General features: G+C 66.9%; 49 protein-coding genes, 2 tRNA genes and 1 pseudogene (2 of these 52 cut by a window edge). 28 read left to right on the forward strand and 24 right to left on the reverse strand.

Going from position 1 to position 57671, the window contains the following annotated elements; genetic code table 11:
* From addB to E3C22_RS20280, 4 genes and pseudogenes are all read left to right on the forward strand, one after another.
* On the forward strand, positions 1-2878 hold the 3' portion of the coding sequence (addB, locus tag E3C22_RS20265; protein ID WP_134763706.1) for a double-strand break repair protein AddB. 272 nt of this gene lie to the left of the window's left edge; 2878 of the gene's 3150 nt are visible here — the last part of the coding sequence; its start codon lies off the left edge, out of view; it ends in the stop codon at positions 2876-2878.
* Positions 2875-6519 (forward strand): double-strand break repair helicase AddA, encoded by a 3645-nt coding sequence (gene addA / locus E3C22_RS20270; protein WP_134763707.1) that lies wholly within the window; start codon positions 2875-2877, stop codon positions 6517-6519. The genes addB and addA overlap by 4 nt, the downstream gene beginning before the upstream one ends.
* An 88-nt stretch (positions 6520-6607) precedes the next feature.
* Positions 6608-6928, forward strand: a pseudogene (gene trxA / locus E3C22_RS20275) (thioredoxin); the annotation flags it as partial.
* A gap of 111 nt (positions 6929-7039) precedes the next feature.
* The gene (locus E3C22_RS20280) at positions 7040-7885 is read left to right on the forward strand and encodes an isocitrate lyase/PEP mutase family protein (RefSeq protein ID WP_134763709.1); all 846 of its coding nucleotides are present in this window, start codon (positions 7040-7042) and stop codon (positions 7883-7885) included.
* Between the two features lie 12 nt (positions 7886-7897).
* Here E3C22_RS20280 and E3C22_RS20285 read toward each other — a convergent pair whose 3' ends face one another.
* Positions 7898-8770 carry a hypothetical protein gene (locus tag E3C22_RS20285; RefSeq protein WP_134763710.1) on the reverse strand — a complete coding sequence of 291 codons (873 nt, stop codon included), beginning with the start codon at positions 8768-8770 and terminating at the stop codon, positions 7898-7900.
* Between the two features lie 241 nt (positions 8771-9011).
* On the opposite strand from E3C22_RS20285, the gene E3C22_RS20290 reads away from it, so the two are divergent.
* On the forward strand, positions 9012-9524 hold the full coding sequence (locus tag E3C22_RS20290; protein ID WP_167591845.1) for a DUF2937 family protein: 513 nt from the start codon (positions 9012-9014) through the stop codon (positions 9522-9524).
* A 316-nt stretch (positions 9525-9840) separates the two neighbouring features.
* Here E3C22_RS20290 and E3C22_RS20295 read toward each other — a convergent pair whose 3' ends face one another.
* The 8 genes from E3C22_RS20295 to E3C22_RS20330 all read right to left on the reverse strand — a co-directional run bounded on the left by E3C22_RS20295 (position 9841) and on the right by E3C22_RS20330 (position 16091).
* Positions 9841-11175 carry a bifunctional folylpolyglutamate synthase/dihydrofolate synthase gene (locus tag E3C22_RS20295; RefSeq protein WP_134763712.1) on the reverse strand — a complete coding sequence of 445 codons (1335 nt, stop codon included), beginning with the start codon at positions 11173-11175 and terminating at the stop codon, positions 9841-9843.
* Positions 11176-11220: 45 nt separating this feature from the next.
* Positions 11221-12168 carry an acetyl-CoA carboxylase, carboxyltransferase subunit beta gene (gene accD / locus E3C22_RS20300; RefSeq protein WP_134763713.1) on the reverse strand — a complete coding sequence of 316 codons (948 nt, stop codon included), beginning with the start codon at positions 12166-12168 and terminating at the stop codon, positions 11221-11223.
* A 60-nt stretch (positions 12169-12228) separates the two neighbouring features.
* Entirely contained in the window at positions 12229-13059 is an 831-nt protein-coding gene (trpA, locus tag E3C22_RS20305) for a tryptophan synthase subunit alpha (RefSeq protein WP_134763714.1), read from the reverse strand.
* A gap of 191 nt (positions 13060-13250) precedes the next feature.
* Complete coding sequence (gene cutA / locus E3C22_RS20310) at positions 13251-13577, reverse strand: divalent-cation tolerance protein CutA (RefSeq protein WP_134763715.1); 327 nt, start codon at positions 13575-13577, stop codon at positions 13251-13253.
* On the reverse strand, positions 13574-13927 hold the full coding sequence (locus tag E3C22_RS20315) for a hypothetical protein (RefSeq protein ID WP_134763716.1): 354 nt from the start codon (positions 13925-13927) through the stop codon (positions 13574-13576). The genes cutA and E3C22_RS20315 overlap by 4 nt, the downstream gene beginning before the upstream one ends.
* The gene (locus tag E3C22_RS20320; protein ID WP_134763717.1) at positions 13920-14201 is read right to left on the reverse strand and encodes a hypothetical protein; all 282 of its coding nucleotides are present in this window, start codon (positions 14199-14201) and stop codon (positions 13920-13922) included. The genes E3C22_RS20315 and E3C22_RS20320 overlap by 8 nt, the downstream gene beginning before the upstream one ends.
* Before the next feature lie 3 nt (positions 14202-14204).
* The gene (gene trpB, locus E3C22_RS20325) at positions 14205-15422 is read right to left on the reverse strand and encodes a tryptophan synthase subunit beta (RefSeq protein WP_134763718.1); all 1218 of its coding nucleotides are present in this window, start codon (positions 15420-15422) and stop codon (positions 14205-14207) included.
* 9 nt (positions 15423-15431) lie between these two features.
* On the reverse strand, positions 15432-16091 hold the full coding sequence (locus tag E3C22_RS20330) for a phosphoribosylanthranilate isomerase (RefSeq protein WP_134763719.1): 660 nt from the start codon (positions 16089-16091) through the stop codon (positions 15432-15434).
* Positions 16092-16221: 130 nt separating this feature from the next.
* Between E3C22_RS20330 and E3C22_RS20335 the strand changes: the two genes are divergently transcribed.
* Both E3C22_RS20335 and E3C22_RS20340 read left to right on the forward strand, forming a co-directional pair.
* A complete protein-coding gene (locus E3C22_RS20335; RefSeq protein WP_134763720.1) occupies positions 16222-16605 on the forward strand; it encodes a DUF4258 domain-containing protein in 384 nt (127 codons plus the stop codon).
* Position 16606: 1 nt separating this feature from the next.
* Positions 16607-17059, forward strand: a complete 453-nt coding sequence (locus E3C22_RS20340) for a helix-turn-helix domain-containing protein (RefSeq protein WP_134763721.1) — start codon at positions 16607-16609, stop codon at positions 17057-17059.
* Positions 17060-17137: 78 nt separating this feature from the next.
* Here the strand turns inward: E3C22_RS20340 and E3C22_RS20345 are convergent, their stop codons facing one another.
* From E3C22_RS20345 to E3C22_RS20360, 4 genes are all read right to left on the reverse strand, one after another.
* A complete protein-coding gene (locus E3C22_RS20345) occupies positions 17138-18013 on the reverse strand; it encodes a M48 family metallopeptidase (RefSeq protein ID WP_245515107.1) in 876 nt (291 codons plus the stop codon).
* A gap of 205 nt (positions 18014-18218) precedes the next feature.
* Entirely contained in the window at positions 18219-18668 is a 450-nt protein-coding gene (locus E3C22_RS20350; protein WP_134763722.1) for a DUF2852 domain-containing protein, read from the reverse strand.
* Positions 18669-18863: 195 nt separating this feature from the next.
* Positions 18864-19472 (reverse strand): DUF2380 domain-containing protein, encoded by a 609-nt coding sequence (locus tag E3C22_RS20355; protein ID WP_167591846.1) that lies wholly within the window; start codon positions 19470-19472, stop codon positions 18864-18866.
* Between the two features lie 25 nt (positions 19473-19497).
* The gene (locus E3C22_RS20360) at positions 19498-21084 is read right to left on the reverse strand and encodes an SLC13 family permease (protein WP_134763724.1); all 1587 of its coding nucleotides are present in this window, start codon (positions 21082-21084) and stop codon (positions 19498-19500) included.
* 182 nt (positions 21085-21266) lie between these two features.
* Between E3C22_RS20360 and E3C22_RS20365 the strand changes: the two genes are divergently transcribed.
* The gene (locus tag E3C22_RS20365; RefSeq protein ID WP_206027000.1) at positions 21267-22556 is read left to right on the forward strand and encodes a glycerophosphodiester phosphodiesterase family protein; all 1290 of its coding nucleotides are present in this window, start codon (positions 21267-21269) and stop codon (positions 22554-22556) included.
* Between the two features lie 354 nt (positions 22557-22910).
* Positions 22911-23582 (forward strand): ceramidase domain-containing protein, encoded by a 672-nt coding sequence (locus E3C22_RS20370; protein ID WP_134763726.1) that lies wholly within the window; start codon positions 22911-22913, stop codon positions 23580-23582.
* A 39-nt stretch (positions 23583-23621) separates the two neighbouring features.
* Here the strand turns inward: E3C22_RS20370 and E3C22_RS20375 are convergent, their stop codons facing one another.
* Positions 23622-24719 carry a quinone-dependent dihydroorotate dehydrogenase gene (locus tag E3C22_RS20375; RefSeq protein ID WP_134763727.1) on the reverse strand — a complete coding sequence of 366 codons (1098 nt, stop codon included), beginning with the start codon at positions 24717-24719 and terminating at the stop codon, positions 23622-23624.
* Between the two features lie 42 nt (positions 24720-24761).
* Positions 24762-25109: a DUF952 domain-containing protein gene (locus E3C22_RS20380; RefSeq protein ID WP_134763728.1), complete on the reverse strand. Its 348-nt coding sequence runs from the start codon at positions 25107-25109 to the stop codon at positions 24762-24764.
* Between the two features lie 153 nt (positions 25110-25262).
* Here E3C22_RS20380 and E3C22_RS20385 point away from each other — a divergent pair, with 153 nt between their 5' ends.
* The 7 genes from E3C22_RS20385 (at position 25263) to E3C22_RS20415 (ending at position 33766) form a co-directional block, all read left to right on the forward strand.
* On the forward strand, positions 25263-25769 hold the full coding sequence (locus E3C22_RS20385) for a hypothetical protein (RefSeq protein WP_134763729.1): 507 nt from the start codon (positions 25263-25265) through the stop codon (positions 25767-25769).
* A 515-nt stretch (positions 25770-26284) separates the two neighbouring features.
* Positions 26285-26374 (forward strand) — tRNA-Ser (locus tag E3C22_RS20390).
* Positions 26375-26984: 610 nt separating this feature from the next.
* Positions 26985-28202, forward strand: coding sequence for an ABC transporter substrate-binding protein (locus tag E3C22_RS20395; protein WP_134763730.1), 1218 nt, complete (start codon positions 26985-26987; stop codon positions 28200-28202).
* Between the two features lie 198 nt (positions 28203-28400).
* Positions 28401-29267: a branched-chain amino acid ABC transporter permease gene (locus E3C22_RS20400; protein ID WP_134763731.1), complete on the forward strand. Its 867-nt coding sequence runs from the start codon at positions 28401-28403 to the stop codon at positions 29265-29267.
* A complete protein-coding gene (locus E3C22_RS20405) occupies positions 29264-31774 on the forward strand; it encodes a branched-chain amino acid ABC transporter ATP-binding protein/permease (protein WP_134763732.1) in 2511 nt (836 codons plus the stop codon). Before E3C22_RS20400 ends, E3C22_RS20405 begins: the two co-directional genes overlap by 4 nt.
* A gap of 83 nt (positions 31775-31857) precedes the next feature.
* Positions 31858-32769: an NAD-dependent epimerase/dehydratase family protein gene (locus tag E3C22_RS20410; RefSeq protein WP_245515108.1), complete on the forward strand. Its 912-nt coding sequence runs from the start codon at positions 31858-31860 to the stop codon at positions 32767-32769.
* A 43-nt stretch (positions 32770-32812) separates the two neighbouring features.
* On the forward strand, positions 32813-33766 hold the full coding sequence (locus E3C22_RS20415) for an NAD-dependent epimerase/dehydratase family protein (RefSeq protein ID WP_134763733.1): 954 nt from the start codon (positions 32813-32815) through the stop codon (positions 33764-33766).
* On the opposite strand, the gene E3C22_RS20420 is transcribed toward E3C22_RS20415, so the two are convergent.
* Positions 33763-34785 (reverse strand): LysR substrate-binding domain-containing protein, encoded by a 1023-nt coding sequence (locus E3C22_RS20420; RefSeq protein WP_245515109.1) that lies wholly within the window; start codon positions 34783-34785, stop codon positions 33763-33765. The genes E3C22_RS20415 and E3C22_RS20420 overlap by 4 nt on opposite strands.
* A 172-nt stretch (positions 34786-34957) precedes the next feature.
* Here E3C22_RS20420 and E3C22_RS20425 point away from each other — a divergent pair, with 172 nt between their 5' ends.
* From E3C22_RS20425 to E3C22_RS20465, 9 genes are all read left to right on the forward strand, one after another.
* Positions 34958-36679, forward strand: a complete 1722-nt coding sequence (locus E3C22_RS20425; RefSeq protein ID WP_134763734.1) for an FAD-dependent oxidoreductase — start codon at positions 34958-34960, stop codon at positions 36677-36679.
* 22 nt (positions 36680-36701) lie between these two features.
* The gene (locus E3C22_RS20430) at positions 36702-38483 is read left to right on the forward strand and encodes a thiamine pyrophosphate-binding protein (protein ID WP_134763735.1); all 1782 of its coding nucleotides are present in this window, start codon (positions 36702-36704) and stop codon (positions 38481-38483) included.
* A gap of 19 nt (positions 38484-38502) precedes the next feature.
* On the forward strand, positions 38503-38892 hold the full coding sequence (locus tag E3C22_RS20435) for a cupin domain-containing protein (protein ID WP_134763736.1): 390 nt from the start codon (positions 38503-38505) through the stop codon (positions 38890-38892).
* Between the two features lie 428 nt (positions 38893-39320).
* Complete coding sequence (locus tag E3C22_RS20440) at positions 39321-40724, forward strand: aldehyde dehydrogenase family protein (RefSeq protein ID WP_245515110.1); 1404 nt, start codon at positions 39321-39323, stop codon at positions 40722-40724.
* Positions 40725-41011: 287 nt separating this feature from the next.
* Entirely contained in the window at positions 41012-42262 is a 1251-nt protein-coding gene (locus tag E3C22_RS20445) for an ABC transporter substrate-binding protein (RefSeq protein ID WP_206026998.1), read from the forward strand.
* A gap of 113 nt (positions 42263-42375) precedes the next feature.
* Positions 42376-43254, forward strand: a complete 879-nt coding sequence (locus E3C22_RS20450) for a branched-chain amino acid ABC transporter permease (RefSeq protein ID WP_134763738.1) — start codon at positions 42376-42378, stop codon at positions 43252-43254.
* Positions 43251-45785: a branched-chain amino acid ABC transporter ATP-binding protein/permease gene (locus E3C22_RS20455; protein WP_134763739.1), complete on the forward strand. Its 2535-nt coding sequence runs from the start codon at positions 43251-43253 to the stop codon at positions 45783-45785. Before E3C22_RS20450 ends, E3C22_RS20455 begins: the two co-directional genes overlap by 4 nt.
* Positions 45786-45807: 22 nt before the next feature.
* On the forward strand, positions 45808-47271 hold the full coding sequence (locus tag E3C22_RS20460; protein WP_134763740.1) for an aldehyde dehydrogenase family protein: 1464 nt from the start codon (positions 45808-45810) through the stop codon (positions 47269-47271).
* An 86-nt stretch (positions 47272-47357) separates the two neighbouring features.
* Complete coding sequence (locus tag E3C22_RS20465; protein WP_134763741.1) at positions 47358-48077, forward strand: SDR family oxidoreductase; 720 nt, start codon at positions 47358-47360, stop codon at positions 48075-48077.
* A gap of 136 nt (positions 48078-48213) precedes the next feature.
* Here the strand turns inward: E3C22_RS20465 and E3C22_RS20470 are convergent, their stop codons facing one another.
* The 3 genes from E3C22_RS20470 to E3C22_RS20480 all read right to left on the reverse strand — a co-directional run bounded on the left by E3C22_RS20470 (position 48214) and on the right by E3C22_RS20480 (position 51394).
* Positions 48214-50076 carry a cisplatin damage response ATP-dependent DNA ligase gene (locus E3C22_RS20470; protein WP_134763742.1) on the reverse strand — a complete coding sequence of 621 codons (1863 nt, stop codon included), beginning with the start codon at positions 50074-50076 and terminating at the stop codon, positions 48214-48216.
* A gap of 113 nt (positions 50077-50189) precedes the next feature.
* A complete protein-coding gene (locus E3C22_RS24585; protein WP_167591847.1) occupies positions 50190-50507 on the reverse strand; it encodes a DUF2147 domain-containing protein in 318 nt (105 codons plus the stop codon).
* 86 nt (positions 50508-50593) lie between these two features.
* Complete coding sequence (locus E3C22_RS20480) at positions 50594-51394, reverse strand: exonuclease domain-containing protein (protein WP_134763744.1); 801 nt, start codon at positions 51392-51394, stop codon at positions 50594-50596.
* Positions 51395-51835: 441 nt separating this feature from the next.
* Between E3C22_RS20480 and E3C22_RS20490 the strand changes: the two genes are divergently transcribed.
* Together E3C22_RS20490 and E3C22_RS20495 are read left to right on the forward strand one after the other, a co-directional pair.
* A tRNA-Thr gene (locus E3C22_RS20490) sits at positions 51836-51911 on the forward strand.
* 139 nt (positions 51912-52050) lie between these two features.
* Entirely contained in the window at positions 52051-52386 is a 336-nt protein-coding gene (locus E3C22_RS20495) for a hypothetical protein (protein ID WP_134763746.1), read from the forward strand.
* A 158-nt stretch (positions 52387-52544) separates the two neighbouring features.
* On the opposite strand, the gene rpmF is transcribed toward E3C22_RS20495, so the two are convergent.
* Together rpmF and E3C22_RS20505 are read right to left on the reverse strand one after the other, a co-directional pair.
* A complete protein-coding gene (rpmF, locus tag E3C22_RS20500; RefSeq protein ID WP_134763747.1) occupies positions 52545-52724 on the reverse strand; it encodes a 50S ribosomal protein L32 in 180 nt (59 codons plus the stop codon).
* 317 nt (positions 52725-53041) lie between these two features.
* Entirely contained in the window at positions 53042-53731 is a 690-nt protein-coding gene (locus E3C22_RS20505; protein WP_134763748.1) for a biosynthetic peptidoglycan transglycosylase, read from the reverse strand.
* Positions 53732-53892: 161 nt separating this feature from the next.
* Between E3C22_RS20505 and E3C22_RS20510 the strand changes: the two genes are divergently transcribed.
* Entirely contained in the window at positions 53893-54792 is a 900-nt protein-coding gene (locus E3C22_RS20510; RefSeq protein WP_134763749.1) for a polyprenyl synthetase family protein, read from the forward strand.
* Between the two features lie 85 nt (positions 54793-54877).
* Here the strand turns inward: E3C22_RS20510 and E3C22_RS20515 are convergent, their stop codons facing one another.
* The 3 genes from E3C22_RS20515 to E3C22_RS20525 all read right to left on the reverse strand — a co-directional run.
* The gene (locus E3C22_RS20515; protein ID WP_134763750.1) at positions 54878-56488 is read right to left on the reverse strand and encodes a putative bifunctional diguanylate cyclase/phosphodiesterase; all 1611 of its coding nucleotides are present in this window, start codon (positions 56486-56488) and stop codon (positions 54878-54880) included.
* A 126-nt stretch (positions 56489-56614) separates the two neighbouring features.
* A complete protein-coding gene (locus E3C22_RS20520; RefSeq protein ID WP_134763751.1) occupies positions 56615-57412 on the reverse strand; it encodes an SDR family NAD(P)-dependent oxidoreductase in 798 nt (265 codons plus the stop codon).
* A gap of 107 nt (positions 57413-57519) precedes the next feature.
* Positions 57520-57671, reverse strand: the 3' portion of a protein-coding gene (locus E3C22_RS20525; protein WP_134763752.1) for an SDR family oxidoreductase. It continues 658 nt past the right edge of the window; 152 of the gene's 810 nt are visible here — the last part of the coding sequence; its start codon lies beyond the right edge, outside the window — the gene reads right to left on this strand; its stop codon occupies positions 57520-57522.

The raw sequence follows: 57671 nt of genomic DNA on the forward strand, positions 1-57671 counted from the left end.
CTTTGCCGGCGACGATGCGAGGGCGGGCGTGTCGCTGCCGGCGATGCCGGAGCTGGAACGACGGCTGAGCCTTGCCCGCCTCGCCCGCCAGTGGCGCCATCTCGCCGATCGCGCCGCGGGAGAAGAGCTCGCCGAAGGAGCGCCCGAACGGGTCACCTCCGCGGCCGAGGCACTGTGGCTCGCAGGTGATCTCGGCGCGCTGCTCGACGAGATCGAGACCGAAGAGACCTCCTTTGCCAGGCTCACGGATCTCGCCCCCGAGGCGCTGGCCGCCTGGTGGCAGACGACGCTGACCTTCCTCGAAATCGTCACCGACCACTGGCCGGACTTCCTCGCGTCGCGCGGGGTCACCAGCGAGGCGGCGGCGAAGAACGCCTGGCTGCGGGGCGAGGCGGCAAGGCTCGCCGCCGGCGGGGCGAAGGGGCCGGTGATCCTCGCCGGCTCGACGGCGACCGCGCCGGCGACCCTTGAGCTGATGCACGCGGTGGCGCATCTCGCCCAAGGCGCGCTGGTGCTGCCGGGGCTCGACCGGCATATCGGCTCGGCGGGCTTTGCGGCGATCGACCGGGAGCTGGCGATCGCCTCGCCGGGCCACCCACAATATGGCCTGAAGCGCATCCTGACGCGCTTCGCCATGTCGCCGGAGGATGTGCGCCAGCTGGACGAGGATCTGTCGCCCGGCCTGAGGCAACGCGAGGCGTTTCTGGCCAGCGCCCTTCGCCCGGCCGAGACCACCGCGCACTGGGCCGAGGAAGCGCCCGCCTTCGGACCGGAGGCGCTGGAAGGCGTTGCGCTGATCGAGGCGGGAGAGCCGCGGATCGAGGCGCTGTCGATCGCCGTCGCCATGCGCGAGGCTCTGGAAGAGCCCGGAAAGACCGTCGCGCTGATCACGCCCGACCGGCGGCTGGCAAGACGCGTCCTCGCCGAGCTCGAACGCTTCGGCATCACCGCCAACGATTCCGCCGGCCGCCCGCTCGCCACCACAGCGCCCGGCACGCTGCTCGCCGCGCTGCTTGCCGTGGCGCTGGAGCCGGGGGACCCGGTCGCCCTGCTCGGCCTTCTGAAACATCCGCTCTGCCGGCTCGGCCGCCCGGCCGTCGAGGCCCGCAACGCCGCCCGCGCCATCGAACTCGTGGCGATCCGCGGCACCGTCGACTTTGCCGACGGCGCAAGGCTCGGGGAGATCGTCGGCCGGCGGATCGACGCGATCGAGGCGCTGCCGGCCGGCGAGACGGGCAAGCTGCTCACCCGCCCGGCCCGCAACGTCAGGCGCCACGAATACGAGGCCGCCAGGACATTCGCCGAGGATTTCGAGGCGGCGCTGAAGCCGCTTGCCGCGCTGCGCGGCGCCGAACCGCAGGAACTCGCCGATCATGCCGTCGCCGTAACCGATGCGCTGGAGTTACTGGCCCGCGACGAAACGGGCGGGCCGGGGGAGCTTTACGCCGGCGAGAACGGCGCGGCGCTCGCCGGCTTCCTGTCGGAGCTGGTGGCGGCGCCGAAGACCGGTTTCGACTTTCCGGCCGAAGAACTCCCCGATGCCCTCGGCGCGCTGATCGCCGGCGTCACGGTGAAGCCGCGCGGCGGACTTTCCGCGAGGGCTTTCGTCCTCGGCACGCTGGAGGCCCGGCTCGAAAGCGTCGATACGGCGATCCTCGGCTCGCTGAACGAAGGCGTCTGGCCGGCCGGCGCCAGAAGCGGCGCCTTCCTCTCCCGGCTGATGCGCCGGGAGATCGCCCTCGACCCGCCGGAGCGGCGGATCGGCCTTTCGGCCCATGATTTCTGGATGGCGATGGGGGCAGAGCGCGTCGTCCTCACCCGCTCGCGCCGCATGGACGGTGCCCCGACGATCGCCTCGCGCTGGCTGCAGCGGCTGACCACCCTTGCCGGGCCTGAGACAAGCGCCGCCATGGCGGCACGCGGCGAGACCTATGTCACCGCGGCAGAAGCGCTGGAAAGCGCCACCGATACGCCGCGGATCGCCCGCCCGGCGCCCTGCCCGCCCGTCGAGGCGCGGCCGCGGCGCTATTCGGTGACCGAGGTCGAGACGCTGATCCGCGACCCCTACGCCATCCACGCCCGCCGCATCCTGAAGCTCGAGGCCCTGCCGCCCTTGATGCGGGCGCCCCATGCCAGAGAGCGCGGCGAGCTGATCCACGACATCGTCGCCGATTTCGTCATCAAGGGGATCGATCCGAACGAGCCGGCGGCCGAAGACGAACTGGCGCTGATCGCGCGGGAGCATTTCGACCGGGCGGCGCTGCCTGGCGAGATCGCTGCCGTCTGGTGGCCGCGTATCGTCCGCATGACGGAGGAATTCCTGAGCTGGGAGAGGGCCCGCGACGAGGGGGTCGCCGAGCGGCTCGCCGAACGCTCCGGCCGTAGCGAGTTCCCGGCCATCGGGGTGACGCTCTCCGGCCGTTCGGACCGGATCGACCGGCTGAAGGACGGCCGCATCGTCATCCTCGACTTCAAGACCGGCACGAAGCCTTCGGTGAAACAGGCGCGCACGCTGCTCTCGCCCCAGCTGGCGCTCGAAGGCGGCATGGCGATGCGTGGGGACTTCGACGGCACCAGCCCCGACGAGACCATCGCCGACCTCGTCTATGTGCGGTTGCGCGAGCGCGAGCTGAAGGAGGAGGGGCTGGAGACGGCGGGCACGAGGACCGTCCAGCCCTGCGATCCGACGACGCTTTCGGACACGGCGCTGAGGCGCTTCGAGGGGCTTGCGGCGCTGTTTCTGAAGGAGGAGACCGCCTTCGGCTCGCGGCTGCGGCCGGTGCTCGCCGGGGATTTTTCCGGCGACTACGACCATCTCGCCCGGGTTCGCGAATGGTCCGTTGCCGGCGACGACGACGGCGAGGGAGACGGCGAATGAGCGGCGCCTTCTTCATCGACGAGGACACGAGCCGGCGCCAGCAGATCGCGTCGGATCCGGACAGGTCGGTCTTCGTCTCGGCGAATGCCGGCTCCGGCAAGACCCACGTCCTGACCGAGCGGGTGGTGCGGCTGCTGCTTTCCGGCGTCGACCCGTCGAAGATCCTGTGCCTCACCTTCACCAAGGCGGCGGCGGCGGAAATGTCGGCCCGCGTGTTTGCCCGGCTCGGCGACTGGGCGACGATGCCGGACGACGCGCTCTCGGATGTCCTCGCCGGGCTTGCGGGCGGCAGGCGGCCGGGGCGGCGCGACCTCGAACGGGCGCGGCAGCTCTTCGCCCGGGCGCTGGAGACGCCCGGCGGGCTGAAGATCCAGACGATCCATGCCTTCTGCGAGGCGATCCTCCACCAGTTTCCGCTGGAGGCCGACGTTCCCGGCCATTTCGAGGTGATGGAAGAGGCCGAGACGGCGCGGCTTCTCGGCGAGTGCCGCAAGCGCCTCCTCACCGGCACGGCACGGATGCGCCGGAACGAGGCAAAGCAGCTTTCGGACGCTTTTGCCGAGGCGCTGCAGGTCGCCGGCGAATGGGGCCTCGACAAGCTTCTCGCCGACATCGCCGCAAAGCGCGACGACCTCGCCCGGCATCTCGAGGAGGCCGGCGGCGTCGATCCGGCGATCGCGCTTGTCGGCGCGGCCCTCGGCGTCGAGAGAGGCGTCGACGAGGCGGCGATCCTTCGCGAGGCGCTGCCCTGCCCGCATCTCGACCCGGACACCTGCGAGATGCTGCGGATCGCGACGCTCGCATCGAAATCCACCACCGACGCCAAATTCGCCGAAAGGCTGGCGGCGATGTTCGACAAGACCGCGGCGCCGGAGCCGCGCTTTGCCGCCTATCGGGGGATCGGCCTCGATTCCAAGGGCGAGGTGCGGGGATCGCTGAAGAGCCTCGTCACCAAGGGCGTCGCCGAATTCGTGCCGGATCTGATCGAGCGGGTGCAGGCGGCGGGCGCGCGGGCGCAGGCAATCGAGCAACGCCTGGCAACGCTGCGGCTCTATCGCGCCTCCCGCGCGGCGCTTCTCATCGCCGACGCCTTCGAGCGGGACTATGCGCTGATGAAGCGCCGGCGCGGCCGGCTCGACTTCACCGACCTCATCGCCCACACCGCCGACCTCCTGCTGCGCTCCGAGGCCTCGGCCTGGGTGCATTACAAGCTCGACCAGGGCATCGACCACATCCTCATCGACGAGGCGCAGGATACGAGCCCCCGCCAGTGGCAGGTGATGCGCGAACTCGCCGGCGAATTCTTTGCCGGCGAAGGCAGCCACAACCGCCGGCGCACGCTGTTTGCGGTCGGCGACGAGAAGCAGTCGATCTACTCGTTCCAGGGCGCCTCGCCCCACATGTTCGACGAGGAGCGGCGGCGGGTCGAGCGGCGCGCCGGCGAGGCCGGCCTCGCCTTCGAGGCGATCCAGCTCAATCGCTCCTTCCGCACCGTCGAAACGGTGCTGTCGGCCGTCGACCGGGTGTTCGCCGATCCCGACAACCGCAAGGGCCTCGCCTCCGGCGACGAGGCGCCGGTGCATTCGGCGGCGCGGCGCGACGGGCCGGGCCTCGTCGAGCTGTGGCCGCCCTTCCAGTCCGAACCTCAGGAGGAGCCCGACGACTGGACGAAACCGCTGGACGTCGAGCCGCAGAGCTCGCCTGCCCACCGGCTCGCCGACCGCATCGCCGGGCAGATCGCCGACTGGCTGGGCGATCCGATCGCCGTCAAGGGCGAGACCCGCGCGCTCACCCCCGGCGACGTCATGGTGCTGGTGAGAAAACGCTCCGGCTTCGGCGCGGCGCTGGCAGCGGCGCTGCGCGACCGGCATATCGCCGTCGCAGGCACGGACCGTCTGGTGATCACCGATCACATCGCCATCGAGGACCTGATGGCACTCGGCCGGGTGGTGGCGAATTTCGACGACGACCTGTCGCTCGCCGCCGTCCTGAAGAGCCCGCTCTTCGCCTTCTCCGACGACGAGCTGATGGCGCTGGCTCTCTCGCGCGAGGGCTCGCAGCCGCTGTCGCTCGGCCTCAGGCTGCTGGCCGGCGACGACGGCGCCGCCCGCCTGCCGGCCTTTTCGCCCGACGGCGAGGCGGCGAGCACGCTGCTCGCCAAGGCCAAGGCCGCCATCGGGCGGCTCGACGACTTGCGCAGCCGCGCCGGCTTCCAGGGGGTGTTCGAGTTCTACGCCCGCATTCTCGGCCCCGAGGGCGGGCGCAAGGCGCTGGTCTCGCGGCTCGGCCGCGACGCAGGCGAGGTGATCGACGCCTTTCTCGATCTCGCCCTCGCCAAGGAGGAGGCCGGCCTTGCCGGGCTCGACGCCTTCCTCGCCGAGCTTGCCGAGAGCCCTCCGGTCCTGAAGCGCGAACTCGGCCACGGCCGCGGCGAGGTGCGGATCCTGACGGTGCATGCCTCGAAGGGCCTGGAAGCGCCGGTTGTCTTTCTGGTCGATCCCGGATCGGCGCCGTTCTCGGCCGCCCACGGGGCGAGCCTGATCGCCTGGGAGGCGATGCCGGGGCTCCATCACGGCGCGGCGCCGGGCTTTCTCTGGTGTCCGACCAAGGAGCTGAGGAACGCTGCCGTCGACGGGCTGAAGGCCACCGAAAAGGAACGCGCCGAGGAGGAATATCGCCGTCTCCTCTATGTCGGTATGACCCGGGCGGCCGACCGGCTGGTGCTCTGCGGCCTTGCGCCCCAGCGCGGACCGAACGCCGAAAGCTGGCTGCAGCGGGCCGGGCGGGCGCTGGTCGAGGACGCCGAAGAGGTGACCAATGATGCCGGCGAGACGATCGCCCTGAGGATCGGCGCCGCCCCGTCCGGCGAAAAGCTCGCGCCGGCACGGCAGGCAGCGACGGCACTGCCGGACCTGCCGCTGTCGAAACTGCCGGCGGAGGTGCTGCCGCCGCGGCCCTTGTCGCCGTCGATCGCCGGCGCCGCGGCGGAGATCCTGCCGGAGCCCCAGGCGGCGGGACCTGGCGAAAGCGAGACCAAGGCAGACAGCGCGCCTGAGGCGCCCCCCGTCCCCTCGCCGGTCCTGACCAAGGCGGCGACCCCCTCCTTCGCCATCCGCCGGGGGCTTGCCGCCCACCGCATGCTGGAGCTGCTGCCGGATGTGGCAGTGGACGAGCGACCGGAGACGGCGCGGCGGATCCTCGCGGCGCTCGCCCACGACCTGCCGCCGGCCGAATGCGAGCGGCTGACGGCTTCGGTGCTGGCCGTCCTCGACGACCCGGCCTTCGCGCCGATCTTTGCGCCCGGCAGCCGGGCGGAGGTGGCGGTTTCCGGCGAAGTGACGCTGCGCGGGCGCGGCTACAGCGTCAACGGCACGGTCGACCGGCTGGCGGTCAGCGAGGACAAGGTGCTGATCGCCGACTTCAAGACCAACCGGTCGCCACCGCAGACGCTTTCGGAGGTGCCTGCGGGCTACGTCGTCCAGCTGGCGCTCTACCGGGCACTGATCTCGCCGCTCTATCCGGGACGGCAGGTCGAGGCGGCGCTGGTCTTCACCGAGGGGCCGAACCTCGTCACCGTGCCGGCCGAAGCACTCGACGCCGCGCTTGCCGCGACGGCGCGGCCGGCGTCGTCTTCGCTCTGAAAACGCCGCGTTCGGAGAAGCGCCACCTTGCTTGAATTGCATTCCCGGCGGGTCTACCTAGTCGACGAAACCTTTTGACAAGGAGCCGGACATGGCCAGCAAGAAAGTCGACAGCCAGAGTTTCAAGACCGACGTCCTCGACAGCCAGAAGCCGGTCGTCGTCGACTTCTGGGCCGAGTGGTGCGGGCCCTGCAAGATGATCGCGCCGAGCCTCGAGGAAATCTCGGAAGAGATGGCCGACATCGAGGTCGCCAAGGTCAATATCGACGAGAACCCGGATCTCGCCGCCCAGTTCGGCGTCCGCTCGATCCCGACGCTGCTGCTCTTCAAGAACGGCGAGCCGGCGGCGGTGCAGATCGGCGCCCAGTCGAAGTCGAAGCTGGTCGACTGGATCAAGGGCGCGGCCTGAGCCGCTCGCCGATAGTTCGGCCGTCACCGAAACGGGCTCGCGCGACAAGCGCGGGCCCTTTTTCTATGATCTCGGCATCGCCGCCGCGAGGCGCGGCTGGAGGACGAGAGCATGGCCACCACGGACGAGCGTCACGAACAATTCGCGGCCCTGCATCAAAGCAGCTGCTTCGTGATCCCCAATCCGTGGGACGCCGGCTCCGCCCGGCTGATGGCGGCTCTCGGCGCCAAGGCACTGGCGACGACGAGCTCCGGCTTCGCCTTCACCAAAGGCCGGCCGGACATGGGCCGCATCAGCCGCGACGAGGCGCTGGCCCATGCCGAAGACATGCTCTCGGCAACGGCTCTGCCGGTCTCGGCGGATTTCGAGAACGGCTTTGCCGACGATCCGGGGGGTGTCGCGGAAACCGTCAGGCTCGGCGGCGAGATCGGGCTTTCCGGCTGCTCCATTGAAGACACCTCGATGGCGCCGGGCAATCCGCCCTATGAGTTCGATCTCGCGGTCGAGCGGATCCGCGCCGCGGTTTCGGCCGCCCGCGCCCTTGGCCGGCCCTTCGTCCTCTGCGCGAGGGCCGATGGCGTCCTCAACGGCCACTATGGCGTCGAGGAGGCGATCCGTCGCATCAGGGCCTATGAGGCAGCCGGCGCCGACCTCCTCTATGTGCCGATGCCGGGCGAGATGGCCGATCTGAAACGCGTCGTCGAAAGCGTCGAAAAGCCGGTCAACGCCCTGGCCGCCGGCCCCTTCGCCCGCTTCCGGAAAGCCGATTTCGCGGCGATCGGCGTGCGGCGGATTTCCGTCGGCGGGGCGCTCGCAAGGCTTGCCCAGGCAGCGGTCGTCAGGGCAAGCAGCGCGATCCTCGACGACGGCGACTTCTCGCCGCTCCTCGATGCGGCGCCCGGCGCGACGATCGACGCGCTGCTGGCGAAGGGCGCGGCTGGCGCGGCAGCGGAATGACCGAGCCGGGCCCTATTCCTGACTGACCAGCTGGAATTTCCGCCCGTTCCAACTGTAGATCTCGGTGCAGCCCTCGGCGCCCGAGCGGTTGCAGGCGCTACCATGAACCGAGGCTTGGAGCGTCGGTCGGCCACCTTGTGAAACGACGTCGATCTCATAAGCGAGGGTTTCGAAGACTTTGCGGAACGCGCCGCCTTCCGCCATGAAGACGGCGATCTGGCAGCCGCCCGACCCGCAGAAGGCGTTTGCGAAGGGCGTGCACTCCCCGTTGGCGGTATTGAAAACGACGAAATCGGTTCCGGCGACGGTCTGGCGCTTTGCTGCATCGGCTGAAAAGGAAACCGACCCGCCATTCGCGGACCGGCACATGTCGTCGAATTCGGCCTTGTAGGCGGCGATCGCGGATTCGTCCGCGGTGCTGTCGTTACAGGCGCTCAGCACCCGGTCGATTTCCTCCGCCGAGCCCTTGAGCGAAAAATCTCCGGAATAGTCGAAACCCGGGATCCGGCTCCTGAGCATCACCGCGCTGCCCTCCCGCAGCCGGCGAACGAGCCCCTCGAGGCTCTCGTCGAAGCGGGCGACGAGGGCATCCGGCGACGACGCGGCCGGTTCGAAGCCGAGGGTCGTGGCACTTTCGCGATCGACCGCCATGGCGAGGGCGACGGCCCCCTCGACGGTCCGCCCTGCCGGCAGTTGGACGAAGAAGTCGGCGGCTCCCTTGTTGCGACAGACGAGGCCGAAACAGCCGGCGGCATCGTCGCAGACGCGCGTCCCGGCCAGAGCGCCAGGCGGCGTTGCCGTCCCCCAGCCCTCTGCCGCGGCAACGCACGGCGCGAGCGCCATCGCCAGTGCCGCGCCGATCGCCAGACGAATCCTTCTCGCCAAATTGCCCGTCATGTCTCCTCCGCGAAATGCTTCGACCAACTATGGCGCAGCCGGATGCAACAATACAACCATGAGGCGTCCTGATGCGTTGTCCAGATCATCTCGTCGGGCGGCGGCCGTGCCCATTCACCGGCCGTCGGCAACGACGCGATACAACCGGCGCCACGGCGCGCTATGTCGCACTTGGATGAATGCCCGAGCCTGACGGGAGGACAACAGACTGAGCGCTTTCCTTGCCCGGGTGTTCGCCGCGCTGTTCGGCGGGCTCGTCTTCAGCCAGTCGGCGGAGTTCACCCAGCAATATCTCCAGCGTCTCGGCGGAGCGACGGACGAGATGCGCGCCGTCGTCGAGCAGTTCGAGACGAGCGCCCGCGCTTCCGACCTCTCGCCCGACGAGGCGATCGGCCGGCTGAAGCAGAATTCCGACGAGGTTGCCGCGCGCCAGGGCACCGACGCCGAAACCAACCGCGAGCGCTATGGGGATCTGGAACGCCGCTACGACGCCCTGCGCAGCACGACGCCGCTGTTCAGGCCCTTCGAGATCGTTGCGGATCCGGACTGGACCATCGCCGAGCGGGCGGCGGGTGACTATCGCCCGGCGATCCCTGCAACGGGCGACGGCGTGCTCTTGGCGCTCGGCGGCTTCATCTTCGGCTGGTGGTGCGGTGCCGGCGTCCACGGTGCCGCGACGATGCGCAAGCGGCGGAAAAGCCGGGCCGGCGTTACCGACGGCGAGGACGAGATCCTGCAATAGCAGCGGCAGCAACGCTTCGATCTAGCCCCTTGCGGGAGATCGATGACGGTATCGAGGGAGTGCGGCACGAACCGTCGAGAAGCTAGCGCGATCTCGCCCCCTCTGCCTGCCGGCATCTCGGGCGCCAGGGGAAAGATCAGGCCGCTCGCACGGCTCGGCTCGAATTCCGGGTCATCGCGCGGAAATACGATCCGGCAATTCTTGCCGCTCTCGGCTGCCAGAGTATCGTTCGACGGGCTGTGCGGATCATCCCGCACTTTGTTTGCTTGCGCATGATCTTTTCCGAAAACCGGTTCCCACTCTTCGGGATCATGCTTTATTGCGGCGCGAGGCCGTTTCGCCCGAGCACCTCGCCGACGAGATAGAGCGAGCCGCAGATCAGAAAGCGCGGCGCCGGCACCATCTGCCAGTTGGCCGAGACGAGACGGATCGCCTCCTCGACGGAATTCGACGGCTCGGCGTCGAGCCCTGCCTCGATCGCAGCGTCGGCGAGTTCGTCGGGATTGATGCCCGCCTCGCTCATGTTCACCGGCACGGTGAAGACGCGCCTCGCCATGCCGGCAAAGGCCGAGAAGAAGCCGACCGGTTCCTTGGTGTTGATCATCCCGGCGATCAAAAAGAGCGGCCGCTGCACCCGCTCCTCCATGTCGGCAAGGGTTTCGGCAATGGCGACGCCCGCGCCGGGATTGTGGCCACCGTCGATCCAGATTTCGGCGCCTTCGACGGCGATGTCGAGGAGCGGCCCGGTGGTGATGCGCTGCATCCGCCCGAACCATTCGACGCTGGCCATGCCCTTTTCCACCGCCGCGTCGGAGGGCGGCATCGGCCCCTGCCGCAGCGCGGCGATGGCGGTCGCGGCGTTGACGATCTGGTGGCGGCCGGGCAGCCGCGGCAGAGGCAGGTCGAGTAGGCCGTGATCGTCCTGATAGACCATCCGGCCATGCTCCTCATAGGCGAAGAAATCCTGGCCGTAGACGCAGAGGGGCGCGCCGACCCGATCGGCGATCGAGGTCAGCACCTCGAGCGCCACCTCTTCCGGCTGCTGGCCGAGGACGACGGGCACACCGGGCTTGATGATGCCGCCCTTCTCGGCGGCGATCAGTTCCACCCGGTCCCCCAGAAAGGACTGGTGATCGAGCGAAATCGGGGTGATCACGCTGACCGCAGGCTTCGGCATCACATTGGTCGCGTCGAAGCGGCCGCCGAGCCCGACCTCGACGATCGCCATGTCCGCCGGATGCTCGGAGAACAGGATGAAGGTGACGGCGGTGAGGATCTCGAAGACGGTGATCGGCTGGTCGGCATTCGCCTTGGCGGCCCGGGCGACGGCCTCGGCGAGGGTCTCGTCGTCGACGAGACGCGATTTCCCTGGCGCGCTCGCAAGGCGATAGCGCTCGTGCCAGTTGACCAGATGCGGCGAGGTGTGGCTGTGGACGGCGCGGCCGTCGGCCTCGAGGATCGCCCTGATGAAGGCGGTGACGGAGCCCTTGCCGTTGGTGCCGGCGACGTGGATGGTCGGCGGCAGGTCGAGATGCGGGTCACCCAGTTCGGCCAGCAGCCGGAGAACGCGCTCCAGCGACAGGTCGAAACCTTTGGGATGGCGGCCGAGAAGCGTCTCGATTTCGGCGGTGGCGCGTGAGGTCGTGGTCATCGCGGCGTGTTACGCCAGACCTTTCCCGGATGCAAAAGGTCAGGCTCAGTCGACAGTCTGCGGCTCGGTCTCGGCCGGGGCGGGTTCGCCCTCGCCGGCCGCAGCGCCCGCCCGATTCTCGATGAGGCCGGCCACCGGCTCGGTCGGCGTTTTCAAAAGCAGGCCGAGCAGCGTCGCGATGCGGCTCTTCAGCTGGTGGCGCGGCACGACCATGTCGACCATGCCGTGTTCCATCAGATATTCCGCCCGCTGGAAGCCGTCGGGCAGCTTCTCCCGGATCGTCTGCTCGATCACCCGCGCGCCGGCAAAGCCGATCACTGCGCCCGGCTCTGCAATGTGAACGTCGCCCAGCATGGCGTAGGACGCCGAAACGCCGCCGGCGGTCGGGTTGGTGAGGACGACGATATAGGGGAGCCCCGCCTCCTTCAGCATCTCCACCATGGCGGTGGTGCGCGGCAGCTGCATGAGCGACAGGATGCCCTCCTGCATGCGGGCGCCGCCGGAGGCCGAGAACAGCACCATCGGCCGCTTTTCCTCGATGGCCGTCTCGAAGCCGCGGATGATCGCCTCGCCCGCCGCCATGCCGAGCGAGCCGCCCATGAAGGCGAAATCCTGCACCGTCGCGACGATCGGCAGGCCTTCGATCGCGCCCTTGGCGACGAGGACGGCATCGTCCATCTCGGCCTTGGCGCGGTTTTCCTTCAGCCGATCCACGTAACGCTTCTGGTCGCGGAACTTCAGCGGATCCACCGCGGCGGTCGGCAGATCGACGAGATCGTACGCGCCGCCGTCGAAGAAATGGCCGAGCCTGTCCTTCGCCCGGATGCGCATGTGGAAGCCTGAGGACGGCACCACCCACTGATTGGCCTCGAGATCCTTGTGGAACACCATCTCGCCGGTCTCGGGACATTTGATCCAGAGATTTTCCGGCACCTGCCGGGTCGCGAGCAGGCTCGAGATCTTCGGGCGGACGTAGTTGGTGATCCAGTTCACGGGGCGATCCGTCTCGTCATTCTAACGGGTTGTTGTCCAGGCCTTCAGATGGCCGCGCAGTCAGGCCTTGGCAAGCCGGGCGGTTCTGACGCCCACGGCGAGCTGCCTGACGATGTCGGTGACGGCCGAGACGGACGCATCGCCGCCGCCCTTTGCCAGCGAGGCCTCGATCGCCGAAACAAGCGCCGAGCCGACGACGACGCCATCGGCGCCGCGGCCGATCTCGGCGGCCTGCCCGGCCGTCCTGACGCCGAAGCCGACGCAGACCGGCAGGTCGGTGTGGCGCTTGATCCGCGAGACCGCGGCGGAGACCTTGCCGGCATCCGGCGCGGCCGAGCCGGTGATGCCGGTGATCGAGACGTAGTAGACGAAGCCGGAGGTGTTCTTCAGAACCGCCGGCAGGCGCTTGTCGTCGGTGGTCGGCGTCGCCAGGCGGATGAAGTTCAGCCCGGCCTCGAGGGCCGGCAGGCAGAGCTCGTCGTCCATCTCCGGCGGCAGGTCGACGACGATGAGGCCGTCGACGCCGGATGCGAGCGCGTCCTTCACGAAGGCCTCGACGCCGTAGATGTAGATCGGGTTGAAATAGCCCATCAGGATGATCGGAGTGTCAGCATCGCCCTGCCGGAAATCCGTCACCAGCGACAGCGTCTTCTTCAGGCTTTCGCCGGCCTTCAGCGCCCGCAGCCCGGCCTTCTGGATTGCCGGCCCGTCGGCCATCGGATCGGAGAACGGCATGCCGAGTTCGATGACGTCGGCCCCGGCTTCGGGAAGCGCCTCGACGATCCTGAGCGCCGTTTCGTGATCCGGATCGCCGGCCATGACGAAGGTCACGAGGGCGGGACGGCCCTCCTCTTTCAGCTTGGCGAAACGGGCTTCGATGCGGGTCGTCATGGCGGGCTTTCGAACGGGCGGCCCGGCGGCCCTTTGCGACGGGGCGCCGGAGGTCTGTTTGAGGTCATCGGTCGATGGACGCGTTCCTTACGCCATCCGGCAAGGACCTGCCAAGCACCAACGCTTTCGGCCGCGGCAGGAGCAGCGTCCCTTTCAGGTCGCGTTCAGCCGAACCGGCGGATGTCCGCCGGCTATGCCGGGCGGCAGGATTGCTCGATCCAGGATCGCGTCGCCGCGTCGACGAAATCGACTTTGAAGCCGAAGATCGCCGGCGTCTCGTAGGGGTGGGCATCGCGGATCAGCGCCGCGCAGGCCTCGAAGAGATCCGCCCTCGTCTTCACCTGCAGCCGCCACTCGTCCTGGCGCTCGCGCTTGGCCTTCCACCAGTAGCGGCTGTCGATCTCCTTGACCGGGATGTTGCAGCAGGCCGCGAGCTTCTCGTCGAGCAGCTTGCCGGCGATCTCCCGCGCATCGAGCAGCGAGGGACAGGTGACGTGGATTTCGACGATGTCGGTCATGGCGTCCCCGGCTGGCTCGTCGATGATGCAGCAGATGGCTTTGGTCCAGTCACAAAAGACTGGATGCGGGACTGGAAGGTGACGAGCCCTGCAGTGACGGCAAAACCGATAATCAGGGCCGTGACGATGAAGCCTTTGCCGGGAAGATGCGACACACGCTCCTCAAGCCGAGCGAGCCGATCACGGACGTCCTTCATGTCTGTGCGAAGTTCGGACACGTCCTGTTCAATATGCCCCACGCCCGCTTCGAGCTTGGCTACACGTGCTTCCATGCCGTCGCCGCCTCCTGCTCCACCGGCATCCCTGGGTCCACCGCCGTCTGGAAACTGGACGATGTTGTCGTCAGCCACTCGGATTCTCGTTGAGCCAATTCACCACCACGCTTTTTGCATGAGGCGAGACGAATCCGCAATTCGCACAATGCAGGACGATGGTGGTGTAGACACCCGAGATATTTCCGCTGGCATCTGTGATACTCAAGCCAAGCATCTGGCCGTTTTCATCCTCCTGCGGATATATCCACTGCCTCGTGTCACACCTGGGGCAGGGCTGATCGCTCCCGATCGTCGCATCCAAGAAACGCCTGATCTCTTCCGCGGTTAAAGGAGATCGGATCGTCTTCATAAATTACATCTCCATGCCGAGATGTTTTGCCACCGTGTGGACGTCCTTGTCGCCGCGGCCGCAGAGATTCATCACGATGATCTGGTCGCGGCCCATCGTCGGCGCCCGCTTGATCACCTCGGCCAGCGCATGGGCGGGCTCCAGCGCCGGAATGATCCCCTCGGTGCGGGTCAGCATCTGGAAGGCGGCGAGCGCTTCGGTATCCATGATCGGGACGTATTCGACCCGGCCGGAATCCTTCAGCCAGGAATGCTCGGGCCCGATGCCCGGATAGTCGAGGCCGGCCGAGATCGAATGGCCTTCCTTGATCTGGCCGTCGCCGTCCTGGAGGAGATAGGTGCGGTTGCCGTGGAGAACGCCCGGCGAGCCGGCCGTCAACGAGGCGCAATGCTCCTCGCCGTCGAGCCCCTTGCCGCCGGCCTCGACGCCGACGATCGAGACATCCTTGTCGTCGAGGAAGGGATGGAAGAGACCGATGGCGTTCGAGCCGCCGCCGACAGCGGCGACCAGCATGTCCGGCAGCCGGCCCTCGGCCGCCATGATCTGCTCGCGGACCTCCTTGCCGATCACCGACTGGAACTCGCGCACCAGTTCCGGATAGGGGTGGGGGCCGGCGGCGGTGCCGATCAGATAATAGGTCGAATCGACATTGGTGACCCAGTCGCGCAGCGCCTCGTTCATCGCATCCTTTAGCGTGCCGTGGCCGGCGGTGACGGGGATCACCTCGGCGCCGAGGAGCTTCATGCGGAAGACGTTCGGCGCCTGCCGCTCAACGTCGGTGGCGCCCATATAGACGACGCAGGGCAGGCCGAAGCGGGCGCACACCGTCGCCGTCGCGACGCCGTGCTGGCCAGCGCCGGTCTCAGCGATGATCCGGGTCTTGCCCATCTTCCGAGCGAGCAGGATCTGGCCGAGGCAGTTGTTGATCTTGTGCGAGCCGGTGTGGTTGAGCTCGTCGCGCTTGAAGTAGATCTTGGCGCCGCCCAGCTCTTCCGTCAGCCGCTCGGCGAAATAGAGCGGCGACGGCCGGCCGGTGTAGTGCGTGTTCAGCCCGTCCAGTTCGGCGCGGAATTCCGGATCGTTGCGCGCGGCGTTCCAATGCTGCTGCAGATCGAGGATCAGCGGCATCAGCGTTTCGGCGACGAAGCGGCCGCCGAACAGGCCGAAGCGGCCCTCTTCGTCGGGGCCGGCGCGGAAGGAGTTGGGCAGTTGCTGGTTCATGGTGGCCTTTCAGGCTGGCGTCCCGGCGGCGATCCGGCCCAGCGCGTCGAAGAAAGCGTTGATGCGGCCGACGTCCTTGATCCCCGGCGCGCTCTCGACGCCGGAGGAAATGTCGATGCCGCAGGGGCGCGCGATCCGCATCGCTTCGGCGACGTTCTCCGCGTCGATCCCTCCGGAAAGCATGTAGTCAAGATCCGGGTCAAGGGTTCGAAGCAGCGTCCAGTCGAAGGAAACGCCGTTGCCGCCGGGAAGGTTCGAGCCTTTCGGGCGCCTGGAATCGAGCAGGATGCGGTCGGCCACCGTCCGATAGCGCGCGACGACATCAAGATCGGCGCTCTCGGCGACCGGTAGCGCCTTCATCACCTTCAGCCCGGTTCGCGACTTCACCTCGGCAACGCGCTCCGGCGTCTCGCGGCCATGCACCTGCAGCCAGTCCGGGCGCACCTCACCGGCAAAGCGGGCCAGAAGGTCGTCGTCCGGATCGACGGTGACGATGACGGTCTCGGCCCGGCCATTAACGAGGCGAACGAGATCGACCATCGGCGCGATGTCGAGGTGCCGCGGGCTCTTCTCGAAATGCACGAAGCCGACATGCGAGGCGCCGCGGGCGAGCGCCGCTTCGAGGGTCTCAGGCGTCGACAGGCCGCAGATTTTGACGTCGGTTTGCATGGGAAGGGAAGTGGCATCGAACCGCGGCGATGTCGAGAGCGGAGACGAATCCTGTCCTGTAGGCGAGGTGCCAGCGGCTAGGGCATTGCCGAGATCGATGTATCATGGTGATATATGGGGAGGCATCGGGATGCCTGCCCGTTCCTGCGGCAGAAGGAGAACGCTTCTGGCCTGGTCGACCCGCGACGCGACGGATGCCATTCGCAGCATCGCCAGGTCCGGCGACCTTGCCCTTTCGTACAGCTTGCATGCGCGCAACCGCCTGCTGGAGCGAGGACTGGTCATCTCCGACGTCCTCTATGCTCTGAGAAACGGTTTCGTTCGTCGTCCGGCCGAGCCGACAACCATTCCGGGACAGGATTGCTACCGGATGGAAAGCAGAACTCCCAACAGCGGCGCGCGATCGATCGGCGTGGTGGTGATCCCGGAGCAGGTGGCAGCAAAGCTTACGATCGTTACCGTGATGTGGCTCGACGAATTCGAGACACGCGCCGGATCGATCATCGGAGAATAAGATGACGAGGCATCATTACGTCGAGAGCGGTCTCGACAATGTCTATATCGAGGGTATCGCGGTCGAACGCGACGCAAATGGCGAAGAGATGGTCACCATCCCTGCCGTCAATCAGCTTCATCGGATCATTTCAGTCGCGATCATATCTCATCCGAAAGGCATCAGTGGCCCGGAGCTGCGGTTCCTGCGCAGCGAGATGGGCCTGACACAGGCTGAACTCGCCGCGATCGTCCATCGCGACAAGCAGTCGATCGGCCGTTGGGAACGCAATGAGATCGAGATCGACCCGACGGCCGAGACGCTGATCCGCCGGATGGCGATCGAAAAGCTGAAGCTGCCGGTCGACGTCGGCATCGAGCTCTTGGCGCAGCGCAGCGTTCCCACAGCCGAAGCTCAGCCAATCACCATCCGCGCGGCGGATGGCGGGACCGCCGGCTACTCGCTCGCCGCATAGGCAAGGTCGTCCACGTCCGGTGGTTGCACCGATATCATCGCTATCGACGGGCGCATCGGGTCGCGACCGCGCCCTTTCTTACCCCGCCCGGATCGCATGCAGCCCCGAGCCGTGCCGCTTCAGCCAGGCCTTGCCGGCCTCGGTATGCGGGCAAAGCCTTTCGCAGAGCGCCCAGAATTTCGCGCCGTGGTTCATCTCGACGAAATGCGCCACCTCGTGGGCGGCGAGATAGTCGAGGACGTCCGGCGGCGCCATGACGATCCGCCAGGAAAAGGCGAGGCGGCGATCGTGGGTGCAGGAGCCCCAGCGGCTGGTCGTATCCTTGATGCTGATCGACTTCGGATGGAGGCCGACGGTTTCGGCATGACGCCTGACCGCTGCCTCGAGCTCGCGGCGCGCCAGGCGCTTCAAAAAGTCGACGACCCGGCGGGAGAAATGACCCTCGTCGCCGCCGACGAGGAGCTGCCGCTGCACGCCTTCGACATCGGGCGTCGCCGCGCCTCCCGGTTGAGGCGTGACCTCGTCGAAGCTGAGCCCGGCGGCCGTGAAGAGATCATCAGCCGAGGTACGGTGGTTGCCGGCGTCGGGAGACAGCATCCCGCCGGTGCCGGGCAGCGTCTGGAGCCGCGTCACCAGCCGGCCGCCGCGATGAACGAGCAAAGTCGGCTCGCCATGAAGGGGGATCACCGCCCCCGGCGCGATGATCACCCGGTCGGGGGCGCCGGAGATGCGCTCCTCGACCCAGCCGCGATGGCGCTCGAGAAAGGCGCGGATCTTGCGGGCCGAAAGCCCCCGCGGCACCGTGACGATCAGGCTGCCGCCGCCCGGCGCGATGCGCATGATCATCCGTTTCGCCCGCGGGTTCTTGCGGAATGTCAGTGGTAATGCGCCGCCGGCGAGTTCGATCGTCTCGGGCAGCGGCGGTTCCGGTTTGCGGCGAAGAAGCTGGGGCATCAGGCGCCTGGCGATCATCCGGCAAGAGCAAAAGGGTGGCGCGGCAAGGGCGGACCGGGCGAGTTTGCAACGCCCGCTCCGACGCGAATCCCCCGCGCCTCTCGAGGCAAGTCTAGCCCACAAAAATGGCGGCGGCACCCCGGGGGATGCCGCCGCCATTGTCATCACGTCAGCGTCGCATTGATTGGCCGCCGACGCTTTGGCCTCAGGCCGGATGGCCGTCGACGATCGGGCCCTCACGGCCATTGTCGGGGCCGCTGTCGCGGGAGCGGCGATCGCGCATGAAACGATCGAACTCTTCCTGGTCCTTGGCGCGGCGCAGCTCGCGGGCATAGGCCTCGAACTCGGCGGCCGCCTCGTTCAGCTTGCGGCGCTGCTCGTCGAGACGGGCAAGCTCGGCCTCGCGCCAGTCGTCGAAGGCAACGTTGCCGGTCCGCTCGAAACCGAAGGGCTGCTTGAACCCTTTGCGCTTCATGCTGCACATGAACTTGTCCGTCGAAGTGTTGACATCGCGCTTGAAGCCTTCGAGACGCTCGCCCCACAGGATGTAGGCGAGCATTGCCAGTCCAATCGGCCACCAGACAAAGAATCCGCCGACCATCACGGCAATCGTCACCGGCGTCCAGGCCGGGCGGATCAGGGCTTGTGAAGTCATCGCAGTCACGTTCCTTTCGAATATGGCCGCGACAGCAAGCATCGCGGGAGAGCGACCTCTCGTTTGTTGGCGATGATTGAAAGATGGTGAGAGGTTTTTCGCCGTTCAATGCTTTCGGCAGGAAAATCGATGAGCCGATCACCGATTGTCGAGAACGCCATTCCGGGGGCGCCCATCCGGTTCTCGTGGCAGACGTCAGCGGATGCCGCGTACCGGCGCCGACGGATCGTCAGCCGAGGCCTGGCTCGCGGAGCTTTCCAGGGTTTTCAGAACATCCTTGACGACGAAGTCGGCGGCATGGGCAAAGGCTGCATCGCTGTCGCCGCGAAACGTGATCACCCGATCGAAGACCAGGCGGTCCTCCGCCACATCGAGCACGTCCACCCGGCCGAAGCCGACGAGGGTGCTCATCTTGTGCACCTCGCCGAAGACGAAATAGTCGGCGCCGGCCTTGCGGGCCTCTTCGAGCAGCGGCGCGGGACGCTTCGTGCCGACGCTGCAGGCTTCGGTGTCGATGCATCCGAGCGACACGGCGGCGTAGCGGTCCCCGGTCAGCCCATCCTCCAACGCCTGGCGGAAGGCCTTCAGGCGAGCCGCGTGTTCGGCGGTCTGGTCGCGGACCTCGCCGGACGTATCCTCGTAGTCGAAGGCTGCGACGGCGATCGTCGGCGCCGCCGTGCTGCCGACCTTGGCGGTCTCGGCACCTGCCACGGACGGGTCCGCGCTCGCGGCCAGCGCGGCGATCGCCAGCATCCTCACCCAGTTCCGCATGATCTCCTCCCGATCCGGCCGCGCCTTGCGCACGGCATCCCTTCCTCGCGGCGGCGCCTCAGTTCTTGCCGGCGGCGCCTTCGGAGGCCTCCGCCCCGCCGCCATTGGCCCATTCCGGCAGTTCGCCGGCGGTGACGCCGAACAGCGTCGTCAGCATCAGATATCCGACCGTCGAGATGACGATCAGCGCGGCGAGATTGTGGAAGCCGCCGAAGCGGACCATCTGCGGGATCGTCACCTTGCCCGAGGCAAAGACGAGGGCATTGGGCGGCGTCGCCACCGGCAGCATGAAGGCCATCGAGGCGGCGAGCGCCGCCGGCACGCTCAGCATCAGCGGGTTCTCGCCGAGGTCGAGGGACAAGGCGGCGACCAGCGGCAGGAAGGTCGCGGCCGTCGCGGTATTGGAGGTGAACTCGGTCAGAAGCAGGATCACCAGCGCGACGATCAGCACCAGGCCGATCAGCGGCACGGCGCTGCCGACGCTGCCGAGCGCCTCGCCGATCCATTTGTCGAGGCCGGTGCTGGAAACGGCCTTGGCGAGCGACAGGCCGCCGCCGAAGAGGAGGAGCACGCCCCAGGGAAGGTTCGTCGCCGTCTGCCAGTCGAGCACCGCATAGCCCTTGCCGCCCGGATCCCTGCGCTCCTTCCCGGCGGGGATCAGAAACAGGAGAAGCGCCGCGCCGATGGCAATGCCGGCGTCGTCGAGCCCCGGAATGAGATCCTCGAGAAACGACCGGCCGATCCACAGGATCGCCGCCGCGAGGAAGACGGCGCCGACCACCGCCTCGCCGCGCGACCAGCCGCCGAGATCGGCGATCCGCCTGCCAATCAGCTCGGCGGCGCCCTCGATCTCGCGCCGGTCGAGCCGGACGAGGAAGCGGGTGAGGAGCAGCCAGGAGATCGCCAGCATCAGGATCGCCACCGGCACGCCGATCAGCATCCAGCGCCCGAAGCCGAGGTCGTAGCCATATTCCTGGCTGAGGCTGCCGGCGAGGAGCGCATTGGGCGGCGTGCCGATCAGCGTCGCGACGCCGCCGATCGAGGCGGCGTAGGCGACGCCCAGAAGCAGCGCCAGCGGAAAGCGGCCGATGTCCTCGCCGGAGCCGGTCTCGCCCTCGAGCAGCCTTGCGACGGATAAAGCGATCGGCAGCATCATCACCGTCGTCGCCGTGTTCGACACCCACATCGACAGGAACGCCGTCGCCAGCATGAAGCCGAGGACGATCATCGGCTGGCGCGAGCCGGTCCTGGCGACGATGTTGAGGGCGATGCGGCGATGGAGGTTCCACTTCTCCATCGCCGCCGCCAGCATGAAGCCGCCCATGAAGAGAAAGATGATCGGATCGGCATAGGGCGCGGCCGCGGCCTCCATCTCGACCGCGCCGAGAAGCGGAAAGAGGACGAGCGGCACCAGCGCCGTCGCCGGCACGGGGATCGCCTCGCTCACCCACCAGACGATCATCAACGCCGCGACGGCCACCACCCGCCAGGCTTCCGGCGACAGGCCCTCCGGCGCCGGGAACAGCAGGAGAGCGACGAACAGCGCAATCCCGATCAGCGCCGGAACGAGCCGGAGCGAGCCCTCTTTGCCGGTGTCATCGCCTGGAGCCTCGCGGTCCGTTTTCGACGCTTCGCCGGCACCCATACGCTGTCCTCCCGATCACAATCGCCGGTTATGATCTGGCAGACTGACTGCCGGGAGCAAGGTGCAGCGCCGATCGCCGACGGAATTCCGACACCGAAATGACGTCACCCTGTCGCCCGGCCGTTGCAGCCGGCAGCTAGGCTGAGGCCCGCCATCCACCTTCGGGAGACGCCATCATGCCGATGATCCGACGCGCCATCCTCCTTTTCGCCGCCATCGCAGCCGACAGCGGTGCGGCCCTTGCCGAGACCGCCGCAAAATCGCCGGTCACCGCCGCAGCCGCCATGGCCGAGGCGAGCGTCGGCGTGCGCCCGCTCGCCCTCGTCGACGGGCTCGAAGACGGGCCGCTGAAGGACAGGCTTTCCGCCTGCATCGGCAAGCCGACGAAGCCGACCGAATGGTCGATCGGCCATCGCGGCGCGCCGCTGCAGTTTCCCGAGCACTCGCGACAGTCCTATCTCGCCGCAGCGCGGCAGGGCGCCGGCATCATCGAATGCGACGTCGCCTTCACCAGCGATCGCGAGCTGGTCTGCCGGCATTCCCAATGCGATCTCCACACCACCACCGACATCCTGACGCGGCCGGATCTCGCGGCAAAATGCAGCCAGCCCTTTGCGCCGGCCGATCCGGCGAGCGGCCGCGCGGCCAGCGCCAAATGCTGCACCTCGGACCTCACCCTCGCGGAGTTCATGACGCTGAAGGCGAAGATGGATTCCTCCGACAAGACGGCGACGACGCCCGAAGCCTATCAGGGCGGCAATCCGACCTGGCGCACGACGCTCTATGCGCCCGGCGAGGTGATGAGCCACAAGGGCTATATCGCTCTGATCAAGTCGCTCGGCCGCAAGTTCACCCCCGAGCTGAAGACGCCGGAAGTCGCCATGCCCTTCGGCGGCGACTACAGCCAGGAAGCCTATGCCAGCCAGATGATCGAGGACTACAAGGCCGCGGGCATTCCGGCTTCGGACGTCTTTGCGCAGTCCTTCCGCCTTGATGACGTGAAATTCTGGATCGCCCACTATCCGGACTTCGGCAGCCAGGCCGTCTATCTCGACGACCGCGACGAGACCCTGCCGGGCTTCGACCCGATGCAGCCGGAAAGCTTCGAGCCGACGATGGCCGAGCTCGCGGATGCCGGCGTCAAGATCATCGCGCCGCCTTTGTGGATGCTGGTGACCGGCAAGGACGGCGCCATCGTCCCCTCGCCCTACGCAAAGGCGGCGAAGAAGGCCGGCCTCAAGATCATCACCTGGTCGCTGGAACGCTCCGGCCCGCTCTCCGGCGGTGGCGGCTGGTACTATCAGAGCATTGCCGACGTGGTGCATTCCGACGCCGACATGCTGCGGCTGCTGGATACGCTGGCGAACGACATCGGCGTCGTCGGTGTCTTTTCCGACTGGCCGGCGACGACGACCTTCTTCGCCAACTGCCTCGGCCTCGACGGCTTGGGAACGGCCAGCGCCGGAAACTGACCGGCACTCCGCCTTACGACCTCTATTTGCTGGAAAGCCGCCGCGAGACAGCCATAATCGGCTTGTCGCGCCTGCGTCGGCCCGAAAATCGAAATCGTTTTCGAAAGCGCGATGCGGTGATTGAATGACCCGGAGCGTCCCTGGCGCGTCCGATTGGACGCTCCAGGCGACGTTTCGGGCGCCATGCGGCGAGGAATGCAGATCGATGGGTGAATGGCAGTGACGGAAATTTGCGGCGGGGCTCGCAGCTCTGAAGAGTGTCCCTGCCGCGCGGCAGGAGGTCGCCGGCAAACGGATGTCACCCCTGGCGGGGCGTTGCCCGGCACCCAGAAGATCATGCCGGGCTGACTGCCGTTGGACTGGAGCGAATCGATCGACGGCTATTGCGAGCGGACCTCCGCCGCCTTCTGGGCCGAACCGCTGAATGCCTGGTCGAACCTTGCCTTCATCGCCGTCGCCTTTCTCGGCTACGGCCTGTGGAAGATGCGCGGCGGCAGGGACAAGGCGAGCGAGGCGCTGTGCCTCCTCGTCGGGGTGATCGGCGCCGGATCCTTCACCTTCCACACCGTCGCGACGCGCTGGGCGAGCCTTGCCGACGTGATCCCCATCGCGGTCTTCATCTACGGCTATTTCGCGCTGGCGCTGCGCCGCTATTTCCTGCTGCCGCCGCTCGTCGCGGGGCTCGGGACGCTCGCCTTCTTCGCCGCATCCTTCGGGGCGGAGCCGGCGCTCGCCGCCATTGCCGGTTCCTCGGCGGGCTATTTGCCGGGGCTGCTGGCGATGCTTCTCATCGGCGGCATTCTCGTCGCCCGGCACAGGGAGCCGGGGCCGCTGATCCTTGCGGCCGGCGCGACCTTCTTCGTCTCCCTCGCCTTTCGCATGGTCGACGAGCCGGTCTGCGCCGCGCTGCCGACGGGCACGCACTTCCTCTGGCACATCCTCAATGCGGCAACGCTCGGGCTGCTTGTCGCCGCCGCGATCGACACCGTCCCCGCCTCGGAGCGCCGAACCACCGACCGCGCGTGACGACCTTCTTTCCAGGAACTCCGCGTGTGGACGCGCCGCTCAGGCCGGCGGCGGGCCGGCGAGGAGATCGTCGACCCGACGGTCGCGCAGCGCAGAGATCGTCTCGATATCGCCCATGTCGAGCACCCGCAGCATGCCCTTCAGGATCCGCGCCGGCAGATGCGGGCCACCATAGACGAGGCCGGTATAGAGCTGGACGAGATCGGCCCCCGCCTCGATCTTCATGATCGCGGTGCGTGCATCCTCGATGCCGCCGACGCCGATCAGCGGAAAATCCGGCCCGACGGCGCGGCGAAAGCGCGCCAGAACCCAGGTGGAGCGTCGCATCAGCGGCCGGCCGGAAAGGCCGCCGGCCTCGCCCGCGACGGGATCTTTCTCGACGCCGTCGCGCGACAGCGTGGTGTTGCCGACGATCAGCCCGTCGACCTTGCGGTGGCGGGCGGCATCGGCGATCTCCTCGATCTGGTCCTCGGTCAGATCCGGCGCGACCTTGACGAAGACCGGCTTGCGCTCGCCCGCCGTCATCGCCGCATAGCCGTTGCGCGCCGCGACCACCGCCTTCAACAGCCGGTCGAGCTCGCTTCCCGACTGGAAGGCCCGCAGACCCGGCGTGTTCGGCGAGGAGATGTTGATCGTCAGATAGCTGGCGAAGCTCTCGAAGACGTTGACGCCTTCCACATAGTCGGCGAGCCGGTCTGGCGAATCCTTGTTGGCGCCGACATTCACGCCGACGATGCCGGGCTTCTTCGCCCGCGCCGCCAGCCGCTCGGCGGCGTCGGCATGGCCGTCATTGTTGAAGCCGAGGCGGTTGATCACCCCGCGCGCCTTCGGCAGCCGGAAGATTCGCGGGCGGGGATTGCCCTCCTGGGGCTGCGGCGTCAGCGTGCCGACCTCGACGAAGCCGAAGCCGAGCTTCAGCGCCGCGTCCGGCACCTCGGCGTTCTTGTCGTAGCCCGCCGCAAGGCCGAGCGGATTGGGAAAGCGGATGCCGGCGACGTCGACATGCAGCCGGCCGTCCACAGGGATGTCGAGATCGCGGATCAGGCCGCGCCGCAGCGCCTCGATCGACAGGCCATGGGCGCGCTCGGCATCGAGCCGGAACAGCGCCGGCCGGGCAAGACGATAAAGAAGGCTCATGCGGCCGGCCTCGTTACGGGCTTGAACGCGCTGGGGCGGCCATTACCGCATCGCGCCGGGAAAGAGATGGTGCCCGTCCGCCCCGATCGGCAGATCCTCGACCCAGAGCACCGCGGTGATCGGCAGGCTGGCGTAAAGATGCGGAAACAGCGCGCCGCCGCGGGATTTTTCGTATTTCAGCGCATCCCCGAGCAGCGCCGGATCGACGGCGACGAGGACGAGATCGTCGATGCCGGCAAAATGCCGGTCGGCTGTCTCGCGGACCTGGGCGCTGGTCGAGAAGTGGATGTAGCCGTCGGCGAGATCGACGGGCGCCCCGTCGAGCCGGCCGGCGGCCTTGGCTTCGGCCCAGAGGCCGCGGGGCAGGATTTTGTAGATCGTCCGTTCCATGGAAAACAGCGGTGCCAAACAATCGGCGGAAAATCAATTCGCCAGGCGTCACATCGTGGCCACCCTGGCTTGCGACACTACTGGTCGAGACGGCAGCGGCAAGCTCCAGCCGGTTGCAGGCGGGCCAGCGCCGGCTGGCGGGGAAGCGGGGAGATGGCGATGACGAACGGCCACAGGACGACTGCCCTTCGGATGCTGGCCGGCTTTGCCGCAGCCAGCTTTCTCGCCGGTCCGGCGCTCGCCCAATCCGCCATAGGTGAGATGCATGGGGGCGCGATGCATGGCGGCGCGATGCATGGTGGCGAGAGCGAACGCCCCGGCCGCTACGAGATCGTCAGGATCGACGGTGTCGTCGCGAGACTCGACACCGCCACCGGCCAGCTCGCCAGCTGCCGGGTGGCTGCCGAGACCATCCGCTGCGGCAAGGCGCCGGCGGCCGGCGAGCCGCAGCCCTTTGAGGCGCGGATCAGGGCGCTGGAGCGGCGGGTCTCGGCGCTCGAGAGCGAGCTTGCCGAGGGCGGCTCGGCGCTGACCGGCAGCGACGAGACCGACATTGCGATCGAGCGGATGCAGAAGCTGTTCCGGGGTTTTGCCGACATCGTCAAGGAACTCGAAGAGGGTCGCGAGGACGGGGCCAAGCCGCTGCCGAACCGCACCTGAGCGGGCCGGGCGATCGCTTCGAATTGCCGCAAGTGGGCAGCCAGATCGGTCCTCGGACTTCCATCGCGCCAGGCCGACTGGCTCGATGAGCTCACGGGCCCAGACGGGCGCACGGGCAGCGTCCATCCTGCGGGTTCGGATCGACGCCCGGGGTCATACCTGCTCATCCACGAACTCCGCCGGCCCGCCCTTATGTGCTCCCCCCTTGCGAGACCTCGGCTCCCGCACGCTTGCCCCGGTCTCGCGCGAAACACCGGCATTGCCCCGACCCCGTGCCGTAGATGGCTGCCCCACCGCCGCTTCGCCGGCACATGACCGGACGGTGACAGCCTGCCCTCGCCCGGTCGCCCGACCGGCAAAGCGAAATCAGGGCTTGAAGATGCGGGCGTTCTGTCATATCCCCGCGCCGTTCGAAGACGGGCCGCAACCGGGCCCGGGCGCTCACCTCAGACCGCTTCGCGACGAGAGCCTGCCGGGCCTCATGCGGCCGCAGGGTGTCAGACGTCTTTCGGATTGGTGAGGTGGCCGAGTGGTTGAAGGCGCACGCCTGGAACGCGTGTATACGGGAAACCGTATCGAGGGTTCGAATCCCTCTCTCACCGCCACTTGCCCTCTGTCCGGCCCGGAGACATGGGTACCGGATCGTCCCGAAGACTTGCGGCGCAGACCTCTCACGACCATCGCTGTTCCGGAAACCGACCAAAGATGCCGGATCGGTCTTAGCCAGCGACGGAGAGGTATCCGCCTGGAGCGCAGTGCGTCCAACTAAACGGCGCTCCCTGTCGACGGGGCGCCGTGCGATCGACGATCCTGAACTCTTTTGCGCGGATTGCCAGGCGGCCTGCCGGCGCTTCGCGGGCCATCGTGGCTGCGTCTTGCCGAGCGCCACCTATCTTGGAAAGCTATAGCGCCGGCGAACGAACCATCATTGTCGTCGCGGTCGGAACGCTGGCCATTTCCAAAAACCATGCCGCGGCGCGAGCGCATATGCCACGGGTAGCAATCGCGGCTACCTCAATCCAGAGCCAAGGCGGCCGCGGGACGGCTCGGCGCCAAGCCATATCAATTCGATATAGCTTCCGAGGAATATACTATTATGCCTCGCCAGCGCTTCGCCGATAGGTTCCGGCCGAAGCATGGCCTTGATGGGGAGGACCATGCCTTCGGCAGATTGCGCCGTCGAACCGACGGCTCGACGAACAGGGAGGAAGGAATATGGTCACCAAGCCAAAGGGGGCGCTCGGAGCGTTTGCTCTCGCCATGCTCTGCAGTGCCGCGTTCGGCGCCGATGCATCGGCGCAGGACGGCCCGGTGAGGCTCGGCATCCTGACGCCGAAACAGGGCGCCAGCGCGTCGATCGGTCAGAGCATGGCACGCGGCGCCGAACTGGCGATCGAGCTCCATGGCGGCAAGGTTCTCGGCAGGGACATCAAGACCGTCTGGCTCGACGAGGCGAGCCCGCAGGTGGCCCAGCAGAACATGCAGAAGATGGCCGACGACTATAGCGTCGCCGGCGTGGTGGGCGGCAATTCCAGTTCCGCGACGCTGGCGATGATGCCGGTCGCCGAGCGCGAGAAGATCCCCTTCATTTCCGCCGGGTCCGCGGCGTCCGAGGTGACCGGGGCGAGCTGCAACCGCTATACGTTTCGCACCCAGGCACCCGTGCCGGTGCAGGTCTCGGCCGTGTTCGACCGGCTGAAGGATCAGAAGCTCTATTTCATGACGCCGTCCTACGCCTTCGGCCAGGACGTGCTGCGCACGGCGCGCTCGATGCTGGACGGTGTCGGTGCCTCGGAAGCCGGCAATGACGAAGTCCCGGTCAACACCGCCGACTACTCTTCCTACATTCTCAAGATCCGCCAGGCCTCGCCAGATGCCGTGTTCGGCGCCCTCGTCGGCCTCGATCTGTCGAACTTTTTGAAGCAGTGGCGCGAACTCGGGATGCAAGGCGAGATCCCGGTCTACGAAGTCGCCGTTTCGGACACCGACTTCTGGGACATCGGTCCGGACGCTTCGACCGGAATCCACGTGAAGCCCTGGTACTACAACGATCCCGCCAATCCCGACGTCGAGAAGAAGTTCGTCGAGGCCTATGAGGAGGAGCACGGCCAGCCGCCTTCGGACAAGGCCTGGTCCGGCTGGTTCGCGATGACCGCCATGCTCGATTCGATCGAAGCTGCCGGCAGCACCGATCCGAAGGAGGTCGTCAAGCAGATCGAATCCTGGACCTACGACGCCGGCGAGTTCCCCTATTACTTCCGCAAATGGGATCACCAGCTCATCCGCCCGTCGGTGATCGTCCAGGTGAAGGACGAGATCACCGACAAGTGGGACTACATGAACGTGATCGGCACCTCGACCAGCGGCAAGGAGGACACCCTCAAGGCCTTCGGCACGCAGGAAGAGATCGGCTGCAAGATGGGCGAGCTCTGAGCCAAGCCCGGAGAAGGCGCCACAGCATCGGCCCGAAAATCGGGAACGATTTTCTCAAAAGCACGATGCGGTGATTCGATCACTTTGAGCGTCCCTTGTGCGTCCGTTCGGACGCACGGCGCTCCAGGCGGCTTCTCCCCCTTGCTGTCGGCAACATCCCGACAGCCAGCAGATCGCCCCTTCCGAAAGCGGAACCTTATGGAAATCATCCTCTCGCAAGCCGCCAACGGCGTCGTGCTGGGAGTGATCTACATCCTGATCTCGGTCGGGCTGTCGATCACCTTCGGCATGCTCGGCATCATCAATTTCGCCCACGGGGCGTTCTTCGCCCTCGGCGCCTATTTTTCCTATGAGCTCGCCAGCCGCTTCGGATGGAGCGCGGCGATCGCGGCTCCGCTTCTGGCCGCGGCCATCGGAATGCTCGTCGAGGTCGTCCTGATCCGCCGTCTCTACGGCAAGGAACCGCTGCTCAGCCTCGTCGTCACCTTCGCCCTCGCTCTGCTGATCGAGGCGGTGATCCGCTCGGTCTGGGGCACCGGCGGACGGCCGCTCTCGCCGCCGGCGATCTTCAATGGCATCGTCGAGATCGGCCCGATCCTGATGACCACCTACCGCTTTGCGGTGCTCGTCATTACCGTCGCCGTCCTGCTTGCGCTGTGGGCCTTCCTGGCGCTGACGCCCTATGGCCGGGTGATCCGCGCCGGCAGCCGGGATCCGGAGATGGTCGACATGCTCGGCATCAACCTGCCGCGCGTCTTCACCGCCGTCTTCGGCCTCGGCTGCGGCATTGCCGCGATCGCCGGCGTTCTCGCCGGGCCGCTCTGGACGGTGTCTCCCTCGATGGCCGCCAACGCCATCATGCCGGCCTTCGTCATCGTCGCCATCGGCGGGCTGGGGTCGTTCAGCGGGGCGGTGATCGCCGGGCTGTTCGTCGGCATCACCACGGCGCTGACCGTCCAGTTCTGGCCCGAGGCCTCCTCGGCGGCGATGTACGTCCTGATGCTGCTCATCCTCCTCGTACGCCCGCGCGGTCTGCTCGGCACTCAGTGGGAACGTTTCGAATGAAGATGCCCGCAGTCTTGAAGCATCCGGTGCTGGTCAGCACGCTGGTGCTGCTCGCCCTGAGCCTGTTCACGCTCTGGGAGGGTGACGCGATCACCTACACCACCAAGATCACCATCTACGTCCTCTATGCCATGGGCGTGAATCTGATGATCGGCTATATCGGCCTGGTGCCGTTCGGCGCGTCCGTGTTCTTCGGATGCGCTAGCTACGCGGTGGCGATTTCGCTTTTCGGACCGGTCGTCAACAACGAGATCGTCGCGCTGCTGTTCGCCGCCGCCTTCTCGCTCGTCGCGGCGGTCCTCCTTGGCGCCGTCATCCTGCACCGCACCGGGGTCTATTTCGCCCTCATCACCCTCGCTCTGTCGCAGGTTGGCTACGAGGTCGCCTTCCAGTGGACGGACCTGACCGGCGGCGAGAACGGCATCCAGGGCGTGCCCCGCCCGCTCTTCACCGATGCCCTGTCGTTCCACTGGTTCACCGTCGCGCTGGTGATCCTGCTGATCGCCGGCATGTGGCGGCTGGCGCACATCCCGTTCGGCCGGACGATGCAGGCGGTGCGCGACAACGAACAGCGCGCCATGACCCTCGGCTACAACACCTTCGCGATCAAGTGGATCGGATTTGCCATCGGCGCCACCATCGTCGGCATCGCCGGCGGCCTGCTCGCGCTTCTCTTGCAGGGCGCCTATGCCGACAACATGAACTGGCAGCGCGCCGGCGATCCGGTGCTGATGGCGGCCCTTGGAGGCGTACATCATTTCCTCGGACCGCTGTGGGGCGCCATCACGTTCCTGCTGCTCGAGGAGCAGCTGAGCGTCATCACCGACAACTGGTGGCTCTATTTCGCGCCGATCATCATCATCTTCGCGATCCTGTCGCCGGAGGGGATGCAGGGCATCTTCCTGAAGCTCTTCAAGCGCGACCACTGGACGCTGACCCGCAACACGGTCCCGCCGATGCCGTCCAGCATCCAGCCCTTCACCGCACGGACCGGCGAAAGCCGCGAGGCAGGCGCCGCCGTGCTGGAGGTCCGCAAGCTGTCGAAGTCGTTCGGCTCGATCGTCACCCAGAAGGACATCTCCCTGGCGTTTCACGAGCGCACGCTGCACAGCGTGATCGGCCCGAACGGCGCCGGCAAGACGACGTTCTTCAACCTCCTGACCGGGCTCCAGCGACCGGACGGCGGCCAGATCCTCTTCCGCGGCAAGGACATCACCGCCCTTTCGACCCACAAGCGGGCGCGGCTCGGCATCGCCCGGTCCTTCCAGATCATCAGCGTCTTTCCCAACCTGACGGCCTTCGAGAACGTGCGGATGGCGGTGCAGGCCGGCCGCAAGGGTACCATCGCCTTCTGGCGCGACGCCCATAGCGATGCCGCGATCTGCGAGGAGACCTGGTCCATCCTCGACGCGGTCGGCCTTCTCGACCGCGCCTCCAGGCCCTGCACCGAACTGCCGCATGGCGAGATCCGGCTTCTCGAGATCGCCGTCACTTTGGCAGGCAAGGCGGAGATCCTGCTTCTCGACGAGCCTCTGGCAGGCCTTGGCGAGAGCGACCGCATCGTCGTGTCCGACCTGATCAAGAAGCTCTCGACCACCCATCCGGTGGTGCTGATCGAACACGACATCGACCGTGTGATCGCGATGTCCGACCGCATCACCGTGCTCCACGAAGGGCGGCTGATCGCCGATGGCGAGCCGGCGCGAGTCGCCCGGGACCCGGCGGTGATCGAGGCCTATATGGGCAGCGGCAGTTCCGAAACGGTGCCGGCGGGATCGGCCAAGGCCGCAAGCACCGATCGAACGGCGGCCGAACCGCTGCTCGAACTCAAGGACGTCAGCGCCGGCTATGGCGGGGGCACCGTTCTCGAGGGTGTCGACATGGTCATCCGCGAAAACCAGGTGGTCGCCCTGCTCGGCCGCAACGGCGTCGGCAAGACGACGACCCTGAAGACCATCATGGGCACGATCCACCCCAAGCGCGGGCAGATCCTCTTCGGCGGCCGGGACATCGGCAATCTGCGGCCTGACCTCATCAACCGCGCCGGCATTTCCATCGTGCCGGAAGGACGCCGGCTGTTCCCGAACCTCACGGTCAACGAGAACCTCGCATTGGCCGCGCGCAGCGGCGGTGCGAGCCTCGAGGAAATCCACGACCTGTTCCCCAGGCTGCGCGTTCTGACCCGCTCCAAGGCGCAGAACCTTTCGGGCGGCGAGCGCCAGATGGTGGCGATCGCCCGTGCGCTGATGGTGCCGAGCCAGCTCATCCTTCTGGACGAGCCCTATGAGGGACTGGCGCCGGCCGTCGTGGCGGAGGTGAAGGCGGCGGTCCGCACGATCAGCACCCGCAGTTCGCTGCTGATCGTCGAACACCATGCCGACGAGGTCATCGCCCTCGCCGACTGGGTCTACGTCCTCGTCAACGGCAAGGTCGCTTTCGATGGCGCGTCCGACGAACTCGCCGGCAATCCGACGCTGAAGGATCAGCTTCTCGGCATCGCCGCCTGACCGGGGGCGCACCCAGCCAACCCATACCGGCCGCATCCCGAAGAGGTTGCGACCGCCGAACGTAACGATCAGCGAAGACGGGCATGATGACTGACAAGGGTTTCGTACTGGTCACGGGGGCTGCGGGCCTGCTCGGCCGCCATATCGTCAGGGACCTGACGGAGGCCGGCTACCGGGTCAGGGGATTCGACCTCGGCGTCGGCCCCGAACCCTGCGAATGGATGGTCGGCGACGTCACGTCCGCCGCCGATGTCGCTGCGGCCGTCGACGGGGTCGACGCGGTCATCCATGCCGCCGCCCGCGCCAATATCTGGAGCGGCTCGGGCGAGGAGATCATGCAGACCAACGTGATGGGCACCTGGCAGGTGTTCGAGGCGGCCCGCAAGGCGGGGATCGGCAACGTCATCTTCTGCTCCAGCGATTCCGTTGTCGGCTACACCGTGCGCGAAGGCGCGATGGTGCCGCCGCGCTACATGCCGGTCGATCTCGATCATCCGCTGCAGGCGACGGATCCCTATGCGCTGAGCAAGATCATCGGCGAGGACATCGCGCGCTCTTACACCCATTGGGGCATGAGCGTGGTGGCCCTTCGCACCGTCTTCGTCGCCTATCCGGAGATGGAGGGGGAGATCCGCGCCCGCCACGCCGACCCGCAGGCCTACAAGGGCACCCCGGCCGGGGGACCGTCCAGCGCAGGCGGCGGGGCCTTCTACAACTATATCGAGCCGCGCGACCTCGCGCGGGCGTTCCGCCTCGCTTTGGAGCGGCCGGTCAATCCTGGCGAATTCCGCGCCTATTTCATCGCCAATGCCGAGACGCTGTCGCCGGAACCGACCCTGGAACGGGCACGGCGCCTGCATGGCGACGCGATCGCGGTCCGCGATCCCGCGCTCTACCGGAACAGGCCGTTCGCCAGCCTCTACGACACAGAACTGGCCGCGCGCGACCTTGGCTTCGTCGCCCGGAACAGCCTGCGGCATCTGGTCGAGGAATGATGCGTCCAGGACGGCTCCCGGCGCCAACGAAAGGAAGACGAGGATGAAGACGATACTGGTGACCGGCGGTGCCGGCTGGCTCGGAGGCGCCATTGTCCGCAAACTCGTCGGGCGCGGCGACCGCGTGGTGGCGGCCGATCTGCGCTTTGGCCCCCAGGCCGAGGCGCTCGCCGCCGGCAATGCCAACCTCGTCAATGCGACCCTCGACCTGACCGATGGCGAAGAGGCGCGTCGCGTCATCGGCGAATACCGTCCGGATACGGTAATTCACTGCGCGGCGATCGTCGGCGTCCTGCAATGCGCCGACGCGCCGGAACTGTCGATCCGGGTCAATGTCGGCGGCATGGCCAATCTTCTGGAGGCGATGCGACAGACCGGCGTGCGGCGCATGATCCATGTCTCGACCGAGGAGACATACGGCGACTTCGAGCGCCCGGTCATCGACGAGGACCACCCGCAACGGCCGAAGAGCATCTACGGCCTGACCAAGCTCGCGGCGGAAAATCTCGGCCGGACCTTTGCCCGCAACCATGAAATGGAGTGTATCCATGTGCGGACCTGCTGGGTCTACGGTCCCGACCTGCCGCGTCCGAGAATGCCGAAGACCTATGTCGATGCCGCGCTCTCCGGCAAAGCGTTCCGGCAGGCGAGCGGCGGCGATTTCGCCGTCGACCAGGTCCATATCGACGACACGGTCGACGGCATCGTGCTGGCCCTCGACAAAGCGGACCACCGTTTCGATACCTATCAGATCGCCACTGGCGAGGCCCCGACGCTCGGCGACGTCGCGGATATCGTCAACCGCGCGGTTCGGGGCGCCAGCGTCACCGTCGAGGCGGGGCCCTATTACCTGGACGACAAGATTCTCTCCGTCGGAAAGGGCGCGCTAAATATCGCCCGGGCCAAAGCCGAACTCGGCTTTAAGCCGCGCTTTCCCATCGAGCGGGGCATCAGGCTGCTGATCGACGAAGCGCGCAACAGCGCAGGGCGGCGCTAATGCTTCGGACGCGGCAAGACCTGACCGATGAAGGTGCAACCGGGCCAGGACCCGTCGGCCGTCAGGTCGTGGGACAGCTGGTTGATCTCGTCGACGACCACCCGGGCCGCCGGAAGATGGTCGGTGGCGGAAGAGCTGTAGAGATAGTTGACGCGGGTCAGCGAGACGTCGTTCACACGCAGGCATCGCCAGCGCGAGGCGAGGTCCATGCCATGAACCTTGATCGCCGCGCTCGGCTTGATCGTCGCGCCCATGCCGCGGGCGAGGCACTGCATCAGGACGGTCAGGGAATCGATCTCGGCGATCGGTGCGATGGTGATTTCCAGCCGCTCGAACTCCATGTCGATGCGCCGACGCAGACTGTGCTTGCTGCTGGGCAGGATCAGCGGCAGGCCGGCGATCTCGCGAAGCGAGACGCTCGTCGTCTCGAAGGGAAAATAGCGCTCGTCCATCGGCAGGACGAGGAACAGCTCCTCGCGCAGCAGCGCCTCGCAGGACCAGCCGGGGACCCCCTCCTGGGTGAACAAGACGGTGATGTCCAGATCGCCGGCACGGGCCTGCCGCTGAAGATCGCCGCTCAGACCCTCGACGAGATTCAGCTGGATGCCCGGCTGGCTTTCCCTCAGGCGTTCCGTCAGCGCCACGCCGATATTGGCCATGGTCGTCGGCGGCAGACCGAGGGTGACCAGCCCGGTGATGACGTCCTTGGTCTCCCGCGCCGAGGTCATCGCCTGTTCGATCTGGCGAAGGATGGTCTTGGCCTGGCGGTAGAGGATCCGGCCCGCGCTGGTCGGGCTGACGCCGCGGCTCGAGCGGATGAGGAGCGGCGTTCCGACGTCGTGCTCGAGGCGCGAGATCTGCTGGCTCAGAGCCGGCTGGGCGATGTTGAGGCTGCGGGACGCCTGCGAAAAGCTGGCACCCTCGATGATCTCCACGAGGTAGCGCATCTGGCGGACGTCCATGAACCGCTCGGTGCGTCTGCCACCGCTGTCGGGCGCGTTGTCGACAACTGCATCCATGGCCACCGTAAATCACCCTTGTCCTGGAATGGAGCCGAGGATCGGGCGGAAGGCCGTATCGCCTTTGCGCGCCAACCGGACCGAAGCGGCGTCCGCGCCCGGCCGTACCGGGTGGAATACCGAAGTCACGCGGCTCAGACCGGCTATATCGCAGGAAGGGCGGACTTTGCCAATGCCGTTTGACCCCAAGCAGCGTCCGCCCCTCGATCGCGTTCGAGACGCGGACCTCATCATCCTCGGCAGTGGCGCGTCGGGGTTGACCGCCGCGCTGACCGCGCTTCTCGCCGGGTTGCGGGTCGTCGTCCTCGAAAAGGCGCCGCATTTCGGCGGCACCACCGCACGCTCTTCCGGTACCGCCTGGGTGCCGAACAACCGGATGATGCGCAACGAAGGCATCACTGGCGACGACGAACGGGCAGCCACCTATCTCGAAGGCCTGGTCGGCAATCGCGGTCCGCGCCGACCCTGGCAGGCCTTTCTCGACACGGCGCCGCGCATGCAGGCGGACCTTGCGGATCGGGCCGAGATCGCCTTCCGCCCGATGCCCGCTGCGCCGGACTACCGGCCGGAGATCGACGGGGCCGGCAGCGGCTGGCGGCCGCTCGAACCGCTGCCCTTCGACGGCCGCAAGCTTGGCGGTTACTTCGATCTCCTGGCGCCTCCCATTCCGGAACTGACGGTCTTCGGCGGGATGATGGTCACCCGCGCCGAGGCCGGTCAGCTGGTGCATGCGGAAAAGTCGCTGCGGGCGATGATGCTCGGTGCGCGTCTGACCGGCCGCTATGTCAGAGACCGGTTGAAATACAAACGCGGCACCCGCCTGGTCATGGGCAACGGGCTGGTGGCACGCCTGCTCCACGAGGTGCTGAAGCGGGGCGGGCTCGTCTACGAGGACGTCACCGTCACAGGCCTGAACACCGACGACGGCGAGGCCGTCACCGGCGTGTCATATCAGCGCGACGGCAAGGCCGGCGCGTTGAACGCCGCCCGCGGCGTCGTGCTGGCCGGCGGCGGCTATCCGTCGAGCCAGGCGTGGCGGGCTCGCGAACTGCCGACACCGACGCCGGACCATTCCCCGGCCGCGCCCTTTGCCTGCGGCACGACGATCGAACTCGCGCTGGCAATTGGAGCGACACTCGGCGCGCCCGGGCTCGACAACGGGCTCTGGTTCCCCTCGTCGCTGCGCAAGCGCGCAGATGGCAGCCTTGCCGTCTTCCCGCACATCGCCCTCGACCGGGCGAAGCCGGGCGGCATCATCGTCAATCAGCGGGGACGCCGTTTCGCCAACGAGGCGCTCTCCTATCACGATTTCGTCCGCGCGATGTACGCCGCGAACGACGACGAACCCTGCATTCCCGCCTGGATCATCGGCGATCGCCGGTTCCTGCGGCGCTACGGGATGGGCATCATCCGCCCGCGCACGCCGTTCCTCAAACCTTATCTCGCTGACGGCTATCTGAAATACGGCGCGACGGTCGAGGAATTGGCGGCGAAGATCGACGTCCCGGCGGAGGAATTGCAAAAGACCATCCAGCGGTTCAACGGTTTCGTCCGCTCGGGCGTCGACGAAGATTTTTCGCGCGGCTCGACGATCTATCAGCGCTCGAACGGCGACCCGGCCCAGGAGCCGAACCCCTGCATCGGGACGGTCGGCGAGACGCAGCTCTACGCTGTCGAATTGCACCCGACCCCGCTCGGGACGAGCCGGGGCCTTTCGGCCTCGATCGACGGTGAGGTGCTCCGAGAGACCGGCGATCCCATTCCCGGCCTTTATGTGTGCGGCAACGACATGCAGTCCTGCTTTGCCGGAGAATATCCAGGTGCCGGGGCTCAGATCGGAATGGGAATGACGTTCGGCTGGCGGGTGGCGCGATGCACCGCCGACCGGACCTGAAGACATCGAGAGGAGGTCTCACATGGCAATGCAAAAAGGTGGCCAATACATCGCCGAGGCGTTGGTGCGCGAAGGGATACCCTACGTGTTCGGCGTTTGCGGCCACGGCACCGTCGGTCTGATCGACCATCTCTACGATGTGCGCGACGCGGTGAAGATGATCTCGCCGCGCCACGAGCAGACCGCCGTGCACATGGCCGACGGATACTTCCGCGTCTCGCACAAGGTCGCCGCGACGCTGACCTCGACCGGACCGGGCTCGGCCAACCAGATCATGGGCCTCGCCGTCGCCCAGACCGACAGCTCGGCGGTCCTCGCGATCACCGCCAACGTGCCGACCCAGCAGTTCAATCGCGGCCCGTTCCAGGAGCTGAACCTGCACCATCAGGCCGATTTCAACAGCGTCATCCGGCCGGTGGTCAAACGCTCCTTCCAGCCGACCCGGCCGGAAATGCTGCCGCTGCAGATCCGCCAGGCCTGCGCGACGATGACCACCGGCCGGCCCGGCCCGGTCAATCTCGACATCCCCTACAACCTGTTCCAGGAAGAAGCCGACCTGACCCCCGAGGTGAAGGGCAGCGCGTTCGGTGAACGCCGGCCGGGCGCGAGCCCCGACGATGTCGCGAACGTCGTCGACCGGCTGCTCGCCGCAAAGCGCCCGGTCATCTTCGTCGGCCACGGCGTGACACTGTCAGAAGCATCGCGCGAACTGACCAGGCTCGCCCACTGGCTGAGCATTCCGGTGATCTCTTCGCCGAACGGCATGGGCACGATCGACATGGACGATCCGCTGTCGCTCGGCTTCATCGGCCGCAACGGCGCCTATCAGGCCAATCAGGCCGGCCGGCACGCGGATCTGGTGCTGGCGATCGGCGCCCGCTTCGACGACCGCTCGGCCTCCAGCTGGAAACCCGGCTATTCCTGGAATTTCCCCCATACGGCGCTGGTCCATGTCGACCTCGACCACGCCGAGATGACCCGCAACTACACGCCGGACCTGGCGATCCTCGCGGATGCCCGCACCTTCCTCACCCAGGTGATGAGCGAGCTGTCCGGGCGCGGTGTCGGCGAGGAACCCCGCCTTGCCGGCTGGCAAGAGCAGATCGGCAAATGGCGGCAGGAATGGAACGAGTTCCTGGCTCCCAACTGGGGGCAGCACGTCTCGCCGATCTCTCCCTATCGGATCGTCGAGGACTGCCTGAAGGTCATTCCGGAAAACGCCATCCTGTCCTTCGATTCCGGCGTCCATCACAACTGGTACATGCAGTTCTGGAAGGCGCGCGGCCCGCAGAGCATGCTGAACACCTGGGGCTATTCCGGCATGGGCTTCGGGCCGAGCTCGATCCTCGGCGCCAAGCTCGCCGCGCCCGACCGTCCCTGCATCAGCGTCTGCGGCGATGGCGGCTTCACCATGGTGCCGCACGTTCTCTGCACGGCGGTCGAATACGACATCCCGGTGATCTGGGTGGTCTGGAACAACTTCGTCTGGGGCGCCATCCGCGACCTGCAATACGGCTATTTCGACGGCCGCGAATACGGCACCGGCTTCTATCGCGGCGACAATGCCGAGCCCTATAACCCCGACTTCGCCGCCTGGGCGCGCGCTGCCGGCGTCGAGGGTTTCACCGTCACCCGGTCCGAGGATTTCGCGGGCGTCCTCGAAAACGCCATCGCCCTCAACAAGCCGGTGCTCATCGACGTCCATGTCGACGGGAATGTCCGCCCGCCGGCGACCGGCTCCTGGGAGCTGCCGCCGCTCACCCCGAAGGAACCGGCTTTCGGCAAGGCCTGGCAACCCGAATGAACCGCAAGGAGACGAGACCATGAGCGAAAGAGACACACCGGCAACGGTCGAACGGCGGACCGTCGTCCGCAACATTGCGGAGGTTCCGTGGCAGCAGTTTCCCGCCCATCACGGCGGGGCGCTGTCGAAGCCGCTGGCGCATCCGACGACCACCGGCTCGCACCAACTCGACTACCGCATCTCGACCTATCAGCCGATGGCCTATGTCGAGCGCCACGTCCACGAGGTTCAGGAGCAGGTCTACCACATCCTCGACGGCGAAGGGCTGATGGAGATCGACGACGAGAAGCGCGTGGTGCGCAAGAACGACGTGATCTTCCTGGCGCCCGGCACCTACCACAGCATCGTCAACACCGGGCTCGGGGATCTCACCTTCATCGTCGTGACGACCCCGATCAACGACATCTGAGCCCGCTGGCGGCTCCTTCTTCGCAACAGAGGAAAGAGGGCCGCCGGTGAGATCGCACGCACCGGCACCGCTGCCGGAGGCCGACATAGCGGCGCTTCGTCCGGACTTCTCGGGCGGCAGATCCGGGGCCGCTGCAACGGCCTCTCTGCGCCGGCAATATCGGCGCGGCAGGGCCGCCCGGCCATTCGCTATCGGGACGCTCGCCGCCCCGAGAGCCTAGAAAACAGACCGTTTTGCCGCTGGACCCTGGCCGGGTGACCCCCGCCTTCCCGGTGCAGGGAAGGTGCGTGCCGCGCGCAGGCCGGCGGCGAGTGCCCGTCGTGGCGCCGAGACCGGCTACGCCGGCGGACCGTCCAAGTCCGAGATCCGAAGAGAGAGCAATGGCATATCCTTTTGAAACGACATCCGACGGCATCGCGACATGTCTCATGTTGCTCGACGGGGAATGGATCGGCGGCGAGGAGGACGGCTGCGAGGTGCTCGACAAGTTCACCCTCGAACCCGTCGCGCGGCTGCCCTCCTCCTCGCCCCGGCAGATCGCCGCGATGCTGGACGTCGCCGCCGGGCGTTTCGAGGCGGACCAGCTCTCCGCCTTCGAGCGTGGCGAAATCCTCGACCGGGTCGCAGACCGGATCCTGGCTCAGGCGGATACCTTCCTCGAAGTGATGCAGATCGAGACCGGCTATACGACCTCGGACTGCCGCAACGAGATCAACCGCACCGTCGAGACCTATCGCCTGTCGGCCGAAGAGGCCCGGCGCCTCGCCGGCGAGGTGGTAGCGATCGCCGGTGCGAGGGGTCAGGCGAAGCGCACCGCCTATACGCTGCGCGTGCCTCTGGGCGTCGTCCTCGCCGTCACGCCCTTCAACGCGCCGATGAACACCGTGGCCCACAAGCTCGGCCCGGCACTTGCCGCCGGAAACACGGTGGTGCTGAAGCCGGCCAGCCAGACGCCGCGGACGGCGTGCCTGGTGGCGCAGACCTTTCTCGACGCAGGACTTCCGGCCGGCCATCTCCAGGTCTTCCACGGGTCAGGTCCCGCCGTTTCTGCGGCCCTGCGGGACGAACGCGTCCGATATGTCGCCTTCACCGGCTCGACCGGGGTCGGCCGAAAGATCCAGGAACAGGCCGGCCTGCGGCGAACGCAGATGGAACTCGGCTCGATCGCCTTCACGATCCTCGACAAGGACGCCGATCTCGAGCGCGCGGTGCCCAAGGCTATCGCCGCCGGTTATCGCAAGGCCGGCCAGGTCTGCACGTCGGTGCAGATCCTGCTGGTGCACGAAGACGTCGCGGACCTCGTCGCCACGCAAATGGCGAGGGGGGTCAAGGATCTCGTCTACGGCGATCCCAGCAAGGACGGCTGTGTCACCGGACCGCTGATCTCGCTGCAGGACGCCGAGCGGGTCGAAGGCTGGATCAAGGACGCGCTGAATGATGGCGCCACCCTTCTTGCCGGCGGCACGCGGGAAAACGCGGTGGTGGCACCGACGCTGCTCTCCAACGTCACTCCGACCATGCGCGTCGGTTGCAACGAGATCTTCGGCCCGGTCGTCTGCATCGAGACCTTTCAGAATTTCGATGCCGCGATCGCCCGTGTGAATTCGACGCCCTACGGCCTCGCCACGGGGGTCTTCACCAACCGTCTCGACCATGCGCTGCGCGCGACGCAGGCGCTGCGCGTCGGCGGCGTGCACATCAACGAGACCTCCTCGTCGCGGGCCGACATGATGCCCTATGGCGGCTCGAAGGACAGCGGTTTCGGCCGCGAAGGGCCCGCCTATGCGATCAAGGAAATGACCGAAGAGCGGCTGGTGTCGTTCAGCTTCTGAGCGGGAAGCTCGGGCAGGCCATACATTCTGCTTATAGCCTTCTGCTTTAATCATATTTCCGAATGGTCCGCGGCTTCCGTAGTCTCGCGCAATCGGTGGCAGACCGATCGCGCAAGCAACACGCCGCAGCATCGGCCCGGAAATCGGCATCGATTATCGGAACGCCCGATGCGGCGAGTCAGACAGTTGGAGCGTCCCCTTCTGCGTCCATTCGGACGCACGGCGCTCTATCGGCGCAGCCGCGGGCGACCGTGGGCTCTGCGCCCGCTTTGGGAGGAGCGGGACCTATGAACCATACACCGAAGACGATTTCCGGCGGGCTCACCCGCCGCGCCACGTTGCAGCTCGGCCTCGCCGGCGCCGCCACGCTCGGATTTCCGTCGATCGTCAGAGCACAGGGTGGACCGATCAATGTCGGCCACCTGACGCCGAAGACCGGCTTTCTCGGTGCTCTCGGCGAATGGGCGACCCTCGGCATCCAGATGGCGGCCGAGGAGATCAACCAGGCCGGCGGCGTCAACGGCCGTCAGCTGAACATCATGTCGGAAGACAGCATCAACCCCGACACCGCTGCCACCAAAGCGCAGCGGATGCTGGAGCGCGACAAGGCCGACTTCCTGATCGGCGAGATCAGCTCGGCCTCGGCGCTGGCGATTTCCCAGGTCGCGGCGCGGAACGAGAAGCTGTTCGTCGCCGTCGGCCCACGCTCCGACGTGCTGCGCGGCGACAACTGCAGCAAGTACATGTTCTGCACCGACATTCCGAACACCGTCATGGTCAACGCCGTCGGTACGGCGCTGAAACGCGACGGCATGGTCGAAGGCAAGAAGTTCATGACGCTGACGGCGGATTACGTCTTCGGCCACGATCTTCTCAAGGCGGCCAAGGACTTCTTCGACCGCAACGGCGCCGAACTCGTCGCCGACGAGCTGGTCGCCACCGACCTCACCGACTTCAGCCCGCTTCTGATCAAGATCCGCCAGACCAATCCCGACGTTGTCTGCCTCAACCTGGCGGGCAATCAGGTGACGAACTTCGTCAAGCAGTATTCCGAGTTCGGGCTGCCCTATCCGACGGTCGGCTTCAACCTGAACACGGCGGACGCCTGGGCCGCGGGCCTCGGCAATCTGCAAGGCACCTGGCCGACGGTCTGGTACCACACGCTGGAGACCCCGGAATCCAAGGCCTTCGTCGAGGCGTTCAAGGCGAAATACGACAAGATCCCGGAAAACCACGCCTGGATCTCGTACATCGCCCTGAAGATCATGGCCAAGAGCATCGGCGAGACCGGTTCGGCGGAAACGCCGGAACTGATCAAATATCTGGAATCGGGCGCCGAGTTCGACATTCTCAAGGCCCGCCCGGCGCATTTCCGGGCCTGGGACCATCAGCTGATCCAGGAAGCCTATTCGTTCACCGTCGATCCCGATGCCGAGGACGAATACGCGATGATCAAGCTCGGCGAGGCCGTTCCCGCCGCCGATGTCGACCTCGAGACGATCTATCCCGACGAGAAGCAGAACAGCTGCAAGCTCTGAGGGTCGGAACCGCCGCCCCTGCCCCGGGGCGGCCGACGCACCATTCGCATCCCGGCTTTCTCGAAAGCAGGGCCGGGATGCCCTTCGACCCATCCCTCCCATTCGGCTGAACCATGCAGATCGTCTTTCTGCTCGAACAGGTCGTCAACGGCCTCGTCCTCGGCGGCTACTATCTCCTGATCGCCCTCGGCCTGTCGCTGATCTTCAGCGTCGGCGGCATCGTCAATCTGGCACACGGGGCGTTCTACGCCCTCGGCGCCTATGTCTTCGTGACGCTCGTCGACACGGTCGGCTTCGCGCCGGCGGTGGCGGTTTCGCCGGTCGCCGTCGGCGTCCTCGGCATCCTGTTCGAGCGCTTCATCCTGAGGCGCTTCTATCGCGAGGACCCGATCCTCAGCCTGCTCGTCACCTTTGGGCTCGCCATGGTCGCCGAACAGGCGATCCGGATGATCTGGGGTGCCGCCCCGATCCCCGCCACGATGCCGGCCGCCATGCGCGGCGCCGTCATCGTCGGGCCGTTCCTGTTTTCCCAGTACCGGCTGCTGATGATCGCGATCGTCGCTCTCATCCTGCTCGGCATCTGGCTGCTTCTCAACAAGAGCGCCTTCGGCCGCGTGGTGCGGGCCGGGATCCAGAACCCCGACATGGTCGCCGCGCTCGGCATCCGGCTGCAGCCCTACATGACCAGCGTCATCGTCATCGGCGTCGCGATCGCGGCGCTCGCCGGCGCCCTCTTTGCCCCGATCACCATCGTCCATCCCGCCATGGGAGCGGAGATCATCACCGTCGCCTTCGTCGTCGTCATCATCGGCGGGCTCGGCAGCTTCTGGGGCGTCGTCCTCGCCGCCCTCCTCGTCGGCGTCGTGCGCGGCGTCACGATCCATTTCCTGCCGGCAGCCGGCGAAGCGTCGATCTACGTCCTGATGTTCGTGGTTCTGCTGTTGCGCCCGCGCGGACTGCTCGGCGAGTCGATCGAGAAATTCGACAAATGACCACCGCTCGCATCGACATCTATCGCCCTCTGCTGGTCGCGGCCGTGTCGCTGGTGGCGCTCCCCTTCGCCATGTCGCTGATCGGGCTCACCATCAATACGGCGACCGTCGTCGTCTTCCTGTCGATCGCCGTCCTCGGCCTCAACATGATGATGGGCTATACCGGCCTCGTCTCCTTCGGCCATGGGGCCTGGTTCGGCATCGGCGCCTATGCAGCCGCCATCGCCCAGCGCGAATGGTTCAGCGGCCAGATCATCCTCCCGCTGCTTTTCGCGGTCGTCTTCGTCGCGATCCTCTCCGCGGTGGTCGGCGCGCTGATGCTGCGGCGCCGCGGCGTCTATTTCGCCCTGATGACCCTTGCCCTGTCGGCGCTCACCTACACGATCTCGTTCCGATGGACGGCGCTCACCGGCGGCGAGGACGGCCTCGGCAATCTTCAGCGCGGCAGTCTCGGCCCGATCCATCTCGCCGACCCGAAGGCCTATTACATCTTCGTGGCGCTGGTCGCGCTGATCGTCCTGTTCTGCCTGATCCGGGTCCTGCGCTCCCCCTTCGGCCACGTTCTCGTCGCCATCCGCGAGAACCAACAGCGGGCCACCTTCCAGGGCTACAAGGTCCAGCGCTACAAGCTCGGCGTCTTCGTCCTCTCCTCCGCCGTCACGGCGCTGGCCGGCGGCCTGTCGGGCTTCCAGCACTATCTGGTCACCGCCGAGGCGACCTCGGTCGAGATGTCCGGCGAGCTCCTCGCCATGGTCGTCATCGGAGGCATGCACAACATCCTCGGACCGGCGATCGGCGTCGTCTTCTTCATCGTCTTCCGCGAGCTCTTCTCGATCTGGACCGGCGACTGGATGTTCTGGTTCGGGCTGATCTTCGTCGCCTTCGTCATGTACTCGCCGGGCGGGATCGTCGGCATCTGGTCGCTGGTGAGGAAGCGCTGGAAGCCGGAGCCCGAAGACAGCGCGGCGATGAGCCGGCGCAAGATCTACGAAGGCCTAGCCCTGCCGGCCTTCCTGCAGCCGGAACCCGTCGCCGGCACGGTTCTCGAAGTCGAAGGGGTATCCCGGCGCTTCGGCGGCATCCAGGCGGTCAGGGATTCCAGCCTGACGGTCAAGTCCGGCGAGATCCACGCTCTGATCGGACCGAACGGCGCCGGCAAGACGACGCTCTTCAACCTGATCTCCGGACGCTTCCCGCCCCATGGCGGACGGGTGCGGCTGCATGGCCGGGAGATCCACAGGCTGCAGGCGGACGCCATCTGCCAGTCCGGGCTCGCCCGCTCATTCCAGATCACCAACCTCTTCGAGGGGCTGACGATCTACGAAAATCTCAGGCTGTCCGCGCAGGCGCGTCACCCGGGGCGCTTCAACGCGTGGCGGGACATCGACAGCTATGGCGCGATCCATTCCGATACCGTCGAGCTGATGAAATTCCTCGGCCTCGAGGGCATCGAGGACATCAAGGCCGGCGACCTCTCCTATGGTGGCCAGCGCCTCGTCGATCTTGGCATCGCGCTCGCCTCGCGGCCGAAGGTCCTGCTCCTGGACGAGCCGTTGGCAGGGCTTGCCGCGGCCGAACGCGAGCGTGTCTCGCGGCTGGTGACGACGGTGGCGGCGAACATTCCCGTCCTCATCGTCGAACACGACATCGACCGTGTCCTCGGCTTCTCCCAGAACGTCACGGTGATGAACGAGGGCTCGGTCCTCGTCACCGGCTGCCCCGAGGCGATCCGGGCCGACCGGCGCGTCCAGGAAATCTATACCGGTACCGGAACGCCCCAGGTTACCGGCCGGGCAGCTGCCGGTTCGGCTCCCGCCGAACCGGTACTGAAGGTCGACAAGGTCAACACCTACTACGGCAAGTGCCATATCCTCGACGACGCCTGCCTCGAGATCCGCAAGGGCGAGATCGTCGCGCTTCTCGGCCGCAACGGCGCCGGCAAGTCGACCTTCCTGAAGACGATCGCCGGGCTGGTCGCCGCCCGGTCCGGCTCGATCGACTTCGAGGGCCGGGAACTCGTCGGTCTCGATGCCCCTGCCATCGCGCGTCTCGGCGTCGGCTACGTGCCGCAGGGTCGCGGCCTGTTCGCCGGAATGAGCGTTGCCGACAATCTCAGCCTCGGCCGGCTCGCGCGCAGGACCGACGGGTCGGACGGCGTGGTGTGGAGCGAGGAGGAGATCCTTCAGATGTTCCCCCGCCTGAGGGAGCGCTACCGCTCCAGCGCCGATTTCCTGTCGGGCGGCGAGCAGCAGATGCTGGCGGTGGCGCGGGCCCTGTCGGGCAATTGCCGGCTGCTGCTTCTCGACGAGCCGTTCGAGGGGCTCGCACCCGCCGTGGTGGAAGAATTGTTCCGGGTCTTCGACCGGCTGCGCAGCAGGCTGCCGATCCTCATCGTCGAGCACAACCTCGATCTGGTGCTGGCTTTGGCCGACCGCGTCTTCGCGCTCGAACGCGGCACCGTCTTCCACGAGGGCCCGGCCGACGCGCTTCTCAACGACATCGACTACCGCAAGGAAATCCTGTGGCTCTGAGCAGGCATGGAAGGATGACATCGTGACAGGCACGACAGCCGATCGAACGAATGGTCAGGGCAAGGCATCCGATTATCCGCTCCTGATCGGAGGGACATGGACCGCTGGCGACGGTCCCGAGCTGCCGGTGCTCGACAAATACGCCCTCTCGGCCTTTGCGGCGACGAGGCAGGCCAGCGGCGCGCAGGTCACCGCGGCGGTGGCTGCCGCCGACCGGGCCTTCAGGTCGGGCGCACCGGCCCCCTACCAGCGCGGCTCGATCCTCGATCGGGCGGCCGAACTCGTCGCCGAGCGCCGCGGAACGCTGATCGCCACCATGCAGGCCGAAGCAGGCTTCACTGCCGCCGACGCCGGCGGCGAAGTCAGCCGCTGCATCGAGACCCTGCGGCTCTCGGCCGAGGAGGCCAGACGCCTTTCCGGCGACATGATCCCCCTCGAAGGGGCGCCGAACCAGGCCGGCCGAATGGGCTTCACGCTGCGGGTGCCGCTCGGCGTCGTGGCCGCCATCACGCCGTTCAATTCGCCGCTCAACACGGTGACCCACAAGCTGGCGCCGGCCTTTGCCGCCGGCAATGCGGTCGTCCTCAAGCCCTCGAGCCATACGCCCCTCACCGCCTTCGAACTCTGCCGCATCCTCGTCGACGCCGGGATGCCGGAGGGCTTTCTGTCGCTCGTCCAGGGAGGCGGCGAGACGGCGCGCCAGCTGCTCGAGGATCAGGCGGTCCGGTTCTTCGCCTTCACCGGCTCCACCGAGGTCGGGCGGGCGATCCAGGCCGCGGCGGGGCTTCGCCGGACCCAGATGGAGCTCGGGTCGATCGCCTTCACCATCCTCTGCGAAGACGCCGATCTCGACCGGGCTTTGCCGAAGATCGCCGGCGCCGGCTATCGCAAGGCCGGGCAGGTATGCACCTCGGTGCAGATCCTGCTCGTCGCAGAACCGTTGCGCAACGAGGTCGAGGAGCGTCTCGCCGAACTCGTCGGGAAGCTCGTTTTCGGCGATCCGCGGGATCCGGCGACGGTCGTCGGGCCGCTGATCGCCGAACGTGAAGCCGCCCGTGTCGAGGCCTGGATCGATGAGGCGAGGTCGAAGGGCGCCAGGCAGCTGGTCGGCGGCCCGCGAAAGGGCGCCGTCCTGCCACCGACGCTCCTGACCGACATCAATCCGTCCATGCGGGTCGGCTGCCAGGAGATCTTCGGACCGGTGGTCTGCCTGTCGCCCTTCGCGACCCTCGACGAGGCGATCGACCGGGTGAACCAGACGCCCTACGGCCTTGCCACCGGCATCTTCACCAACCGGCTGACCGACGCGCTTGGCGCGGCACGGCGGCTGAATGTCGGCGGCGTCCACATCAACGAAACCTCGAGTTCGCGCGTCGACATGATGCCCTATGGCGGCTCGAAGGATTCCGGCTTCGGGCGGGAAGGCCCACACTATGCCATCCGCGAGATGACCGAGGAGCGGGTGGTGACGATCTCCGGCCTCTGACGGAGCGAAGCGAGAGACATTTCGAGGCAGCCGGCGCGGACAGACGGGCGATTCCGGCTCCGCCTCACCAGCAAAGGAGAACGATCATGACCAAGACCGCAATCGTGTTCGGCGGCTCGCGCGGCATCGGCGCGGCCTGCGTCGAGGCCCTCGGCGCCGAAGGCTTCGACGTCGCGCTGACCTATGTTGCCAGCGAGCCGCAGGATATCGGCACCGCGGCCGGCCGCACGGTGCGCGCCTACAAGGCCGACATCACCCGGGCCGAAGAGGTCGCAAAGGTCTTTGCCGACGTCGAGGCCGACTTCGGCGGACGGCCGAGCTGCGTCGTCGCCAATGCCGGCATCAACGTTCCGCCGGGGCCGATGGCCTCCTTCGATCCGGAAGCTTTCCGCCGTCTCGTCGAGGTCAACATCGTCGGCGCCTTCAACATCCTGGCGGAGGCGGCTCGACGGGTCGCCGACGGCGGTTCGGTCGTCGCCCTAACGACGTCGCTGGTCCGCCACGCGGCCCCCGGTCTTGGCCCCTACAGCGCCTCGAAGGGGGCGGTCGAATGCCTCGTGCGCTCGATGTCGAAGGAACTCGCCGGCCGCGGCGTCAGGGTGAACGGCGTCGCGCCGGGGCCGGTCGACACCGACCTCTTCCGTTCCGGCAAGGACGAGGCTGCGCTGCAGCGCTCGGCTGCCATGAGCCCGCTCAACCGGGTGGGCAGGCCCGAGGAGATCGCCGCCGTCGTTGCCTTTCTCGCCTCGGACAGGGCCTCATGGATGCTCGGCCAGATCGTCCAGCCGAATGGCGGCCTGATCTGATCGGCGGCAGGAGCCGGGAGCGCGTGCCTGACGCGGATCGTGCCCGAAGGCGTCTCGACCACCACCCCGGTCCACTCGGCGGACGGATGTGGTCGAGGCGCCCCGGATCGGCGATCCGAAAATCGCACGTTCGTTGTCAATCGGGCAGCATCGCCTGCAGCATCTCGATCCGGTCGGCCTCGCGGGCGGGCTTGTCCCATCGCAGCCGCGAGACCCTCGGAAAGCGCATGGCGACACCGGACTTGTGGCGGTTCGAGCGCGCCAGCCCCTCGAAGGCGACCTCGATGACGAGGCCATGGTCCGGCTCGGCCCTGACCGCGCGCACCGGCCCGAAGCGCTCGATGGTGTTGGCACGCACATAGCGGTCGAGGCGCTTCAGCTCCTCGTCGGTGAAGCCGAAATAGGCCTTGCCAACCGGCACCAGCTCCGGATCGTCGGCCGGCCCGCTCCACACCCCGAACGTATAGTCCGAATAAAAGCTCGAGCGCTTGCCGTGGCCGCGCTGGGCATACATCAGCACCGCGTCGACGAGATGGGGGTCCTTCTTCCACTTGAACCACGGCCCCTTCGGCCGGCCGGGGACATAGGCCGAATCGCGGCGCTTCAGCATCAGCCCCTCGATCACCGGATGCGGCGGCTCGGCCCGCAGCCCCGCAAGCTCGCCGAAATCGGCAAACGGCACCAGCGGCGAGAGGTCGAAGCGGCTCGGCTCCAGCCGCGCGACGAAGGCGGCGAGGCGCTCGCGCCGTTCGGCAAAGGTGAGACTGCGCAGATCCTCGCCGTCGGCGACGAGAAGATCGTAGCAGCGCAGGAAGACCGGGTGCTTCTTCAGCATCGCCGCCGAGACGCTCTTGCGGTTCAATCTCTGCTGAAGATCGGAAAAGGTCCCGGCGACGATGTCGTCCGGCTCGCTGCCGGCGATCTTCGGCGTGCCGCCCGCGCCGGTCTCGGCGACCAGCAGCTCGCCGTCGAGGGTTCCCGAAAAGGTCATGAAGTCGACAAGGTCCGGAAAGGCGCCGGAAATGTCGTCGCCGGTCCGCGAATAGAGCCGGCGCACGCCGCCCTCGGCGCTCGCCTGGACGCGGATGCCGTCCCACTTCCATTCGGCGGCGTAGCTGTCGGGGTCGATCAGCCCGTGGTCGGGCTCTTCCAGCGGCTGCGACAGCATCACCGGTCGGAACGGCGCCAGCGCCGCGGAAACCGGCTTGTCGCCGCGCCCCTCCAGCCAGGCGAACAGCGCCTCATAGGGCGGCTCGAGCCCGTGCCAGAGCTCCTCGATCTCGGCTACGTCCCTGCCGCCGAACTCGGCCAGCGCCTGCTTGGCGAGGCGGGCCGAGACGCCGATGCGCAGACCGCCGGTGACGAGCTTCAAAAGGGCGTAGCGGCCGGACGCATCGAGCCGGTCGAGCCAGGCTTCCACCAGCTTCGGCCCCTCCCGGCGGGAGGCCGCGCCGAGGCGGGCGACGATCTCGGCGAGCGAGGGGGCGGTTTGATGCTCGATGGTCGAGGCCGCGCCATCATACCCCCCTCTGCCTGCCGGCATCTCCCCCGCAAGGGGGGAGATCGATGGGTCCGACCAGCTGTCGCCCGTCCGGTCGCGATCGGCATCGGCGTTTGTCCGGTCGTCGGGACTTCCCGCCGGTAACCTCCCTCCTTCAGCGGGAGATGTCGGAAAAGCCGACGAAGGGGGATGGATCGGCACGGGCGCCGAATGCCCGTTCCCGCCGGCTTCCGGCCAGACCAGCGAGATCGTCTCGGCAAGATCGCCGACATAGTCGTAGGAATAGCCAAACAGCACCTCGTCCATCCGGTCGGTGACGAGATCGCGCAGCATCGCCGGCTTGACGCTGGCGATGTCGAGATCGCCGGTGATTGCGGCGAGCGCATAGCCTCTTTCAGGATCCGGCACGGCGGCGAAATGATCGGCGAGCAGCTTCAGCTTGCCGTTGCGGGACGGCTGCAGGACGAGGGCGTCGAGGAGATCGGCAAAGGCTTTCATCGCCGATCAAGATGCAATGGCGATCGGCAACGGCAAGGCGGCGCTGCCTGCCGATCCGCCCCATCGATCCCAGGAGGGCTCGGCGAGGAAAAGGCGGCCCGCGGCCGTCTCGGTCAGGGCCGCGACCAGGTCTGCACCGTCCGGCAGAAGACCCGGGCGAGACACCCGCGCAATTCGAGCTTCCGCCCGTTCAAGCGAAGCGAGCCGTCATAGCTCTGGTCCTTGCGCGGATCGCGCACCCGTCCCTTCCATTCCGGCAGGGCGCCGGAAACGGTGGCGACGTTGGCGCCGCGAAAGGCACCGCTGGCAATCGTGGCGCAGACGGCCGGGCCGCAGGGTTTGACGGCAATCCTGGTCCCGTCCTCGGCGACCCAGTTGCCGAGGATGGCGGGCGCGGCATTCGCCGCCTCGGCGGTCACAGCGACGATCAAGGAAGCCGCGAATAGTCTGCGTCGTTTGTCCATGACGAGGAGCCTAGGCCAATCCTGGCGCAAAAAGGTGGCGGGCGCTGCGGCGATCAGACGCGCTGGGGCAGCGCCCGAGCGCCGCGGATGCCGCGCAGCTGCAGGTGATGCTTCGCGGTGAAGACGGCATCGGCGTTCATGCCGGGCTCGCGGGTCAGCCATTCGAGATAGTCGTCGGGCACCTGTGCCAAGGGGATGTCCTTGTGCCGGCCGAAGCGGAGCTTGGCGAGCAGCGCCGGCTCGCGCGAGGCCCTCTCCGCCCGCTCGAGGAAGTCGGCAAGGTCGTGGCAGCGCGGCATCAGCACCTCGGCGATCCGGCGCAACAGGACAGCGGTGCAGACGGCGTCATAGAGCGCCCGGTGCGGGCTGAGGCCGGACAGCAGCGGCTCGACCGGAGAAAGATCGAGCGGCACGTATTTGACGAGGCTCTGCAGCCCGTGCGCCTTGGCGCCCGGGAAGGCTCGCAGCGCCAGCTTGTGGGTGCACAGCCAGCGACCGGCAAATCTGAGACGGGACCGGTCGAACTCGGCGCGCTGGGCGGCGAAGACCGGGGCGGTGCGGAACGGCGCGGCGGCCGTCTCGAAGGCCGGCGCGCCGGCGAGCATCACGTCGGAGATGTGGTGGACGTTGCGCGCATGGGGATTGATGGGAACGCCGGCCGGATCGCAGAAGCTCTGCATCGGATTGAAAATCTCGCCGGTCACGAGATCGAGGTCGACCGAGCCGATCTCGATCACCGCATCCTCTTCCAGCCGCTGGCCGGCGGTCTCGGTGTCGATCACCCGGACGAGCGACGGCGGGGCTTCGGCGAACAGCGACGGGGTGGTCCGCACGGGTGGGAAGAGATCGGTCATCACCCGACAAGATCGGTGCTTGCGACGATCAAAACAAGAACTTTCTGGCGGCAGGCGGCGCCGGGGCGCGGCGCGCCGAAAGGGCAGCGTCGCAATCGAGCGCCTGAGCCGCAGAGCCGCAGAGCCGCAGAGCCGCAGAGCCGCAGAGCCGCAGAGCCGCAGAGCCGCAGAGCCGCAGAGCCGCAGAGCCGCAGAGCCGCAGAGCCGCAGAGCCGCAGAGCCGCAGGAAGGTTGCGGACGCAAGCCATCGTTGGCAAGCGCTCCGCGCTTTTTCCGAGATCTCCAGCGATAGCCGGCCGGTTCCCGCGTGCGGGCCATTGGCGCCCGGCTGTCTCCAGGCTGACGCGGTTTCGGCCCGCCGCGGGAATGGCCCTTGAACCCCCGGCCTTTTGCCGGTATCAGGGCGGCGTCGTCGGGTGGCGCATGCCCTCGCCGCGGAGTGCCCCAATAGCTCAGTTGGTAGAGCAACGCATTCGTAATGCGTAGGTCGCTGGTTCGAGTCCGGCTTGGGGCACCATTTTTCAAAGACTTACCCCTCCCTGTGGGCATTGTCGGCGGTGCAAACTCCCTTGCCGATAGTCGTAGTGGACTGCAGGCGGAAGTTGCGGTTGATTGCAAACTTCCGGACATAGCCGGCGTCTTCAAGGGAGGCTTTGGTGGAAGATTACCGAAATGCGGTCAATACCGCCGTAGCTCTCTTAATTTTAATTTCCGTGCTAGCTTTAATTTTCGCAGCTTGGCTTAACAGATTTGACCCAATACTAACCAAAATTGTTTTCAGAAATTTTGCAGCGATTATTGGATTGCCATTTGCATTTATCGGTTCATTTGCCATCGTAGCTCTGTTTCGTCAGACCGAGGGTCCAATCAATTTTGAAGGATTCGGCATGAAATTGTCTGGATCCTCCGGACAAATTGTCCTTTGGGTGATCTGCTTCCTAGCAATAGCGGGGGCTATCAAACTTTTGTGGCATGGCGGACCATCACTTTGATATGATATGACCCTGTATGTATTCCGCCGCCCTGCCAGTCGGTGCGGCCGGATGATCAAGTCGACAACCGAAAAGCCGACGCGCTGGAAATCGGCAGGCAAAGAAAAAGCCGGGCCGGGCCCGGCTGATTCATGCGTCTAGCGATGACCGAGGTCCGGTCAGTCCTTGACGGTGAGGATCTGCTTGCCGCGATACATGCCGGTCTTCAGGTCGATGTGATGCGGCCGGCGCAGCTCACCGGAATTCTTGTCCTCGATATAGGTCGGCGCCTTGATGGCGTCGGCCGAGCGGCGCATGCCGCGCTTGGACGGGGTGGTCTTCCGTTTGGGTACGGCCATGGTCTGCTCCATTTCCGGCACCGGCCCCCAAGGGAAACCACGGCCGGTCGCGTTCGTCGTCTGTCACTCGTCGTCCGGCGAAAGGCTCTTGCCCTGCTGCCGGGATCCGCGTCGCATAGCGTCCTTGCCTGCGGGTCGCGGCCGCAAAACAGGAACACCGGCATGACGGGAATTCGGAAAGAGCCCATAGCAAAGCCCGGGGCAAAAGAAAAGAGCCCGTCCGGATCCTCGGCCGCATGAGCTTCGGGTGCGAAAGAGGGGCGAGAACGGCCGCGCGGCACCGCCCTTGCAAGCGGCCGCCTCGCAAGGCCTGCCGCTCAGTCGGCGTCGAGGCAGCCGACATAGGCGCCCGAGCGCGAGGCGAGGCGCTCGACCCGTCTGGCGAGCTTGCGCATGGTCGGGCTCGGATCGGCGGGATTGCGCAGGTCCGGCGCCGGCAGCGAGATGGTGATCAGCGCCGCCTCGCGGGCCGTCAGCTTGCTCGCCGGCTTGCCGAAATAGTGCTGGCTCGCCGCCTCGATGCCGTAGACGCCAGTGTCCCATTCGGCGATGTTGACGTAGATCTCCATGATCCGGCGCTTCGACAGGACGAGGTCGAAATAAAGCGCCAGCGGCAGCTCCAGCCCCTTGCGGACGAAGGAGCGATCGTTCCAGAGGAAGAGGTTCTTCACCGTCTGCATGGTGATCGTCGAGGCGCCGCGGGTCTCCTCGCCGTCGAGCGCCTGATCGACGACGGCGAGCATCTCGCCCCAGTCGACACCGCGATGGCGGCAGAACTGGCCGTCCTCGGACATGACGATCGAATGCAGGAGAACCGGCGCGACGTCGTCGATCGAGACCCAGTCGCGCAGCTGCGGGCGCACCGTCACCGTGTCCCACAGCATCAGCGTCGACACCGGATGGACGGAGCGAATCGCGTAGACCGGCGTCAGGACGAGCGGGATCGCCGCGAGGACCAAGACGATGATGATGACCCAGGCGGCTATGCGCTTCGTCGTTCGGAGCATCGAAAGATCAGTGGGTTCGGCGTGATGGCGCGGATCGGTCGGCGGAAGGGCTACCTTTACTTATCGGTGCTATAAGCCTGGCGCAATGGCTCCTGGACGATGCGCGAAAAAAGCCTCCACTGCTGACTATAAGCCACACGGACCTGGAAGAGATTGGCAAGATGAAACCCGGTGAATTCGAAGCGATACTCAAGGCCAATGCCTCGGCGGTTGGTGATCTTCTCGACGACTTTCTCTCCTCGAACCAGTTGATCGCCGGGACGCCGCATCATTTGCTGAACGCGATGCGGCACGGGGTCTTGAATGGCGGCAAGCGGCTGCGGCCGTTTCTGGTCTGCGAGGTTGCCAAGCTCTTCGACGGCAATCCCAAGGCGGCGATGCAGGTCGGGCTGGCGATCGAGTGCATCCATTCCTATTCGCTGGTCCATGACGACCTGCCGGCGATGGACGACGATGACATCCGGCGCGGCAAGCCGACCGTCCACAAGGCGTTCGACGAGGCGACGGCGATCCTTGCCGGCGACGCGCTGCTGACGCTCGCCTTCGGCATCGTCGCCTCGGTCGATACCGTGCCCCACGACATCCGCATCAAGCTGATCACGCTGATGGCCAAGAAGGCCGGCGCGCCGGGCATGGTCGGCGGCCAGGTGCTCGACATGCAAGCGAGCGGCAAGGCGCGCTCGGAGATCGAGATCACCCGCATGCAGGCGATGAAGACCGGCGCGCTGATCTCCTGCGCCTGCGAGGCCGGGGCGCTGGTTTCCGGCGCCAGCGACGACGACCGTACCCGCATGCGCCGCTATGGCGAGAATGTCGGCATCGCCTTCCAGCTCGCCGACGACATTCTCGACGAGTATGGCGATGCCTCGGTCGTCGGCAAGGCGACCCGCAAGGACCGCGACCAGGGCAAGCAGACGCTGGCGCAGATCTACGGCAAGCGGGCGCTGGAGGATCGGCTGGCCGCCCTCGTCAGCGGCGCCGAGGAGATGCTGGAGCCGTTCGGCGAGCGCGCCGAAAGGCTCGTCGAGGCGGCCCGCTTCGTCTCGATCCGCAAGAGCTGACCGCCGCCTGAAGATCGAAGAAGGAAAAGCGTTGCCGGCCGGGACGGGCGATCGTTCTGGCCGGCTGCTGCTTTGTCTGAAAGGGTCAGCCGGCCCGCCGCCGCGCGACATTCGCTTCTTCGCCAGGGCCGGCCGCCACCGGCTTTTCGGGAAAGGCGAGGGTTTTCACCGGCGGCCCGTCGACGGCGAGCCGCTCCTTGGATGCGCGGCGCTCGCGGACGGCGGCAAGGCCCATCGGCCTTGCCAGATGATAACCCTGGAAGAGATCGGCGCCGGCCTCGGCGCCGAGCCGATGCTGCTCCGCCGTCTCGACCCCTTCCGCCACCACATGCATGCCCGCCGCATGGGCGACGCTGACCAGCGCCGTCACCATGACGTTGGAGGCGGCGCTGGTGCCGAGCTTGGTGACGAAGGCGCGGTCGATCTTGATGGCGTCGACGGGGAAGGACTGCAGATAGGCAAAGCCGCTGAAGCCGGCACCGAAGTCGTCGAGGGCGATCTTCACGCCGAGACTGCGCAGGGCGTTCAGCCGCTCCCGGACGTCCTCGCTATGGCTCATCGCCATGCTCTCGGTGATTTCGACGACGAGGCGTGGCGGCGCGATGCCGGTTTCGGCGAGCACCGACTGGACCATCGCCACCACGGTGTCCCGCTTGAACTGATTGGCCGAGAAGTTCACCGAGAAATACATCTCCGGGAATTCCCGCATGTCGCGGCAGGCCTGGCGCAGCACCCACTCGCCGACGAGGTCGATCAGCACCGAGCGCTCTGCAACGGGGATGAACTCGGCCGGCGAGATCATGCCGCGCAACGAATGCCGCCACCGGACCAGCGCCTCGCAGCCGGCCATGCTGCCGTCGCGGCGCAGCACGGGCTGATAGACGAGCTCGAGCTCGCCGAGCATGATCGCCGCGCGCAATTCCCGCTCGATCAGCCGCGTGTAGCGGAGATCGGTGAGCATCTCGTTCTCGAACAGCGTCGCCTGGGCGCGGCCGTTGCGCTTGCTCTGATAGAGCGCGAGGTCGGCCCGGTGCACCAGCTCGTCGAAACCGGAAATCTCCCCGACGATCGGTGCGACGCCGATCGAGGCCGAGAGGTTGAGCGGCTGGCCGTCGTGCCAGACCGTCATCGAGAGCTGCGACAGAAACCGGTTGGCGAAGCCCATCGCCTCGCCATGGGGCCGATGCATCATCAACAGCGCGAACTCGTCGCCGCCGAGCCGGCCGAAGGCGCAGCCGGGCGCCAGCGCCCGGGCGATATCGGCAAGGTGGCGCAGCGCCGCGTCGCCCCTGGCATGGCCGAGGCTGTCGTTGATGCGCTTCAGATAGTCGAGATCGATGTGGAGGAAGTAGCCGCTGTCGGCCCGGCGCTCGTGCAGCTTCGTCTCGCATTCGCCGATGAAGGCGGCGCGGTTGAGGGCGCCGGTCATCTCATCGTAGCGATAGGCCGATTCCCGTTGGCGGGCGAGGCGCAGCTCGCGGTCGACGCTGGCGGAAAACGCCCGGCGCATCTCGAACAGCCCGGCTGCGACGGCCAGCGTCGCGAGCGCCTGCATGGCCGGGCCGAACACCGCCGCATGGCGCAGATCGACGATGTCGAGGGCGGCGAGAACATCGACCGCGAAGATGGCAAAGAGTGTGAAGACGAGCAGCCAGAAGACCGGCTTCCAGCGCTCGGCGTGACGGTGAACGACCATGAATTCCGAGATCCGGGCTGCGTTCAGAGGGCAGCCGGTCTTGGCACGGATTGTCTTAACAACTTCGATAAGTGCCGCGAATTTATCAACTCGCGGCCCACGGTTGTCGCCAGGGACGGCCGGCGCTCAGTCGTCGTCGCTCTCGCTGACATCGACGGTGTAGTTCAGCGGCAGGCGGCCGCCATCGGCATAGATCGTCTGGCCGGTGATGTAGCTGGATTCGTCGGAGGCGAGGAAGCTGGCGATGGCGGCGATCTCGCGCGGCTCGCCGATCCTGCCGAGCGGCGTGCGCGACAGAACCTTGCGGGTCGCCGCCTCGTCCTCGACGACGCCCTTCAGGAGATCGGTCATGATCGAGCCCGGCCCGATGGCATTGACGCGGATCGCATAAGGCGCGAGCGCCAGCGCCATCACCTTGGTCAGTTGGCTGACGCCGCCCTTCGACACCGAATAGGCGACCTGATCGGGAAGCGCGAAGACGGCGTTGACCGAGGACATGTTGACGATGACGCCGGCCGGCCCGCCGCGCTTGACCTTGTCGACGAGATGGCGCGCGACGGCCTGGCCGCAGAGGAAGGCGCCCTTCAGATTGATGTCGAGGACCCGCGAGAAGTCGGCCTCGTCGAGATCGAGAAAGGGCGCCTTGCTGACGACGCCGGCATTGTTGACGAGAATGTCGACGTCGCCGAAGCGATCGAGCGCCGCGGCGAGGAGATTGTGGACGTCGAGCCGTTCGGCGACGTTGCAGCCGACCGCCACGACGTCGCCGAGATCGCCGAGTTCCTCGGCGGCGAGATTGCCGGCCTTCTCGTCATTGTCGGCGATGACGACCCTTGCGCCGTCATGGAGAAAGCGGCGGGCAATGGCGTAGCCGATCCCCTTCGCGCCACCGGTGACGATGGCGACACGTCCGTCGAGTGCCATGGCGATACTCCTGTCCTTCGGCTCTAAGTCGAGCAGTTCGCATGGCATAGCAGGCGCCAGGCGGGTTGGACACGGGGGGCCGGCGAGCCCGGCCGCCGCGCCGGAGATCAGCCGTTGCCGCGAAAGCCCGGATAGAGCGTCATGCCGCCATCGGCGAAGATCGTCTGGCCGACGATGTAGTCCGCCGCGTCAGAGACCAGCCAGGAGACCACCCGGCCGATATCCTGCGGATCGCCGATGCGACCGTAGGGGATCAGCT

This window comes from Jiella endophytica, from assembly GCF_004519335.1.
GTDB classification, from domain to species: Bacteria; Pseudomonadota; Alphaproteobacteria; order Rhizobiales; family Rhizobiaceae; genus Jiella; species Jiella endophytica.

Coding starts and splice junctions, on each gene's coding strand:
- addA (WP_134763707.1), top strand. CDS start 2,875: ATGAGCGGCGCCTTCTTCATCGACGAGGACACGAGCCGGCGCCAGCAG.
- E3C22_RS20280 (WP_134763709.1), top strand. CDS start 7,040: ATGGCCACCACGGACGAGCGTCACGAACAATTCGCGGCCCTGCATCAA.
- E3C22_RS20295 (WP_134763712.1), bottom strand. CDS start 11,175: ATGACCACGACCTCACGCGCCACCGCCGAAATCGAGACGCTTCTCGGC.
- trpA (WP_134763714.1), bottom strand. CDS start 13,059: ATGACGACCCGCATCGAAGCCCGTTTCGCCAAGCTGAAAGAGGAGGGC.
- cutA (WP_134763715.1), bottom strand. CDS start 13,577: ATGACCGACATCGTCGAAATCCACGTCACCTGTCCCTCGCTGCTCGAT.
- E3C22_RS20320 (WP_134763717.1), bottom strand. CDS start 14,201: ATGAAGACGATCCGATCTCCTTTAACCGCGGAAGAGATCAGGCGTTTC.
- trpB (WP_134763718.1), bottom strand. CDS start 15,422: ATGAACCAGCAACTGCCCAACTCCTTCCGCGCCGGCCCCGACGAAGAG.
- E3C22_RS20330 (WP_134763719.1), bottom strand. CDS start 16,091: ATGCAAACCGACGTCAAAATCTGCGGCCTGTCGACGCCTGAGACCCTC.
- E3C22_RS20335 (WP_134763720.1), top strand. CDS start 16,222: ATGCCTGCCCGTTCCTGCGGCAGAAGGAGAACGCTTCTGGCCTGGTCG.
- E3C22_RS20340 (WP_134763721.1), top strand. CDS start 16,607: ATGACGAGGCATCATTACGTCGAGAGCGGTCTCGACAATGTCTATATC.
- E3C22_RS20345 (WP_245515107.1), bottom strand. CDS start 18,013: ATGCCCCAGCTTCTTCGCCGCAAACCGGAACCGCCGCTGCCCGAGACG.
- E3C22_RS20350 (WP_134763722.1), bottom strand. CDS start 18,668: ATGACTTCACAAGCCCTGATCCGCCCGGCCTGGACGCCGGTGACGATT.
- E3C22_RS20360 (WP_134763724.1), bottom strand. CDS start 21,084: ATGGGTGCCGGCGAAGCGTCGAAAACGGACCGCGAGGCTCCAGGCGAT.
- E3C22_RS20365 (WP_206027000.1), top strand. CDS start 21,267: ATGATCCGACGCGCCATCCTCCTTTTCGCCGCCATCGCAGCCGACAGC.
- E3C22_RS20375 (WP_134763727.1), bottom strand. CDS start 24,719: ATGAGCCTTCTTTATCGTCTTGCCCGGCCGGCGCTGTTCCGGCTCGAT.
- E3C22_RS20380 (WP_134763728.1), bottom strand. CDS start 25,109: ATGGAACGGACGATCTACAAAATCCTGCCCCGCGGCCTCTGGGCCGAA.
- E3C22_RS20385 (WP_134763729.1), top strand. CDS start 25,263: ATGGCGATGACGAACGGCCACAGGACGACTGCCCTTCGGATGCTGGCC.
- E3C22_RS20395 (WP_134763730.1), top strand. CDS start 26,985: ATGGTCACCAAGCCAAAGGGGGCGCTCGGAGCGTTTGCTCTCGCCATG.
- E3C22_RS20400 (WP_134763731.1), top strand. CDS start 28,401: ATGGAAATCATCCTCTCGCAAGCCGCCAACGGCGTCGTGCTGGGAGTG.
- E3C22_RS20405 (WP_134763732.1), top strand. CDS start 29,264: ATGAAGATGCCCGCAGTCTTGAAGCATCCGGTGCTGGTCAGCACGCTG.
- E3C22_RS20410 (WP_245515108.1), top strand. CDS start 31,858: ATGATGACTGACAAGGGTTTCGTACTGGTCACGGGGGCTGCGGGCCTG.
- E3C22_RS20415 (WP_134763733.1), top strand. CDS start 32,813: ATGAAGACGATACTGGTGACCGGCGGTGCCGGCTGGCTCGGAGGCGCC.
- E3C22_RS20420 (WP_245515109.1), bottom strand. CDS start 34,785: ATGGATGCAGTTGTCGACAACGCGCCCGACAGCGGTGGCAGACGCACC.
- E3C22_RS20425 (WP_134763734.1), top strand. CDS start 34,958: ATGCCGTTTGACCCCAAGCAGCGTCCGCCCCTCGATCGCGTTCGAGAC.
- E3C22_RS20430 (WP_134763735.1), top strand. CDS start 36,702: ATGGCAATGCAAAAAGGTGGCCAATACATCGCCGAGGCGTTGGTGCGC.
- E3C22_RS20435 (WP_134763736.1), top strand. CDS start 38,503: ATGAGCGAAAGAGACACACCGGCAACGGTCGAACGGCGGACCGTCGTC.
- E3C22_RS20440 (WP_245515110.1), top strand. CDS start 39,321: ATGTTGCTCGACGGGGAATGGATCGGCGGCGAGGAGGACGGCTGCGAG.
- E3C22_RS20445 (WP_206026998.1), top strand. CDS start 41,012: ATGAACCATACACCGAAGACGATTTCCGGCGGGCTCACCCGCCGCGCC.
- E3C22_RS20450 (WP_134763738.1), top strand. CDS start 42,376: ATGCAGATCGTCTTTCTGCTCGAACAGGTCGTCAACGGCCTCGTCCTC.
- E3C22_RS20455 (WP_134763739.1), top strand. CDS start 43,251: ATGACCACCGCTCGCATCGACATCTATCGCCCTCTGCTGGTCGCGGCC.
- E3C22_RS20465 (WP_134763741.1), top strand. CDS start 47,358: ATGACCAAGACCGCAATCGTGTTCGGCGGCTCGCGCGGCATCGGCGCG.
- E3C22_RS20470 (WP_134763742.1), bottom strand. CDS start 50,076: ATGAAAGCCTTTGCCGATCTCCTCGACGCCCTCGTCCTGCAGCCGTCC.
- E3C22_RS20480 (WP_134763744.1), bottom strand. CDS start 51,394: ATGACCGATCTCTTCCCACCCGTGCGGACCACCCCGTCGCTGTTCGCC.
- rpmF (WP_134763747.1), bottom strand. CDS start 52,724: ATGGCCGTACCCAAACGGAAGACCACCCCGTCCAAGCGCGGCATGCGC.
- E3C22_RS20505 (WP_134763748.1), bottom strand. CDS start 53,731: ATGCTCCGAACGACGAAGCGCATAGCCGCCTGGGTCATCATCATCGTC.
- E3C22_RS20510 (WP_134763749.1), top strand. CDS start 53,893: ATGAAACCCGGTGAATTCGAAGCGATACTCAAGGCCAATGCCTCGGCG.
- E3C22_RS20515 (WP_134763750.1), bottom strand. CDS start 56,488: ATGGTCGTTCACCGTCACGCCGAGCGCTGGAAGCCGGTCTTCTGGCTG.
- E3C22_RS20520 (WP_134763751.1), bottom strand. CDS start 57,412: ATGGCACTCGACGGACGTGTCGCCATCGTCACCGGTGGCGCGAAGGGG.